Raw genomic sequence first — 54,315 nt, 5'->3', positions numbered from 1 at the left:
CAGATGGGTATCGCTGCCAGTATTGCCGACTGCCGAAAGGTATTGCATGACTTCGACATCTCGCTCCACTCGCCGACGAGACATCGTGCTCCTGGCCATCGCCGTGGTGGTGGCGGCCGTGCTCGTGGGAGCTCTCGTGCTCGGAACGACAGGTGACGGCGAGCAGTCGGAGGCGGCACCGGACGCCGGGTCGAGCAGCGTGAGCGGCCCGCCGGTGATGGGACCGCTCGGCGATCTGGCGCACCGCGAGCCCGATGATCCGATGGCCCTCGGCGACGTCGACGCCCCGGTGGTGATGATCGCCTTCTCGGATTTCCGGTGTCCGTTCTGCGCCCAGTTCAGCCGGGAAACCGAGCCGCAGCTGATCGATCGATACGTCGATACCGGCACCCTGCGCATCGAATGGCGAGATCTACCCATTTTCGGGCAACAATCATTCGATGCGGCCCGGGCCGGACGCGCCGCCGCCGCCCAGGGCAAGTTCTGGGAGTTCACCCGCGCCGTCTACGCCGATGCACCCGAGACCGGTCACGCGGACCTGACACTGGAGACGCTGCAAAGCTACGCGCAACAAGCCGGGGTACCGGACTTAGCTCGGTTCACCGCCGCCGCCACCGGCACCGCATTCGATGCCGCGATCACCGCCGACTCCACCGAAGCGCAGTCGCTGGGTATCCCGGCCACTCCAGCGTTCTCGGTCAACGGTGATCCGGTTCTGGGCGCGCAACCGTTCTCGGAATTCGTCGATCTGATCGACACCGCAGCCGGCGCGTAGGGCGGCCCACGATGTCGCAGATCGGACTTCTCGGAGCATTTCTCGGCGGGCTGCTGGCACTTCTCAGTCCATGCTCGGCCCTGCTACTTCCTTCCTTCTTCGCGTACGCCTTCGACGGGGCCGGCAAGCTCGCCGGCCGCACCGGGATCTTCTACCTCGGGCTGGCAGCGGTCTTGGTGCCCCTCGGTGCCGGAGTCGGTGCCATCGGCTCGGCGATCACCCGGTATCGCGAGGTCACCACGATGATCGGCGGCGTGGTCATCATCGCCCTCGGAGTGATGATCATCGTCGGTCGCGGCTTCGCGCTGGGGTCCGCTCAGAGAGCAGCCGCGCGCATCGACGTCTCCTCCACCGGATCGGTGTTCGCCCTCGGCGCGGTCTACGGGCTCGCAGGGTTCTGCTCGGGACCCCTGCTCGGCGCGGTCCTGACCGTTGCCGTCGCCGGCGGTCAGGCCGTATACGGCGGAGTGCTCATGGCACTCTACGCAGCGGGGATGGTGATACCCCTGTTCGTGCTGGCGCTGGTCTGGGACCGATTCTCGCTCGGATCACGAACGTGGCTGCGCGGCAAGGAAATCAGCATAGGACCGCTGAAAACGCACACGACGTCTCTGATATCGGGGGTGCTTTTCATCGGTATCGGAGTGCTGTTCCTGCTCACGGAGGGCACAGCGAACCTCGGCGGCGTCATGGGGGTCGACAGTCAGTACTCGCTGCAGGTCTGGATCAGCGACGTGGCCGACGCGGTACCGAACACCGCAGTGCTCCTGATCGCAGTGCTGGTGATCATCGCAGTCCTGACGGTACGCATCGTCCGTGGTCGAGACCGCGACACCGCAGCCGAGTCCTCCGAGCTCGGTGAACGCGAGAACCGAACTCTCTGAGACGGTGTGCCTACGACACTGGAGCGGGGATGTGATGTCAGGTGTAGAGCTGTGACCACCCATCTCGCTGACGGCGAGCGAGATGGAGCACTGCAGCGAGAACCACTTCGACACCCATCAGCAGATCGTCGTCACCGAGCCCTCTGCCCTCCAGACTGTTACGGCATGCTTTCACCGTGATGGAGGCCGAATCGATCAACGCCCGCATCTCCAATGAGATATCCGAACACCGCAGGGCCGCATCGAGGCCCGGTCCGAAGCACACGACTTCGATCGTCACCAGCTCGGTCGCAGCATCGAGAAGGTTGTGGATCGCCCGCACCACGGCGGTGGGTGTGGTGTTGACGGCGAACACCACACGCAGGGGAGTCGGATGATCGGTCACGTGAAGGCTCCGTTCTTCAGATCACGGTGAGCTGCGGTGCCCCACGGCTGTGCATGGAGAAGAACATCGATGGCCCGACCTTCGCCGACAGGGCGGACCAGATGTTCCAGCTCGTGGACCTGCAATCCGCTCGCGGCGCGGGCGAGGTCGTCGATGGCGGGCAGGATCGACGGATCGGGTGGGCCTCCGACTCCGTGAGTGAAGTTCTCGAGCGCATGACCGAGATACAACAGCCGTCCACCCGGTGCGAGCCAGCTTCCTGCACCGGCAAGGACGGCAACCAACTCGTCGACCGGTAGATGCAGGAAGCCGATGGCCACCAGATCCACCGGGCCGGGTGGCTCCCAGGCCCGGACGTCGGCGACGGTGTAGTCGATCGACCGGTCCTCCCCGCCGCTGCGTGCGAGTTCGATTGCCACAGAAGAAAAATCGACAGCGTGCACTGTCCACCCCGCGTCGCCCAACCATCGAGCGTGGCGCCCGTCCCCGCACCCCAAATCGACCGCCCGACCAGGGGTCAGCTCCGCAAACCGCGCAGACAGTGCCGCCGCCGGGGCCGACCCCCACGGATGCTCGACGCTGCTGTACCGAGCATCCCAGTCCGACGAATTCACTGATTCACGCCTTTCCACTGTTGACCACCGCTGGGTCGGACAACCCGACGCGTCGACGAAGCTGTGAGTCACTTCACTGTACCCCGGGGGGTAACAGTGTGAACGGGTGCCCTGGTCAGGGCTGCGCGGTCAACCGCAGATAAGGCTTCAAGGTTCGATATCCAGGGAACCGTGTTGTTGCCTCGTCGTCGGAAACGCCCAGTCCGATGATCACGTCTTGACCCGGCTGCCAGTCGGCGGGCGTAGCCACTGGCTGACCGTAGGTCAGTTGCAAGCTGTCGATCGCGCGCAGAATTTCCGTGAAGTTGCGGCCGGTGGACATCGGGTAAGTGAGGATCAGCTGTATCGACTTGTCCGGGGCGATGACGAACACCGAACGTACGGTGGCCGCCGCGCTGGCGCTCGGGTGAATCATGTCGTAGAGCTCGGAGACTGCGCGATCGGTGTCTGCGATCATCGGGAAATTCACTGCTGTGCCTTGCGTTTGACCGACATCGCCTTCCCATGCCAGATGCGAATTCACCGAGTCCACAGAAAGGCCGAGTAGCTTGACTCCACGTCGGTCGAACTCAGGTTTCAGCCGCGCTGCCGCACCGAGTTCGGTTGTGCATACGGGCGTGAAGTCACCGGGGTGGGAGAACAGCATTCCCCACGATTCTCCCAGCCATTCGTGGAAGGAGATCGTTCCTGTGGTTGTAGCGGCGGTGAAATCCGGAGCTGTATCGCCCAATCGAATACTCATCGGTGGCTCCTCTCAATTATCGGTGGAGCATAAATGATCGATCATTTATGATCGTACATGTGAAAGTCCCCTCGGAGTCGACGGATGCTCGGTCAAAGACAGGGCAGGGCGTCACGGTGACCGGTCTGCCCGAACAGATCAAAGATCTGCTGTGGGAACGAATAGCCGATGGCACGTACTCGCCAGGAGATCGGTTGATCGAGACGCGGATCGCTCGTGAGCTCGGCGTGAGCCAAGGTCCCGTCCGTGAAGCTCTTCGGCAGTTGGCCGGAATGGGCCTGGTGGTCTTCGAAGCCCACCGCGGGTGCCGAGTCAGACGGGTCGACCAGGACGAGCTCGATGAGGTGTCAGTGGTGCGCGCAGCACTGGAAGAGACAGCAGCACGACTTGCAGCCGGTCGCGGCATGGCGGTGGACCGCATTGCCGATGAAGTCGACGGTATGCGCTCCGCCGCCGTCGCCGCGAACGGTCGAGCATGGGTCGCGCACGCTATGGCATTCCATCGGCTCATCGTCGCGGCCTCCGGCAACAGCACACTGCTGTCGACGTGGGAGCATCTGTCGATCGAAGGTCGAACCGCTCAACTCGTATTGGCACCAGGATTCGACATGGGTGCCAGCACGGAACAGCACCAAGTAATACTCGAAGCGCTCGGTGCGGGCGATGCCGAAAGGGCCGCTCGGCTGTCCCGCGAACACGAAGAGACCTTCATCTGCGGCGACCCCACGTCAGATTGAGCGGAGGGCGCGACCACAACGACCGCAGCTGCCTCTGCTACGCGGCCCGTCACCTATCCAAACGGCAAGGCCGGTTCGGTGGATTCGGACGTCAAGCGACGCTATGCGCGATCCACATCCAGCCATAGTGACGGTGTATGAAACCCGTGCTCAGTTATTCGAAGATCGAACAAACCCGAACCGCGCCCCCCGGGGGGGTAACGCGCCCTCTTATCGGAGGATTCCGTAGCACTCGCTCACGCCGCTCACTCTGATTCCGTTTGTCGGTGAGACGGCTGCTGGCTTCGTCAACGAGATTGTGGACATCACTCTTTAAGCTATGGCGACTTAGTCGACCCTCTAGTGCAGTCCACTTCTGACACAGTGCAGTCGTCTTCTGAAACTGACAGCAGTGGTGCCGACGACCCTCAGGAGGCCTGCCGCTGTGGCGTCTCGCCACACCACCTTTATACCCTACCCCCCTAGGGTAATCAATGGGTGGAGGTGGGTTGAGCTTCGGTGGGGGCGGAGACGCTGAGCCATCCGCGGCGGTGCAACATCAACAGGGCGGACGCCGCCGCCATGCCGGTGAGGACTAGAGCGATCCACACCAGTTCGGGCATGTCGCGGGTGGTGGCCGCGCTGAACAGCCACCCGGTCGCGGCGTTGCCGAGCAGAATCCCGATCCCGACGATGGTGTTGTAGAGCCCGTAGTGGGTGGCGACAAGCGTGCCGCGGGCCAGTCCCACCACCGTGTCCATTTCGAATGGGAACACTGCTGCGGTGGCGGCGGCGAGCAGAGCTGCGGTGAGTAGCAGGGCGGCGATGTTGAGGGCGATGTTGCGCTGATGCGTTGCGGTGCTGGCGACTAGGGGCAGGAAAGCTGCAGCCATCAGCGTCATTCCCACGCTCAGGCTGCCGGTACTGCCCCAGCGGTTGCCGAACCATGTGGTGATGCGTAGCTGGCCGGCGATGGCCACCAGACCGGTCACCACGAACATTGCGGTGACAACACTGGTGGCGAGGGTGGGGTTGTCTGCTATGCGGTCGGCATGTAGGGGCAGGGCGAGGTAGACCTGGAAGGACAGCACGTACGAGCTGGCCATCGCCACAGCGAAGAGCAGGAATCGCCGGTTACGGACGACGCTGCGCCAGTCCTGAATGATTGAGGTGCTGCTCGGGGCCGGTGCTGTTGCGGGTAGCGCTTTGATCTGCACGAGGGTCAGGACCGCGAAAACTGCTGCCGCACAGAGAGAGGTGAGCCGAAAATCCAAAGCGGTCAGGGCTAGTCCGACCAGCGGCCCGAGCAGGATCCCGGCCTGGTAGAACACGTTGAACACGGCGAATGCTTCGATGCGCCGCTCACCGGCGTCGGCGGCCAGGTAGGCCCGTACGGCGGGGTTGAACAGCGCCCCGGCGAATCCCGTTGCCGCCGAGGCGATCAGGATCGCCGGCAGCGAACTGACCAGGGCCAGTAGGACGAATCCGATGACCCTCATCAGGCATCCGGCGATGATGAGCGGTTTGTAACCCCAGCGGTCAGCGAGTGTTCCCCCGATCAGGAACATGCCCTGTTGGGAGAAGTTGCGTATCCCCAGGACCAGGCCCACTGCCCATGCGGCCAGGGCCAGCGGGCCGGCGAGGTAGGCGGCGAGGTAGGGCATGAGCATGTAGAAGCCGAGATTGATGGTGAACTGATTGACCATCAGCACTTGGCTGGGGCGATCGAAGCTGCGGAAACTGCGGTAGATGCGTCGCATAGATCAGCTCGTGGGCTCGGCGTGCGGCACGCAAGTGGGGTCGATGATGGTAGGGCACCGCGTCCAGCTGCTCGCGACCTGAGTGAGCGGATCGCTGATGGTGCGGGGTTCAGTGGGCGGCGCCGGGGCGCCGATCAGGTCGTGAGCGCGGCAGTACTCATCGTTGTAAATGGTTCCGTAGTAGCGAGCGGGGCCATCGGGGAACACCGCCGCGATGCGCGTATCGGCCGAACGAGTACGCGCCAGCCAGCCCGAGACCAGGGCCACCGCGCCCACGCTCCAGCCGCCGGTGGCGTACTGCGTGGCGGCCAGGGTGCGGCATGCCCAGACTGCCTCGGCCGGCGCCACCCAGTGCACCTCACTGAACTGGTCATAGGCAACGTTACGGGGGTAGATACTCGAGCCGAGTCCCCGCATAATCCGTGACTGTGCCGGCTGGCCGAAAATCGTCGAGCCAATGGTGTCTACGCCCACAACCTCCAGCTCAGGGTTGAACTGCCGCAGAGTATGAGCCACACCGGCTGAGTGCCCACCGGTGCCCACCGAACACACCAGCACATCGATATGGCGCAGCTGCGCGATCAACTCCACACCCAACGAGCTGTAACCGGTCACGTTGTCGGGATTGGAATACTGGTCGGGACACCACGCAGCCTCGTCGAGTGCGAGCAGGGCGCGCACACGGTCGCGGCGGGCTTGTTGCCAACCCCCGACCGGGTGGGGCTCGCTGACGACATCGACCCGGGCGCCGTAGGCGGCGAGCATCTGCCGCAAGATCGGTTCCAGTCCCGGATCGGTCACCAAGGTCACCGGATGACCGAACACAATGCCCGCTAGCGCTAACCCCAATCCCAGTGTGCCGCTCGTTGATTCGATGATCTGCGCCCCCGGGGCCAGCTCGCCGCGGGCGCGGGCGCGTTCGACCATGTGCAGCGCCGGCCGGTCTTTCATGCCACCGGGGTTGAAGCCCTCCAGCTTGGCCCAGAAACCGTGCCCGTGCTCGGCAAAGGGTTCTTCGATCCGCAGTACCGGGGTGCCGCCGACCAGCTGACGACTCAGCCCAGCACGGCGCGATGTGGCCTCGGCAGGGAAGGTGGTGGCGAATGGATCACTGGTGGTGAGGCTGTAGGAGACAGTCACACGGGCATCCTCTGCATCGATGGACAGGATGTCGCCGGGCCGAAAGCAGATCAACAGTGTGAGAGGGAACTGGGACATATCGTTCGGCGCGGCGACACCGCCACCTTGCCCACTCAACCTCAAGGCTGATCGGCGGTCGGGATCAAGATCTGCTCAAGAATGCCCGCGGGGTTGGATGGTCGTGTAAACCACCGCCACCATAGGGACGTGCCTCATGACCGCGTCATCGTCGACGACGACCTTCGTGGGCCGGCGGCCCGACCACCGCACGGGCTACACGCGCTGGTCATCGAAGATGAGCCTGACATCGCCGAGGTTGTCGCCGACTACCTGCAGCGCAGCGGATTTGTGGTCACCATCGCCCACGACGGCCAAGAGGGGATCGCCGCCGCACGCACGGTGAGTCCTGCGGTAGTCATCCTCGATCTGGGTTTGCCCTCGATCGACGGCGTCGAGGTGTGTCGGCAGTTACGCACCTTCACCGACGCCTACATCGTGATGGTCACCGCCCGCGCCGACGAGGTCGACACCATCATCGGTCTCGCGGTTGGAGCCGACGACTACCTCACCAAACCGTTTCGTCCTCGTGAGCTGATGGCGCGCATCGACGCCATGCTGCGCCGTCCGCGCCCGACCTCGGCGGTAGACACAGCACACCCGCGGACACTGGGGGAGCTGACCCTGGACCCACAAGGCCGTGAAGTGCGGGTACAAGACACACTCGTGGAACTGACCCGCACCGAATTCGACGTTCTGGAAGCCCTGAGCCGACGGCCCGGTGTGGTGTTCAGTCGAGAACAACTGCTCACCGAAATCTGGGGACCCAACTGGGTCGGCGATGCCCACGTTGTCGAAGTTCATATCGCCAGCCTGCGCCGCAAACTCGGCGACAGCGCCGCGGCCGGTCGATTCATCCGTACCGTGCGCGGCGTGGGCTACCGGATGGGTGACGGCCAACCTCGAGGAGACAGCCATGAACGGTGATCGACGACGGGCACGTATCCCGGGCAGCTTCGGCTCCCGGTTGATGCTGGCCCAGGCCATCGTGATCGGCGGCGGCGGCATCAGCGTCGCGATCGTGGCACTGTTCGTCGCGCCGCACACCTTCCACGATCACCTCGGCCAGTCCAGCCTCGAACCGGGATCAGCACAGGCCGAACACGTCGAGGCCGCATTCACCTTCTCCATCGTCGTCTCGATGACCGCAGCCCTGGTCACCTCGACGATCCTGGCCACGGCCGTCAGCTGGTTCCTGGCTCGCCGCGTACAACAGTCAGTCGCCAGCGTCGCGCGCTCGGCTGTGGCGATCGGCGCAGGCAACTACCGCACCCGTGTTCCCGATCGCCAGCTCGGCACTGAGTTCACCCAGCTCAGCCGAGCCATCAACCAGCTGGCACAACGTTTGAACTCCCAGGAAGACATCCGCAAGCGGATGCTGTCAGACCTCGCCCACGAACTGCGCACCCCGTTGACCACCATCGGCGCGATCACCGACGCCCTCGAGGACGGTGTCCGCGCGCCCGACTCCCACACCTTCGACGTCGTGCGCACCGCCACCACCCGGTTGCAGCGCCTCGCCGAGGACATCGCGACCGTATCCAGCGCCGACGAGCATCAGATGCCATTGCAACCCTCGACGATCACTGTCAATGAACTACTCATCGCGACCTACGAAGAAGCCGCCGAGCTGTTCACCGACGCCGGCGTCACGCTGGGCATCGTCACCACCGCCGCGCGCGTACACATCGATGTCGATGCCGAACGAATGAGCCAAGTACTGCTCAATCTGCTCACTAACGCGCTGCGACACAGCTCCCCGGGCCAGCGGGTCGTAGTGAAAGCCGACACCGCCCCGGCACACGCGGTGCGCATCAGCGTCGTCGACTGCGGGGACGGGATTCCCGCTCAACACCTTCCACACATCTTTGACCGCTTCTACCGCACCGACTCCTCACGGACCCGAGACGCCGGCGGCAGCGGTATCGGACTCACCATCGCCCGCTCCATCGTCGAAGACCATGGGGGCACCTTGCTCGCCGAAAGCCTGGGAACCGGGCACGGAGCCACCTTCACCATCACGTTGCCGACCACAACACGACGTCACATCCACCGCAGCACCCCTGGAACCGAATTCTCCGCAGCCATCGAACACCGCCCGCCTCGCGGCGCTGCCGATGCGCTCCAACGGGACCGAGCTACTAACTGAGGTAGTCCGTCGTAAGATTGACCCGCATCTAGAGATGGTGGGTGAAAATGACTGGGCTGGGTTCGCTGGAACGCGCAGTGATGGACGTGCTGTGGTCGGCCGGTGCGGCGATGTCGGTGCACGACCTAGTCGAGGAACTCCACGACCGCGAACCGGCCTACACCACAGTGCTCACCGTCGTCACCAACCTGCACAAAAAAGGGTTCGTCGGTCGAGAAAAAGTCAGCCGCGCCTACCGGTACTTCCCCATGCAGACCCGCGAGGAGGCCACCTCACGCACCTTGCGTCAGGTCCTCGACGCCAGCGGAGACTCCGCGGCAGTACTGATGCACTTCGCCCAGACCGTGACACCCGCCGAGCGGGAAGTGCTCACCGAATACCTCAGCCGCAAACCTCGCCACACCCGCGGCGGCGGCACCAAAGCCTAAGCCACAGAAACGTTCCAAGAGTCGAAATCCCGGCCCGACTACTCAACCGGCGCGCGCCCCTTGACTGCGGGAAGTAGATGCGCCACCAGCGCACCGGCCACACCCGCAGCGAAGGCCGCAGCACTCAGCGCCGACACCCAGTCGTGCACATCCACCGCGGTCAGCATCCGCAGCTCGACCTGATCACCGCGCCCGACTCCTGACGGGTCGGATGGCACGAGATCCGACGTTCGGAGCAGCATCACCAGCCAGAACGCGGCAACCGCCTCAAACATCACCACGGCAAGGCCCACCGCACGAGAGATCGTACGGGCAGGACCGCGCGGGCCGAACCGATCCGTACGCGGCACCTCGACACCGTCAGTCATGCCCACCACCTCCTCCGCACACTCGCATCACGCCCCACTTCTACTAACCACCTTCGTATTTTGTGGGAATCGGGCGTGGGCGCCGGGAACGAGGGCGTCGAAGCCATCACCGCGGGAGGCCGGCCGGGCCAGGCGGAAGACTATCGCGGCCACCAGACCGAAGATCGCGATCACACTGCCTGTGCGGGACCACCTCGGGGTTCGATTGAGCTCCGCCCTCAACGCCAGCTCGGCGATCGGATCAGCAGGCACCGCGCCAATCTCGATCGGCGCGCCCGTGGCGGCGAACACGATGAACACCCACATCGCCGAGGCCATCCACACGAGCGGGTCAACCATTACAGCCAACGACGTACCGTGCAGATGAACAGAAAACAGCATGAGCGCCCCAACACAGAGCATCACCAACACGATCGCCGACGAGAAATCGCCCTGGGGAGCAACCACCATCACGCCGACGGCCGCACTCACGGCCACCGCACACGAAACAAGCGCCCGCCACGCCTCCCCACCTCGATCCGGCTGGCGGGCAGCGGCGACACCACACGCTACGACCGCACCGAACAGTCCCAGGAGTGTCCCTTGGGCCACAATGTTTGCGATCACCACGCCTCCAACAGCCAACCTTGAAACTATGCTAGATAGTAGTTTAGGTGGGCTGGAGGGCGCTGACGGAGGGGGAGTAGCTCTATCTTCTTCGTCGGTGGGACCGCCGCCTGCATCGATGAGTTGGTCCTCGCCCCCGATTTGGAAGCCTGGGACATCGAACTCGACCACGAATCATGGCTCACGACGCGTTCAACCCGCTGCCACCCGCTACGCGCTGACTTCGTTCCTAGCCCGTCCTACCTCACGATCAACGTTTTCGCGACGTCTCCCCGCGGAGCTGTGACGGCTACGGTTAAGCAATGTCGTCGACGGGCGTTGTGCGGGTATGGCATTTCAGTAAAGGGTGGGGTGTGTTCGACTCACCGGACACTCCCGGCGGGGTGTACGCCGACGCTCAATCGCTCAGACTCCTAGCGGTAGCCGATCTGAACGATCCACTCGCTTCGATGGGTTTGCGTCCGGGGACGGAAGTCGAGTTCGTTTGGTCAGATGCTGCGGATGACCCGCTCGAAGGTTTGCGCTACGAAGTACAGCAGGCGTGGCCGATCGGCGTGGCCGCTACTCCGCCGTCGCCGCCGGCCGGGGCGTTCTCCACCAACTTTTGGACCAGCGAGGGTGACGCCGGCCCAGATGGTTTGACATCGATGCGCGAGCACCGCCACGAGCAACACTTCAGGTCCCCGCGATCTCTCGATGTTATGTAAGGAGCGCTTGAAAGATACTCTCCCCCAGTGATTTACAAGTGCCGATAATAGATATTATGCCAGGTAAACCTGTCGTGAGTAAGACTCATGTCTGGTTATCCTGACATCCTAGGTCTAGCTCGCCGCCCTCCCCTCCTATCCTGTGAGGAACGATCTTCGGTTGGGTGTGGCAACTCAGAAGAACGTCCCGCCACACTAGCAAAGTGCCTCTTTGCTGTAGTCACCGACGCGCGCCCACTTGGCGTTTGTGACTGCACACACTTCCTTCTGGCACCCTCGGCGACGTGGCCTGGATCAGGCGGCGCCGGTGGGCAACTGCGGGATGAGTCGCTGGTCGAGGGCGGGCAGTGCGGCGATGTCGGCCCAGGACACCGAGACGGTGTGGATGCGATCGAGGCAGGCGGTGATGTCGCGTTTGACCGCGGCGAGTTCGGGATCGTCGGCGCTGCTGCGGGCGAGTCGGGTGACGAGTTTGCTGAGGCGTTGCAGCGCGGCGCGTTCGGTGGGGCTGCGATCGTCGAGCCCGACGGCGGCGGCGTGGTCATTCGCGTCATGCCAGGCCGCCCAGGCGCGATCGGCTAGGGCCAGGGCGTGGTCGACGTCGTTGACGGTGGAGTGTTCGCCCAAGGCCTCGACGGCGGCCGCGAGATCGGCCATGGCGCTGGTGTAGGCGACGGTGGGACCAACAGTGCCGGTGGTGTCGTGCAGCAGAGGTTTGGTGAGGTACCAGGCTTCGGTGTCGAGTTTGTAGTGTCCCCACGCGGCGTTGAGGTCGTCGAGAGCGCGGGCTGCGTCGGCTCGTCGACGCTCCAGGCCCCCTGCGATGGCGGGGGATTCGTCGGAAGCGCCCTCATCCCGACGAGCGCAGGCTGTGACTGCGGCATCCTCGACGATGCGCGGCCATGCGCGGTTGGTGCGCCCTTCCGGTCCACGTTGGACCACGTAGTAGTGCAGCACCAACCCGTTGCCGAACGCGGCGAACGGGATGCAGCAGAGGAAGGCGATTTTCAGAACGACCTCGAGCGCAGAAGGTAGGACTACCGCCCAGTTGAGCAGCCACGCACCTGCGCCGACCGCACCGATGGCGCCGTAGCGGCCGATGTCTCCGAGTTCGCTGCGGCGTAGTGCCAGTTGCAGCTCGGTGTCGGTGAGTAGATGGTGTTCGAGATCGGCCAGCTCGGCGCTGGCGGCGAGTGTATCTATCCACCGCGCGATGTCATTGCGGGCTTCCGCTCGGATCACCCGGTCGTCTATGTCTGACGCGATTTCGCGTGCCACGCGAATCTGTTGGGCGAGGGCTATCAGTGCCGGGTCAGGGGACATACGGATGCGCTCGGCGATCCGTGCGACGAGCTGCGCACGGGCGGCGCTGGAGTCGATCCTGTTGCTACTCATGGTGGTGGCGGGATTGTTCATGGGATGCGCTCGATGTCGGGCGGGCCGGTGGGCCGCCGTCGGTTGCGCAGGGCGCGGCGTAGCTCGGCCCAGAACCCGAACAGGCCGAGTATCGAGACGTTGACGACGGTGCAGATGATCGCCATGAGGATGATCAGGATTGCATCGGTTACCTGATACTGGTCGGAGGCGATCGTGAGAACTGCGCCGGTCACGAGGCTGACGGTTGAGGCCGTCAGAAATGCGGCCGCGAGAAGACGCAGCCCTTGGCGACGTTGCGGGAATACCGAGTCGACGCGAGCCAGGGCGAGGACTCCGCCCAACTCCAGGGCGACGGCGTAATACAGGAAGGACCACACTGTGGACTCCTTCGTGATCGGTGGTGGTGATCGGTGGTCAGATGTCGCCGGTCGAGGCGATCGCGAAGGTTCGTGTGCGACGTGCTCGCAACCAGTTCTGGTCCTTGTTCCAGAGCGTGAGCACTTTACGGGCCAACTCGACGTTGTCGGGCTGGTCGTCGATCGAGCTGGCGAGCCCGGCGTAGAACGTCTCGTAGTCGAGGTTATGAGTGAGACGGACTCGGCGTCGACGGGCTCGGGCGTCAACGCGCAGGAGAGCCGCGAACTCACGGGGTGTCAGGACGCTGTGGGCCGAAGGCAAGTTCATGAGGGGATCTCTCCTCGCGGGGTGGGTGACAGTTCGCGTGGCCTTTGAGAGCAAACCTGTTGCTGGTCACTGATAAGTCCACATGGTGGTCTCCTGATGGTCTAGTTGAGCGCCAGCGTGCTGACCGTGGCCACGATGGCTACAGCGATGAGCGCGAGGATGGGGTTGACCATGCTTGCGGGCTGCCGCGGCGGCGGTGTCGGCCCAGGGTGGCGCCTGGTGAACTCTGCCTCGTGGCCGGCGGGTGCGAGCGGGGCGTCTGGATCGTTGATGCGCATACCGTGTGCGGCGAGTGCGTCGTACCAGGCGTCGTCATGCCAGTCTTCTGTGTGGCCTTCGGCGAGGGCTCGCTTCCGGGCGCGGAGTAGGCGTTGGAACCAACCGAAGTTGCCGATGGGGAATCTCCATAAGGCGATGACGGCGATCGCGAGGACTATGACGGCCACGTTGAGGGACCAGATCACCCAGTTCATGTTTCTCCTTGTAGGTCGAAGGGTCCTTCTTCGAGAGCGATTCGGGTGTTGTCTTTGTGTGTGCATAACATGCCGCACCGACGCCGTGGCGTGCATCGCGCGCCCGAATCGCCCGTCAGCTGGGTCATCGTTGCAGTTGCGGGCGCTTGGCCTGGGTGTCGAGTTGGCGTTGCACGGACTCGGCGACGAGCGCCCGGACCGGCGGGATGCGTCGTGCGCCGGCTTCGGCGATGAGTGTGGTGATGCGGTCGAGCAGGTTGTCGCGGTAGGCGTCGGTGATGGTGGGGTCGAGCGCCTGGTCGAGCAGTTTGCGTGCTCGGGTGAGTTTTTCGCGTTTGGCGGGTTGGAGGCTCAGGCCGGTGTCGCGGGCGTGGCGTGAGGCGGTGTTCCATGCGTCGCGGGCTGCCAGGGCGGTGGTGACGGCTCGCTCGGCGAGGTCTCTGTCCAGGGGCCGGGAGTCGTAGGCGGCGGCGCGGGCGGCGGTGTAGGCGTCGAGGAACGCCGCGGTGTGGGGGTCGTTGGTGTCGTCGAGGAGTGGGCGGGTGAAGAGCCGGTCTGCGAGGTCGGCGTGATAGGCGGCGTAGTCGGCGTCGATGGTTGCCGAGGACGTCGGCCGCCTTGGTCCATTGAGCGCGTGTGCTCTTGACGAGAACGTCTCGGCGAGAACGTGCTTGGCTCATTTTGTGGTAGGCGAGAACCGCGACAGCGATGACGATGAGGCTGGCCGCGACGGCTCCGCAGATGATCCACAGCGTCGTGTAGTCGGTGGGCGCCTCGGGTGCCGACGGTGTCTGCTCGATCGGGGTCTGCTCGGTCGGGGCGGGGGCCGGCGGCGTCGGCGCGGGGGGCGCGTCGGTGGTTGGCTGCCTGTCCTGATCCGGGTCGGGGCCGACCAGAGTCAGAACGGCCCCGACGGAGGAGAGGATGACACCGCCGATCGCAAGTGGAGCGACGGTGGCGGCGACTTCGCCCGTTTGCTTCGCGATGGCGGCCCGCAGGCCTGCCCCCAGCAGGATGACCACCCCGAGGATCGAGGCCCCCCATCCGAGGTCGGACGCCAGCTGCATGAGGCCCTCAGGGGCTTCCGGCTTGAGGGGGGTTGCGTCGGCCAGGACTCCGAGAGTTGTGAACTCCATTGTTCTACATCCCCTTTCGGTGATCGGCAGATGCCATGGGGGGAGTGAACTCAACAAGCCGCTGCCGGAATCCATCATCGAACGCCGAGGTCGGCGGGTAGTGGGCGAGGATCGCCGCTGCGGCGCTCGCCCGGGCGCTCGGGGTGATGCGGCGGATGGTGTGGTCGGCGGCAAGATAGCCCGAGGCTTGTTCGATTAGAGTGGCGCATTGGTGCATGTCACGGCCCTTTCCGTGGTGTGCGTCGGGTCCGTGGGTGTTCCAGCACCCACGGACCACTTTTGTTTCTGCCCGAGTCGGCAGCGAAGGTTCACCCCATCATCAGCGGTGATGGTTTTAGTCTACATGCGTGTGGGATATAGTCAACACCGTGGAGAGACTTCAGGAGCTGGGCAAGCGTGTGCGCGACGCGCGAACCAGCTGCGGTCAGACGCAGGCCGAAGTAGCCAAAGCTGTTGGCGTGCACCGAACCCACCTGTCGGCGATCGAGGCCGGACGCGAAAACATCACCATCGGAACGCTCTACCGGATCGCCGACCACTTCGGCATTGCCGCCTCGCACCTGCTGCCCGACTGATTCGGCGAGACTGTCGGACCTTCGTGAGAAGGTAACTGCGAGTCGACGACCTGGGACAACGCCGCACAGCAGGCAACAAACCGACGCAGGAGGAACCTGATGTTCACCGGATTGACCAACACCATCGTCAACCTCTTCACCCCTGGCGGTGAGTTTGGCGGTGAGTCGGGTGCCAAGGCCATGGAGGCTGGCTATCGGATGGCGATGTTCTATGTGGCCGGCGGACACGTCGCAATCGAAGCCAATGGACACAACGACCGGACAGGCGCGTGCTCGACGACAAGCGTGGAACGGTGTGACGGGACGTCCGCATCGCTAGCTGTACTGACCCGCCAGGTTGGGTACGCGGTCGGCGGGTGAGTTGCCTCGGAGTGCGGTGTGGCCGCGTTCGTGATTGTAGATGCGAAGGAACTCGGGGAAGGCTGCGACGCGTTCGGTTTCACTGAGGTAGGGACGGGCGTAGGCCCATTCCTCCTGCAGGGTCCGGTTGAATCGTTCGACCTTGCCATTGGTTTGCGGCCGGTACGGTCTGGTCCACTTGTGCTTAATCCCGTTTTCGTCCAACAAGTCCCGGAATACCCGGGACCGGTAACAAGAGCCGTTGTCGGTCATCACTCGCGCGGTGGTGACACCGATCGAGGCGAAGTGCGCCAACGCCCGAGTCATGAACGCGGTCGCGGTTTCCTTCTTCTCATCAGCGAGGATCTCGGAGTAGGCGTAGCGGGAATGGTCGTCGACGGCGTGATGCAGATACGCGTACCCCAGGTTCGGGCGGCCAGCAACTTTGCGGGTTCGCCCAGGCTCGCGGTGGGCACTGGAGTTGCGGGCGCCCTGGGCGCGGCCGTGTACGCGATGTCCACCTCCGTCGGGGATTCTCCCGAGCTTTTTGATGTCGACGTGGATCAAGTCTCCGGGCGCTTCACGTTCATACCGGCGGACCTCGCGCCGGCGGGCACGTACCGGCGCCCCGGTCGCCGGGTCGATCCACGACAACCGCAGGCATCGGTACCGGGTCAGGATGCGGCGCACCGTGGAGACGTTCAACCCCAGGTGAAACGCGATCCGGGCCGGCCCCCAGCGACGGGAGACGCGTAACCCGACGACCCGGCGTTCCCGGCGCCGGCGGGTGCGATGCGGACACGATCGGGGCCGGCTGGACCGATCACCCATCCCGGCCGGCCCCGATTCGCGGTAGCGATCCGCCCATCGCTTGGCCGTGGTGACCGACACGTTGAACCGGTTAGCCGCGCGGCGCAAGGGCCACCCATCTTCGACAACACACCGAGCCAGACGCAACCGGCCAGTCGGGGACAACGGTGAATTACGGTGAGACACGAAGACCTCCGGGTTGAGGAGCGGTTCCTAGACAGCTCCACACCTCACTCGGAGGTCTTCCCTATGTCACGTCGACTCGCCGAACGCCGTACCTAACGTCCCGGATCAGTACACCTAGTCGATGCGCTGGTCGTTCCAGGAGCGTCCTCGAATTGCTGGTTGGCGTATCGTTTCGTCACTGGTGACAAATTGTTCAGTGCAGCAACGGTTTTCGCCGATAATGTACCTTATGTCAAGTAGACCGCTGTGTATTGCATCAGATGCATCAATCCGGTCCCTCGACCGCGGTCTGGACGCAGGCACCAACATCACTGCGGGACCGCGACATTCGATCCCATTCGCTGGTCCCCTTCGGGTCACCTCGGACCACATGCCGCCCTGGGACACCCGACTCTTAGCTCGCTGACCAGTACAGTTAGCACCGTTGATGCATTGGATGAATCAATGATTCATCCAATGCATCACGAGCACGGGCCTGCGCGGCGGTGAACAAGGGGTCCCGGTAGTAATGGCGCAAAAAACAACGAAGTTCGCGTAGTGCCTGGTCAGCGGCGATTTCTCGGTTCGGGCTGCGGGCCGGGGTGGTTGGTGCTTGGCTTGTCTGCCGATGAGGTTGGTCGGCGTGTTGGAGGCTGGGGTTCGTGGCGACGCGGGTATTCGCGGACGAGGAGTTGCAGCGCCTGCGGGAGTTCCCGGAGATCAGTCGTGAGGAGTTGTTCCGGTACTTCACGCTGACCCCGGCGGATCTGGCGTTTGTTGCTCCGCAGGGCAGGGGCCCTGCGGTCCGTCTGGGCCTGGCGGTGGCGTTGTGCACCTTGCCGTGGCTGGGGTTCGTGCCGGACAAGGTGCCGTCGGCGCCGCCGGTGGCGGTGGCCCGGCTGGCGGATCAGCTGAATATCGATGCAGCGCAGCTTCGTTCGTATGGCAAGCGGGCGCAGACGCGGACCGAGCATGTGCGGCTGGTGGCCCAGTATCTGGGGTGGCGGCCTGCCGGGGCGATGGAGTTGAAGGAGCTGGATGAGTTTCTGCTGGCGCGGGCGATGGAGCACGATTCGCCGACGCTGTTGTTCCGGCTGGCGTGTGAGTACCTGATCTCGGCGCGGGTGATCCGGCCGGGCCCGGAAACGGTGGTCCGCCGGGTCGCGCACGCTCGCACGCGGGCGCAGCGGGAGACCTACGACCGGTTGGCGCGCGAGTTCACGCCGCAGCGGTGTAAGGAACTGGATGCGTTGCTGGTCGTCGACCCGTCGATCGAGATGTCGCGGTTGCGGTGGTTGTCGACCGGCCCGGTGGAGGCGTCGGCGACCGCGGTGAAGGCCGAGGTCGAGAAGCTGGTGTTCCTGCGCAACCTGGGCGCGGATGAGCTGGACATGTCGGTGCTGCCGGCGGAGCGGCGGCGGTTCCTGGCGACGGTGGGCCGCCGCTTGACGGGCCAAGCCCTCGAACGCCGGGATCCGCAACGCCGCTACCCGATTCTGCTCACCGTGTTGGCGCAGTCGGCCACCGATGTGCTCGACGAGGTGGTGCAGCTGTTCGATCAGGCGATCTCGGCCAGGTTGAGCAAGGCCGAACGCCGGATGCGCGACGAGCTGGCCGAGCGCGGTAAGGCCGGAGAGGATCGGCAGGGGTTGCTCGACGACCTGCTGGCGATCGTCTGTGACCTGCAGATCCCCGACGAGGAGATCGGCGGCCTGATCCGGGGCGATCGGATCGGATGGGAGCGGTTGCGGGCCGCGGTCGCGCAGGCCAAGCCTCGGCTGCCGCGCGATCACGGGCACCTGGCCGCTCTGGACAGCTCGTACTCCTACCTGCGGCAGTTCACCCCGCAGGTGCTGTCGACAGTCCGGTTCGCCGGCGGCACCGCCGCGACCGAGCTGCTGATCGGGGTGCACATGCTGCGGGAGCTGAACGCGACCGGTACCCGCAAGGTGCCCGACGACGCGCCGACCGGGTTCGTGCCGACGAAGTGGCGCGGCTACCTCGACGAGGCCCGCAAAGCCGGTAACACCACCGCCTATCGGCACTACTGGGAGCTGTGCGTGCTGCTGGGGCTGCGTGACGGGTTGCGCAGCGGGGATGTGTTCGTGCCGGGGTCGCGCCGCTACGCCGACCCGGCCGCGTACCTGCTGACCCCGCAGGCGTGGGAGCCGCAGCGTGACGAGTTCTGCCGCCTGGTCGGCAAGTCCGCTGATCCCGCTCGCGCGCTGGCGACCGCCACCGACGAGCTCGACGCCGCTATGGGCGAGTTGGAGAAGGTGCTCGCCGGCGGCGACGGGCCGGTCCGTCTCGATGAGGCCGGTGACCTGGTGATCTCACCGCTGTCGGCGGAGGATGTGCCCGCGGAGGCGACGGCGCTCAAGGCCGAGCTGACGGAGATGCTGCCGTTCGCGCCGATCGTGTCGCTGCTGATCGAGCTGGACAAACGCACCGGCTACCTGGACTGCTTCACCCACGCCGGCGGCAAACAGGCCCGCAGCCCGGAGCTGAAACGCAACCTCATCGCCGTCCTGCTGGCCTACTCCACCAACCTCGGGCTGACCCGAATGGCCGAGGCGTCGGGCCTCTCCTACGACATCCTGGCCTGGACCAGCGAATGGTATGTGCGGGAGGAGACGCTGCGGGCGGCGAACCTGACGATCATCGACTACCACCAAAGGCTGCCGCTGACCCCGGTCTTCGGCGCCGGCACCCTGTCGTCGAGTGATGGGCAACGGTTCCCGACCCGCGGCAAATCGGTCACCGCCAGAGCGTTGAGCCGCTATTTCGCGAACGAAGGACTGAGCACGTATACCCATGTCACCGATCAGCACGCCACCTACGGCACCAAGGTCATCGTCGCGACGAGACGCGAAGCTCACTACGTGCTGGACGAAATCCTCGGCAATGCAACGGATCTGCCGATCACCGAGCATGCGACCGACACGCACGGCGTCACCCTCGTGAACTTCGGGCTGTTCGACCTGCTCGGATTGCAGCTCTCGCCCCGCATCCGGGACCTGGGCCGGATCACCCTGTATCGGGCGGCGCCTCGGGCCCAGGTGGAGTCCGCGTTCCCGCACGCCGGGCCGCTGCTGACCCGCAAGCTGAATCTGGATCTCATCGCCGAGCACTACGACGACCTGCTCCGGCTGAGCGGGTCGCTGAAGTTCGGGCACGCCACCGCGTCGCTGCTGGTCGGCAAGCTCTCCGCGTCGGGCCGGCAGAACGCCCTCGCGGCGGCGCTCAAGGAATACGGGGCGCTGCGGCGCACGATCTACGCCGCCCGGTACCTGTCCGACCCGGGCTATCGGCGCAAGATCTCCCGACAGCTCAACAAGGGCGAATCCCTGCACGCGCTCCGCCGCGACCTGCTCTACGCGCACGAAGGCGCCGTGCGCGCGAGGCACCTGGAGGGACAGACCGAACAGGCATGGTGCCTCACGTTGGCGACCAACGCCGTCATCGCCTGGACCACAGAGTATTACGGGCTCTTCCTGATTGACGGTGCGTAGAACGGGTTCTACCGGGCACAAGATGTAGGTCGGGTTCGGCGGCGGCGAGCCGGGGATGCGGGCGGGTCCTGTGGTGTGAAGATGAAAGCTCCTACACCTCATCACTCACACCGACAGGACCCTCGTTGCAGCGTAGCGCCATTGCCGACACGATTTGCCGCACGATCGAACTCGGGGTGACGATCACCGATGCCGCTCTCGACGGCGAGGATCGCACACACCTGTTCTGCGAGGTCTTGGCCCCGAAGAGTAGCTGCCCGAGGTGCGAGCGGGCGGGTCGGTTGCGTGATCATGTCGATCGTGAGGTGGCAGATCTACCGATCGTGGGCCATCCGACCCGGTTGCATCTGAGGGTGCCGCGCTACGCCTGCGAGAACGGCGCGTGTGGTCAGGGCATCTTTCGCGCCGACATCTCGGCGATCGTCGCGCCGCGCGCGGCGGTGACGCGCCGCACGATCGCGTGGATTCTTCGGCGGATGATTCTGGACAAGATGAGCGTCTCTGCGGTCGCCGCGTCGGTCGGGTTGGGCTGGAACACCGTGAATGCCCTCGCGTTGCAGGCGGCGCGTACGGTGGCTTCGGCGCCTGGCCGACTCGACGGTGTCAGGGTTCTCGGTGTTGATGAGCACAAGTGGAAACATGTTCGCGGCAATGGTGATTCGAGTTTCGTGACCGTGCTGGTCGACCTCACACCGATTGTGGATGGGACCGGGTCGGCGCGCTTGCTGGATATGGTGGCCGGCCGGTCCAAAGCGGCGTTGAAGGACTGGCTCGATGCCCGCGATGACTCCTTTCGGGACCGGATCCGGGTGGTCACCATGGACGGATTCACCGGGTATCGCACCGCGACCGCCGAGGCATTGGATAAGGCGCGGGCGGTGATGGACCCGTTCCACGTGGTCCATCTGGCCGCCGAGAAGCTCACAGTGTGTCGTCAACGCGTGCAACACGATACGTGTGGGCACCGCGGCCGCACGGGTGATCCGCTCTACGGTATCCGCCGACCACTGCTGACCCGGATCGCGTTGCTGACAGACAAGCAGAAGGCCCGGCTACGTAGCGGGTTGGAGGCTCACGAGGAGCACGTGGCCGTCTCGGTCACCTACGCGATCTACCAAGAGCTGATCAACGCCTACGGCCAGGAGAACAAGCGTGACGGCAAGATCGCGATGTACAAGCTGCTCAAACGGATTCATACCGGCGTTCCGTCCGGGCTGGCAGAGTTGGCCCAACTCGGCCGATCATTATGGGCGCGGCGTGCCGAGATCTTGGCCTACTTCGACACCGGCGCCTCCAACGGACCCGTCGAAGCGATCAACGGCCGCCTGGAACACCTCCGCGGGATCGCGTTGGGCTTCCGAAACCTCAACCACTACATCTTGCGGTCACTCATCCACTCCGGCGGCCTCGCACAACACCTCGACGCACTCTGAATCAGGAAGAGCCGTATTACGGGCTGGCGACCGAACAGATGCGGCGGGCCGGGCGGCGCATCGACGACGAGGTGCTGACGCACATCTCCCCGGCCCACAGCGAGAACATCAACTTCTTCGGCGCCATCGAGGTCGACATCGACGCCGAACTCGCCCAGCTCGGCCCCACCGGGTACCGGCCGCTGCGCGTGCGGGACACCCTGTTCTGACCCGCAGCGCCGGCCCGGATCGGCGGCGGCGCGATCTAGCAGCAGGCGCTGGTTCCGGTGGTCGTGGTCGGGTCGGTGATCGCGTCGGCGAGGGGGCGGGCGAGCTGGTGGTAGGCGTCGGTGACCGGCAGCACCGTCATGCCTGGGAATTTCGCCTGCCAGTGGTGGGCGGCGTCGGAGGTGGCGAGGAACATCTGCGGGTTGCAGCAGGTGGCGCGGAGGTGACCGGGCTGGATCCGGTCGGGGTCGACGAAGGCCACCATCGCGGTGGCCGGTTCCAGGTCGCTGACCCCGGTGACGGGGTCGATGGTCAGGCGCACGGTGGTGCCCGTGATCGGGCAGTCGGATTCGATGCAGGCGGGTGCGCCGATGACGGCGGGGAAGATGAGGGTGTCGGGGGCACACCAGGTGTAGAGCTGGTGGCCACCGACGCTGAACCGGTGCGGGGTCGGGTTGAGGGTCAGGCCCCAGCCGACGATCCGGCCGGCCTCGTCGTATTCGACGTCGGCGCCGATCGGCGTCTGCGCGGGGTCGAGGTCGGGCACTCCCGCGGCGGCGGCGAGTTCGGTGACGGTGACCGGGGTGCCGTGGGCGAGCAGCCGCAGCGCGGCGCGCATCAGCGCCCGGTCCCGGCCGGCGGGCAGGATCTTGGCGAAAACGTCGGCAGTGAGGTTGTCGGTACTCATGGGATCGGACTCCTCGAGGGCGATCGGACAGTGACGGTGCCGACGGTAGGGTCTGTCCCCGGGGTGAGGGTCAAGCCCGTAGCTCGCATCCGCACGGGTCACCGGCCCAGCACAGGTCGTCGGTGGCCAGATGCGCACGGTGTGCGGTTTCGAAGGCGTCGATGCGGTCGAGGATCTGCTCGGCATCGGGCGCAGCCGCTGCCGCGACCGCTGCAGCAGCTCGGCGAGATGGGCGCCGACCGAACGGCCGTGGTCGTCACGGTCGGTGGAGGTGAGCTGGCAGATCTCGGCGATGGTGAGCCCGAGGCCGCGCAGCTCGCCGATGAACCGCACGCACCACTCCGCGTCGTCGGTGTAGAGGCGGTAGCCGGCCGGGCTGCGGCCCAGGGTGTAGATCAGGCCGAGGTCGGTGTACTCGCGCAGCGCCTTCACCGGCACCCCGGTGCGGGCCGAGAGGTCCCCGATCGTCATGTGTCCGTTCATCACTGCCTCCCGTCCGACGGCGTCAGCCTGCGCAGCAGGACAGTTTGGTGACGTCGGTGGTGAAAGTCTGCGCGGTCAGTTTCAGCGCTTCGGCCATGGTCAGGTACGGCGCCCAGGTGTGGGCGAGCCGGTCGACGGTCAGACCCGCGGTCATCGCATAGGTGGCGGCGGTGATCAGGTCCCCGGCGCCGTCGCTGAGGGCGTGCACGCCCATGATCCGGCCGGTGCCGGCTTCGGCGACGATCTTGACCAGGCCGCGGGTGTCCCGGTTGACCAGCGCCCGCGGCACGCTCGACAACCCCAGCACCCGGCACTGGCAGGCCAGCCCGGCCGCGGCGGCTTGCGCGTCGGTCAGTCCGACCGAGGCGATCGCGGGGCTGGTGAACGTCACGCGCGGCACCGTGGTGTAGTCCAGGACGCGATCGGCACCGGCCAGGGCGTTGTCGGCGACCAGGGTGCCCTGCGCGGCGGCCACGTACACGAACTGCGGATCCCCGGCCACGTCCCCGGCCGCCCAGATGCGCGGATTGCTGCTGCGCTGGCGGTCGTCGACCACGACCGCGCCCCGCTCGTCGACGGCGACGCCGACCGCATCCAGGCCCAGCCCGGCGGTGTTGGGGCGGCGGCCGGTGGCCATCAGCACCTGCTCGGCCCGCAGCTCGGTGCTGGCGCCGCCGCCGGTGCGCACGGTCACCACCTTGTGCCCGTCGTCGGCGAGGACCTTCTCGACGGTGGCGGCGGTGAGCACGTCGATGCGCTCGTGGGCGAAGACGGCCTCGAGCGCGGCCGAGATTTCCGGTTCCTCACCCGAGGTCAGCCGGCTACGCGCGATCACCGTGACCTTGCTGCCCAGGCGGGCGAACAGCTGGGCCTGCTCGAGCCCCACATAGCCCGCACCCACCACGATCAGCGACTCCGGCAGCTGCTGGAGGTCCATGGCGGTGGTCGAGGTCAGATACCCGGCCTCAACGAGGCCGTCGATCGGCGGAGCCCAGGGCGCGGCACCGGTGGCGATCAGATACTGGTCGGCCTCGATCACCCGTACACCGCCCTCGGCGCGCGCGACCCGCAGCACGGGTGCCTCGGCGCTGCCGTCGAACACCGCGGTGCCGGAGACGATCTCCCACCCGTAGTCGGCGGCCAGGTCGACATACTTCTCCGCCTGCAGCTGCCCGACCAGCGCGTCCTTGCCCGCGATCAGGGCGGGGAAATCCAGCGGCACCTCGGCGGGGGTGAGCCCGGGGAACCGGCCCGCCGCCTCGGCGGCGTGGCGGGCCTCGGCGGCGGCCAGCAGCGCCTTCGAGGGCACACACCCGACGTTCACGCACGTGCCCCCGACCGTCCCGCGCTCCACCATCACCACCCGTTTGCCGAGGTTGACCGCGGCGATGGCGGCGGCGAACGCCGCCGAGCCGGAACCGATGATCGCCAGATCGGCGCGGGAATCTGTCAAGGTCACGAGGGTGCCTCCTGGTCGGGCAACCGCTGAACCGACAACGGCTGCTATTCGTGTTGACGAATATCTACCGGAACCATATTATGCGTTTATCCGAATAGTTCAAGTCTCGTGGAGGCGATCCCATGGCCCGGTCCACCACCGCCACTGTCACCGTGCCCGGTGCCGAGTCGGCGTGTACGCATCTGGATACGACGGCGAAGTTTTTTCGCGCCCTGTCGGATCCGACCCGGCTCAAGCTCCTCGAATTCATCCTCGCCGGGGAGCGCACCTCCGCCGACTGCGTCGAACACGCCGGCATCTCGCAGCCCCGGGTGTCGGTACACCTGTCCTGCCTGGCCGACTGCGGGTATGTCCTCGCGCGCCGCGACGGGAAGAAACTGCGGTACTCCGTGGGTGATCCGCGGGTAGCTGACCTGGTGATGCTGGCGCGGTCGCTGGCGGCCGACAACTCCGCCGCGCTGGGCTGCTGCCCGCGCATCCCCGCCGCGGACGGTAGTGGGCGGCGATGAACACACCCGACAACAAGGCGATGAACACACCCGACAACGACTCGGGCGGGTTCGGTGGTCTGCTCGCAGTGGCCGGTGGCGTGCTGGTGATGGTCGCCTGCTGCGCCGGTCCCGCCCTGATCGCCGGCGGCGTGCTCGCCGGTCTCGGCGGTGTCTTGACCAGCCCGTGGCTGCTTGCCGCAGGCGTGCTGGTCGTGGCCGCCGCCGTCGGCTACACCCTGCGGCGCCGCGCCCGTAAGGCCACGGGGTGTTGTCCGCCCCGACCCGGATCCCCTCGGTCGGCTCCGGCCGACCGCGACCGGACGGAAACCCCGGCATGACCGTCTCGAACTCTGACACCCCGATGAGCGGTCGCGAGACCGCGCTGACACTCCCTCGCCCCCCGCACGAAAGGCCACTGTCCTCGAATGGCCACTCTGCCACGCTTTCGCCGCCCCGCCCTCGCCGCCGCCGCGCTGGCGCTGTCCGCAGCCCTGGCCCTCACCGGGTGCACCTCGACCGACACGACGGCGCAGGATCCGGTGGCGCCGGTGCAGGTCGACACCGTCACCGGCACCTCCATCAGCGTGCCCGGTGACAAGCCGACCGCGTTGTTCTTCTTCTCCGTCGGCTGCGGCGAATGCGTGGGCGGCGCGAAATCGGTGGCGCAGGCGGCCGGACAACTCGGCGACAAGGCGTCGTTCGTGCTGGTCGACATGGATCCGGGTGAATCCGCGCAGACGGTGGCCGGGTTCCAGGACTTCACCGGCACCCAGGCGCTGCCCGCCGTGATCGACACCGGCGCCACCCTCACCACACGACTCTCGGTGGCGTCGCTCTCGACGCTGGTCGTGGTCGATCCGGCGGGCAAGGTCACCTACCGCGCCACCGACCCGTCCGCCGACCAGATCACCACCGCACTGCGCGACGCGGGAGCGGCGTGATGGGCGGACTGCTGGCGCTGGCGTTCACCGCCGGGATGCTCGCCCCGGTCAACCCGTGCGGATTCGCGCTGCTGCCCGCCTGGATCACCCACACCCTCGGCGACACCACCACCGACGCGTTCCCGGTCCGCATGGCGCGCGCCCTGCGCGCCGGGACCGCGCTCACCCTCGGATTCGCGGGCACCCTCGCCGCGGCGGGCCTGGCCGTCAGCGCCGGCGCCCGCGCGCTCATCGCCGCGGCCCCCGCCTCGGCCTGGCCGTCGGCGCGGCGCTGGCGGTGCTCGGGCTGGTCATGCTCACCGGCCGTGGCCTTGGCCTGCGCCTGCCCCGCCGCGCTCAGCGCCCGCCCCGCGCATCGATGACCACCACCGGTATGGTGGCCGCCGGTGCCGGCTATGCGGCCGCGTCGCTGTCGTGCACCTTCGGGGTGCTGCTCGCCGTGATCGCCCAAGCCCAGGCCACCGCCGGATGGGCAGCGCTGCTGGTGGTGTTCGCCGTCTACGCCGCCGGGGCCGCGACGGTCTTGCTGCTGGTCAGCCTCGCCACCGCCGCGGCGGGCACCGCTGCCACCCGCTACCTCGCGGTGCTCGCCCGCCACGGCACCCGCATCACCGCCGTCGTGCTCGTCGCTACCGGCGCCTACCTCGTCTGGTATTGGTGGCCCGCCGCTATCGGCAGTACCGGTGGTGCCGCGATGGGCTCCACCGCCTGGTCCGCCGCGGTGAGCATCTGGATTCAAAACCACACCGGCACGGTCATCATTCTCGCCGTGGCGGCCGTGGCCGCCACGCTTGCCGCCACCGTCGTTGCCCGCAACACCCGGGCCCGACACCGCGACGCCACCCCCGACAACGACTGCTGCGCCCCCGCACCCGCCACAATCGAGGAGAAACACGCGCGCTGACCGCGCCGACCGGTCGACTGCCGTACCCCTTCCAGAGCGATTCGATCGAGGAAAGGCACCGAGCACATGAGCGAACGCTACGACACCCTGGTACTCGGCGGCGGCATGGCCGGCCTGCCGCTCGCGCTGCGCGCGGCCCGGCACGGCCGCGTCGCGTTCGTGGAGAAAGAACTGCTCGGCGGGACCTGCCTCAACCGCGGCTGCATCCCCACCAAGACCATGATCGCCTCCGCCGCCGTGGCGCACCAGGCGCGCCGCGCCGCCGAATTCGGGGTCCGCCTACCCGGACCGGTCACCGTCGATTTGGCCGCCGTGGTCGACCGCAAGAACACCATCGTCGACTCCATCCGCGCGGGCTCCTACCGCACCGTCGAGAAATCAACGGACCTCGACTTCTACCACGCCACAGGACATTTCACCGCACCCCGCACACTCACCGTCGACGGCACCGACCTGACCGCCGACCGGATCTTGCTGGTCACCGGCACCCGCAGCACCATCCCCGCCATCGACGGCCTCGACACCGTCCCCTACTTCACTTCCCGCACCCTGCTGGACCTCACCGACCTGCCCTCACATCTGCTCGTCGTCGGCGGAGGCTACGTCGGCTGCGAGTTCGCCCAAATGTTCCGGCGATTCGGCTCCGAGGTCACCCTCATCCAACGCGCCGACCGGCTGCTCCCCGGCGAGGACCCCGACATCTCCGCCGCCGTCAGAGAGGGCATGACCGCCGACGGCATCACCGTGCTCACCGGCACCACCTGCACCGCGGCCACCGGCACCACCGGGAACATCCGGCTCGGCTGCACCGGCAGCGAAGCCGACGACATCACCGGCAGCCACCTGCTGATCGCGACAGGACGCACCCCCAACAGCGACAATCTCGGCCTCGAGTACCTCGGTCTCGAACCCGACCCACAGGGCTTCCTCACCGTCGACGCCTCCCTGCGCACCGACGCCGAAAATGTTTGGGCGCTCGGCGATCTGCGCGGCGGGCCCATGTTCACCCACACCGCCCGCGACGACGCCGACATCGTCTACCGCACCATATTCCGAAGCCAGGACCGCACCACAACCGGGCGCATCGTGCCTCACGCGGTGTTCACCGACCCCGAAGTCGGCGCCGTCGGGCTCACCGAACCTGCCGCCCGCGCCGCCGGCTACGACGTCGTCGTCGGGCGCCAGGACTTCACCGGCGTCGTGAAAGCCCGCGCCATCGGCAACACCCGCGGCCTGGTCAAATTCGTCGCCGACGCCGCCACCGACCGTATCCTCGGCTGCCACATCGCCGGACCCGACGGCGGGAACCTCGTTCACGAGGCCGTCATCGCCATGACCACCGGCGCCACCTACACCCAACTCGCCCAAGCCATCCACATCCACCCCACCCTCGCCGAAGCGGTCAACACCGCCGCCGGCGGCGTCCACCGCGAAATCGGCGCATAGACACCCCATGAGCATCGCCCGGTACTCGGGTGAGGCCATTTTCCGACTGCCACGGATAACACCCTGTTATCTGTAGCATCATGACATCCGGCCTGCGCCGACTCCGCTCCGGCGGTGCGCGACGCGGACCTGTTATCTGCGGCAAGCCCAGTGAGGGAGGTACCACCGTGCCGTCCGGGATCACCGTCCGCGCCGCCGGCGACAGCTTCCTCGACTCGATCGGCTCCCCGAACACCCGCCGCGCCTACGGCATCGCCGTCGACAAGACCACCGCCACGCTCGGCGAGACCCGGCGGCTGGCCGACGTCGCCGACGATGAGATCGGTGAAACCCTCGAAACCCTGTGGGGCTCCTCAGCAGTCAACACCTGGAACGCCCGCCGCGCCGCGGTCGCGTCGTGGCTGGCGTGGTGCCGCGAGCACGGCCACACCGCCCCGGCGGTCCCGGCCTGGGTGAAACGCTCCACTCCACCGGACTCCACCACCCCGGTGCACTCGCGCACCGCGATCGACCGGCTCATCGCCCGCCGCGACATCGACCTCCGGGAGAAGACGCTGTGGCGGATGCTCTACGAAACCTGCGCCCGCACCGAGGAACTGCTCCAGGTCAACATCGAGGACCTCGATCTGGCCGGGCGGTGTTGCCCGGTGAAGTCCAAGGGCGCCAAGCCCCGCACCCGCCGCCGCGGTGCCACCTACCACGAGTACGCGCACGAGCTCGTGTACTGGGACGCGGGCACCGCCCGGCTCCTGCCACGCCTCACCAAGGGCCGCACCCGCGGACCGCTGTTCGTCACCCACCGCCGACCGGGCCCCGGAAAGGCCGCCGCCGACCGGGACATCTGCCCCGACACCGGGCTGGCCCGGCTGTCCTACGGCCAGGCCCGCGCCGTGCTGGATGCCGCCACCGCGACGAATGGGCCCGGCACCGGTTGGGATCTGCACGAACTTCGGCATTCCGGCCTGACGCATCTCGGCGAGGCCGGTGCCAGCCTGGTGGAGCTGATGGCCAAGTCCCGCCACCGCAAACCCGAGAACCTACGCCGCTACTTCAAACCCTCACCGGCAGCCATGCGCGGCATCACCAGCCTCATCGGCCCCGACCGCAGCCACCGATAGCGGCCACCAACAAGAGCGTCCGTCTACCCGCTGACCAGGCACTACGCGAACTTCGTTGTTTTTTGCGCCATTACTACCGTGACCCCAACAAGCCGAACTGATCCGTAGCCACCGCCCGCAACTTCGAAACCCGTGCCGCCATGCAGCAATAATAGCAACGGGGCCGGTGCGTCGACGGCCGTCGGCATTACGCCTCGAACACGCCATCCAGGTAGCTCAAATCGAGCTGGGATCGCATATCGACAAGGGTCCCGTCGTAGTCGAACGGTTGTGGGTGCGTCCACGTCTTGGTGTCCATTGACACCAGTGAGCCTCCGTGGGCGGTGTCGACGTAGGACACGTTGGGGCCGACGAGACTTCGATACATCTCCTGGACCGCGAAGTGGGTGGGAAACTTGAGCCCAGGGACCAGTGCTCGCCCGTTGCGGATCGCGGGGGGAATGCAGGCGAGGTTGCTCGACACCGCGCCGAGGTAGCTCTCGAAGCCGCTGTAGTGCAGCTCGCGGGCGATCATCGTGTTGACCCTGAACTCGGCGGAGATGATCACCACCGGTCCGGCGTGCAGCGCGCTGAACCACGACACCCCTCCGTCGGTCGAGCCGGGCTCGGTCTCGAAGCGCATGAAGTCGAACTGTGTGCCCGGGTAGGTATCTAGGGTCAGGATGAGGTGCGTTCCGAAGTCTCGAGGCTGCCCTGTTCTCGTGAACCTGATCTGGCGACGGTGCTCGACCGGTACGTCGAACCTCGGGCCTGTCTGCGTTGCGAGTGCGCCGACGATCGTCGCCCAGTGGGCCAGCCGGAAAAGGTCTTTCGGGGGCGGAGCGCCGTGTCCTCCCATGAGGGCTTTGATGATAGGACCAACAGCCCTCTCGATCGGTTCCATCCAGAGTCGATTGCAGGGGCCACACAGCTTTTTGACGTTCATTTCACGAACATCACCTGTGTAAATGAGGTCTTGTACGAGCCCCCCAGCGATGCTCGACGCCGCCAGAGTCACCTCCGTGGACTCATTCGGAAGCGCTGCGCGGATGTCCTTATGGAACAGGTGCGCGCGGGTGAGCTTGGCATCAGTTCCGCAGAAAAAGCACTCGGCCATCTCTCCCTACCGTCGTTTTCTACTCCGCCAACAAGTCCGAGACCGGAACGCCGAAGTGGTCGGCCAGTCTGTAGAGCGTGGAGAACTCGATGTCGTCACGTTGCGGATGATCCCAGCCGTTGAGAAGGTTGTTGTCGATCGCCTGCACGACTCCACGGACCTGGAGGTCGGTGAGACCTGAGAACAACTCCGGCCAGCGGGCGATCCACCGTAACTCAATCATCGCCACACCCACTACTCGCCGGCACCCTCGTCGAAGCCGAGGGCACGAATGTCCTGAGCCTCGGGAATGCGAGCCCGCGCAATAAGGAAGCATACGGCCGCTCCCGGACAAAGCACCACAGCGCCGTACACCAACGTCGTGCTGCGTCCGTTGTTGAGGGCCGCTGCGGTAGCACCGCATACGACTGTGATTGCGGCACAGGTCATCGCGACCCGTTCAACAACATGTCAGTGGGCATGATTGGAGCCGACGTTCGTTGGGTCTGCGCGCGATTCGGTCGTCAGACTGCTTGATGAATGATCGTCCGGTGGTCGAGTACGAGCCGGGTGTCCGGTGTCTCGTTCCCGCGGTCCGCACACTCCTCTGGGGTCACGAACAGCACGCAGCAGTCGACATCATCGACTGCTGTTGACCGCCACAGGATGCCGTCGACGGGACCATGTGGGAGGCCGTAGCGCAGGAACTCGGTGATGATCTGGGTCGGGATGTAGGTGACGTCATCGGAGCCACCGGGGCGGGTGGGTTCACCGATGGACTTGATGAACTCCCGCAGAAACACAGTCGCCGGCCTCCGGTCCCGGTCCGCTGCGTTGAACAGGGACGGAACGGGCGGCGGGGTACGCAGATCGAGTACCCGCACTCCACGGTGGAGCGCGAACTCGCCGACGCTGAGCCCGCTTCCGGGATCGGCATACTTGCTCACCTCCCCGACGGCACCGGCACGCGTCGAGGCGCCGTAGAGCGCACTGATCCCCGCCGCCGTCATACGGTTGCTACGCGCGTACTCCGACGGCGGTGGACCAATGTCGGAGGCGGTCGCGAACGTCTCCCCGGCGTTGCCGACCCGCGCACGCCACCAGGTGCCACCGGCGGGTTGGTCGATGACCAGATCGGCGAGTTGGACGGCTCTGGTGACGGCGGCGGGAACCTCGTGCACCAGATGCATCCCCGGCTCGTCTTCCTCGGCAGGATCGGGCAACAGGAACGTGTAGCGGCGCCGCGTCCGTACCTCCTCGCGAAACCGGTTCCAGCTCCACGCCAGGCCCATGCCCACCGGGGGCATGGCGAGATCGCGGTCGCACCACTCGGTGGTGTGGACGCTGCGCGCGATCTCCTCAATGACGGCGTGATCGCTGCTGACGTCGTTCTCGTAGAGCAGTTCCTCGGTGTCCTGCATCGCGGCCTGATACCCGCCTTCGCTGGAGTCGTAGTACGCCTCGTTGATCGGGTCGGTGTACTCAGTCCTCAGGCCGTCGACGACCAGCTCCAGGACGACGTCGAGCGACGCCGCGGGTCGCCGACCGCAGAACGTGCACGGTCCGACCGAGGTGTCAGCGGCGTGATGGACCGACTGCTTGAGGATCGGGTCGTCGAGGCACTGCGAACAGACAACAGCGTCAGAGTAGGACCAACCCTGCTCCATCATGTGCTTGGCCATACCCATGTCATAACTATCCCGCGGCCCATCGTTTCGCGCGAACGAGCGCGGCGGGCCGGCCATCGCTCGGCACCGTCGTCGACAACGAGGATGAAGTCCTGCTGTTCGGTCTCGCCAGGTACTACGGCCGCGCGCCGTACGGCCACCCCGTTCATGGCGGGTGGTCGCACGGCGCGGGTGTCCGGGGGCAGGGCTACATGCGGATTCCGAAGATGGCTTGCATGCACCACTTCATCACTCCAGCCCCGACGGGGCCGAGCCGCGGAATCCACGCTTTGGCCGCCGAGATCGCGCCCGAGGGGCCGCCGAAGGTGAAGCCGATGACGATCGGGGCGGCAGCGACTCCGAATCCGCCCAGGCAGCCGGCGAAGCGTGCAGTGTCACCGGCGACACTCACCTGGTGGCGACCTGAGTCGGCCAGCAGCGGACTCGGCTGCGCGTGGGCGGGGGCCAGCTCTGTCGCGGGCGCCGTTGATGCGGGCGGGGTCGCGGAAGGCTGGGCCATGGCCGGGGAGCTGGCGGCGAAGGTCATCGCCAACCCTAGGAGCAGGGAAATTACGATGGTGACCGTAGGCGAGAGGATACGCCGTGGCCCCAGAGGGGAGGGTGCTTTCGATGACATGTGCGTGCTCCGTTCGGGGTGTGGATGGGTGTATGCCCTCTCGATCTGAGGCGTCCGGCCGCCCGTCCGCACCTGGACGGACAAGCTCGGATGATCTGCGCTCGTCGTCCAGTCCGGTTCGGTTGCCGCAGCCGAGCCTGGACGGTCAGATCGAATGACCGACACCCAACGTGCACCGTGGAAGGACTATGTGATGTGGCGATGACGTCATCGGCGGACGACGAACTCTCCGACCAGCCCCCTGCCTCATCGGACCCAGACGACGAATACCGCGCGGCCGTGGCAGCGTTCAAGACCGAACTCAACGCGTTCCGTAAACGTCATCCGAACTCCAGCTTCGAAGCGTTGGAGAAGACTGTGGCCCGACGTCATCCTCACCTGACAGTGGGCAAGACCACGCTGAATGACGCGACTCGCGCTGATCGGCCGCTGCCCACGCCGCGCACGCTGACCGCCATGGTGATGGCGTTGACAGACGACCCGGCCGAGGTGGCTGACTGGCAGCAACGTCTCGCCGATCTCACCCCGTCTGCGGCCCCGTCTCCGCTCGCACCAACAGAGCTATCGACTACCGGCGGCTACCCAGGCTGGCGACAGCGGCGGTGGTTGCTCGTCGTTGCGATTGTCGCTGTGCTGATCGGCAGCAACGCGGCCACCTTCTTCATCACCCGCCATATGTCGACACCATCGCCGCCTGCTGTTCGCACCGGGGACAACCCCATCGCGACCGACTGCGTGGCGGACGCGCGCCCTGCCGCGAACAGCACCGACAACCCAGCCTTCTTGCTCGAGTTGATCTTCTCTCCGAGCTGCGACGCCGGGTGGGGGCGGATCACCCGCTTGGCCGGCGCCGACACCAACAACATCTTGTCGGTCACCATCTACCGCAATGCAGACCCCTCCGGACCATCGCGCCAGCTAGCCACCGAACCCGACACCCACTCGGCGTTCAGCACTCTCCTCATCCGCGACAACCCCACCGACCGACTCTGTGTCACTGGATGGGCCACCATCGACGGCCAGCGCACCGACAGCCCCACTCCCCTATGCATTTGAAGACGTCTCGAGCGGCTGGGGTTTGGGAGTAGGACGCCGTACGACCGCGCCCCGCCAACTGATGCGGTTGGCGGGGCGCAATACACAGTCGGGCAGGAGATCACCAGGTGAGCTGCGGCTGTTTCGTCGGAGCCTGGTAGGTGTCGAACTGCCAGCCCTTGAAACCCCGCGCGCAGGCCGTTGCGCCCAGGCTCGAGTTTTGCGCGAGGACCGTGTTGCGCCACGCGTCGCATTCCACGAAACCTGTGTAGGTGTAGGTGGTCGCCTGCGCGGGTGACGCAGCGAGCCCGCCGACGACCACGGACGCACCGATTCCGGCGGCGGCGACGGCACAGGCGACCACTGAGGCGCGCATTCTCTTCTTCGTGATGTCCATAGTGACCTCTTCTTGGAGTGTGTGTGATCGCTACACAACGTGATTGGTTTCATAAGCTGCCGAAAGGTGGGCGCCTGTAGTGACCGTCGATGCGTCGATGCTCACCCTCGTCGACCGCGTACGGGGCGGGCGACATCGGCTACGACGCAGTGCTTGTCATCGGACGAACCCGATCGGCACCCGAGCAGGTGTCTAGTTCTGACGAGATCGGCGCCAGCAACGCTCAATGCTGCGCTGGCCGTTACCTCACTTCGAAGTGCGGATCGTCAGGGAGGCTGGACCATTCTCCGCCCCAAACGATTTGACCGCCCGTGCTGGCTAGCTTGGCGCGAATCTTGCCGGTCTGCTCGGGGGTGAAGGTGCCCGAGAAGCCCTGCCCGCCATGAATTTCGAGGTTGAGATCCACGGCGGTGCCGCTGCCGTGGTTGGAGTAGGCCGTATTCGTCGGCGGGACGAGTGCCGGTTCGGCCCATGACCAGTCGTCACCGTTGCCGAGAGTGATGGGCTCGACGTTGGCGTCGAACCAGGTGACGAACTCGCGGAGCAGTTCGGTGGGCTTACCGGGGGCGGTCCAGAAATTGACCCCGTTAACGGCCCATTGGGTGGTTTGGGCCTGAGTGATGAGAGGGTACCCATTTTGGGAGGTCCCGGCGGCGGCAGCGCCGGCGCCGAGGATGGATGCGCATCCAACGACAAGCGCCGAACTGGCGGCCAGGAGATGGGTGCGGAGGCTGCGGGTGGGCAGCGTGGAGCGAGAGTGACTGGACGGCATCAGTCAACCTTTCGATTTGATTGTGAACGTGCGGTTCTCAGCAGACCCGCGCCGACGGCAACCAGCAGGGATCTGCAGCAGAGAACCTATCGCAAACAGTACCCGTAACTGTCCACCTCAAGGTCTGCGACCGCGGACTATCCGTATACCGTCGAGTCGAAGAGTCCGGGAGTACGTCAGTTTTCGCGCTGTGAAGTCCCTGGCGACCGACCGCTTGCGGCGGGTTAGGCTACGCGCGTGACCATGCCGCCACCTGGTCCTGGCCATCCCGGTTACGGGTTCCAGGGCCCGCCCGGACAGCCCGGGCAGCATCCGCCGAACGCCGGCTTTCCGGGACAGGGAGTCCCGTACGGCGCGCCTGCGCCCTATCCGGGAGGTGTGTACCCGCCGCATCCCGGTGGTCGGCCACCGAATAAGGGCCGCAAGGGATTATGGTTGCTCGCCGGGTTCTTGGGGTTCGCGACGGTGCTGGCCTTGATGATCGCGGTGAGCGTGGCCCTCGAGGACCCCAGCGACTTCGAGAACAACGTCGCCAACACCACCGAAGTGGAGGTCGGTGACTGTTTGACGGTAGGCGAACTCGCCGGGGAGCTTGAGGTCGAGACCGTCGACTGCAGCTTCCGAGGGTTTCATTATGCAGTCGCGGAACGGGTGCAGACCCGAAACGGTTGTGGCACTGAGTACGCCGCATTCTGGTATGAGGAACGCCCGTACGCCGGCGCCCGCCCGCGCATCGCGGAAGTACTGTGCCTTGCCCCGGTGTACCGGCAGGGGCTGTGCTACTCCGAACCGCCAACGGATGTGCCAAATCCGTTAACCAAGGTGAACGAGGTCGACTGTTCAAGGGTGACGCTGGTCCCTGGCGGTACGAACTACTTCAAGGTCGAGACCAAGGTGGCCGCGGCTCCGGAATGCACAGAGGGACAGGTCGAGTACTTCGCCGCGAAGCCGACACCGGCTGGATACTGCTTGACGTACTTCGAGCCTTAGACCATCCGCCGCGCGGCTAGTACGCAGTCGTAGAGCCCTCTGCGCCGTGATCGTGAGGCACGGGCGGCCGGGGCGAGGATCGGAGGTTCCACTGCCAGTCGGGGAACTCGGTTTCGAGCTGGGTGATCCGGTCGGACGAGAGTCGGTGTCGTCGGTACTCGGTGCGGCGTTTGGCCACCCAGGCGCCGATCGGGAATCCGTCGATTGTTGCATCGCGGGGCGGTGAGCTGGTGCCGTGTGCGGCGGCGTAGCGGTGCAGGTGATCGAGGCCGACGTGGAACGGTGGTCGAGCCCGCAGGGTCCACTGCCAGTCGGGGAACTCGGCTTCGAGCTGGTGGGCGTGTCCAGGTGGCATTTGTCCGGCCCGGTATTCGGCGCGGCGGCTGGCGACCCAGGTACCGATCGGGAATCCGTCGATGACGTCGTGGCGGCGGGCGTTGCTGGTGCCGTGGAGGGCGACGTAGCGACGCAGGTGGGTCACGCCGGCAGCGAAGGTCGTCCGGGCATTGGTCTTCCATTGCCAGTCGGGGAATTCGGATTCGAGTTGCGCGATCCGCTCCGCGGGCAAGACGCCACGACGGTAGTCGGTGCGGCGGGTGTTGACCCACCGGCCTATCGGGAAGCCGTCGATGACGTCCCGCTGGCGCGGGTTGCTGGTGCCGTGCACGGCGACGTACCGATGTAGATGGGCGATACCCTCATCGAATCGGCTGGTCACGGTCACCTAGTGTGCCTGTCGCTGGCAGCGGTCGGCCACCCACCCGAAGTCCTCACCACGACCACCAACGGGTCGCGGCGAGCATTACTTCTGGCGTCTAGCTGTCACACACCGTGGGATCTATACTGGGATCGAGAGGTGATCACCATGACAGCAGCGCATCCCCGGCCAGACCTGGCCGCCTACGCCGAAGCGGCACGTATGTCGCAGCCCGAACTCGTGGCTGCGTTGCGCGATCTGCTCGGCGCGAAGCTCGTGGCCTACCTGGGGCGGGTGAGCGAGACCCGAGCGGTACGGCAGTGGGCCGAGGGCACCCGCACCATCGCCAACCCCGACGACGTCGAACGGCTCCGGATCGCCTACCGCGCCGCCCGCCTGATCACCGAACGCGACACCCCCGCCGTCGCCCAAGCGTGGTTCCAGGGCCTCAACCCGGTCCTCGACGACCGGGCGCCGGCGTTGCTGCTGCGCGACGGCGAGCTCGCCGACGTCGGCCCCCAGGTGCTCAACGCTGCCCGCCAGTTCGCCGCGGTGGGATGAACCAACCCCGCACGTCGACGGTCGGCACCCCGCACGGTCCGATCACCACCAGCATCCAGGTCGCCGCGCCCATCTATCGGGTCGGGTACGCGCCGAGTCCGTGGGAGTGGACGCCGTGGGAGTACGCCACCGACGGCCGTTTCGCCGGCCGCTGGGATGACCCCGACGGGGTGTGGCGCACTCTGTACTGCGCCGGCACTCCCTTGGCCTGCTATCTCGAAGTCCTCGCGTTCGCCCGACCCAGCCCGCAACTGATCGCCGAGCTCGACGACATCGTCGTCGACGAGGAAGACGAGCAGGACTATCCCACGCTGCCGCCCGGGTGCGTCCCGCGATCGTGGTGTGAGGCACGGATGCTCGGCCACGGCACCCTGACCGGACGGTTCGCGGTGCCCGCCGACCCGGACAGCCTCGCCACCCTGCGGACGGTGTTTCGGCCGCTCGCGATCCGCTACGGGCTCGATGACCTCGACACCGCCGCGTTGCGGGACGGCCGGCCCCGCGGCCTCACCCAAGCCATCTCCCGTTGGCTCTACGCCCTCACCGACCACGGACAGGCAGCAGTCGACGGGATCGAGTTCGACTCCCGCCACGGCGACCAGCTACGCATGTGGGCGCTCTACGAACGCGCCGCCGACCCCGACATCAGCCCCCACATCGACGTGGTCGACCACTGCCCCATCGACGCCGCGGATCCACACCTGGCCCGCGCCCTGACCCTCCTCGGACTCAAGTGGACCCCCGCATAGACCGACCTGAAACAGGCTGTGCCGCAACGCCGAGCGAGGATGAGGCTGGCTCGACCAGCCGTGGTAGTGCCTACGACCGTCTCTTCGACACCGGGATCGCCCACCTGCACCGCTACGTCGCCATGCATGGTTCCAGCTCACCTCCCCGCGGCGCGACGATCGACGGGTTCGCGATCGGTCAGTGGGTCGTCAACCGCCGTGCCGAGTACCGGCGGGGCCAGCTGTCGCCCGAGCGGATCCGCCGCCTCGACACCGAGTTCCCCGGCTGGGTGTGGAATGTGCGTGAGGCGATGTTCGACGTCGGCGTGACCCATCTGCGCAGGTATGTCGCCGTCCACGGCACGAGCAACGCCGGAGAAGGCGATGTGGTCAACGGTTTCGAGATCGGCACCTGGGTCGCGTCCCGGCGCGCCGACTACCGCAGAGGCCGACTGTCGGCCGAGCGGATCGCGCGTCTGGAGTCCGAGTTCCCGGACTGGCAGTGGCTGCCGCAGGACGAAGCCTTCGCGGCCGCATTCGAGACCGGACTGTCCCACCTGCGCCGCTACGTTGCCGCCCACGGCACCAGCCAAGTCCCTCAGCGGGATGTGATCGACGGGTTCCCTATCGGTACCTGGGTCGCCACGCGCCGCGCCGACTACCGCAAAGGCCGATTGTCGGCGGAGCGGATCCGCCGCATCGAAACCGAGTTCCCGGACTGGCGGTGGACGGTACGACCCGCCGCCACGAGCAACCGGCGGTGACACCGTGCCCAGCGAGCACGACTCCCCGACCGCTGGCCGTCGCCGTGCGGACGAGCGGCGGTTCGACGCCGGGATCGCGCACCTACACCGCTACGTCGCCGCGCACGGTTCGAGCTCGCCGCCCCGCCACGCGACGATCGACGGCTTCGCGATCGGCGGCTGGGTCGACAACCGCCGCACCGACTACCGGCTCGGCCGGCTATCGCCCGAGCGGATCCGCCGCATCGAAACCGAGTTCCCCGACTGGCGGTGGAATGTGCTCGATGCCGCCTTCGCGGCCGGGATCGCACACCTGCGCCGCTACGCCGCTGCACACGGCACCAGCAACCCCCGCCAGCACGACGTCATCGACGGGTTTCCGATCGGCCAGTGGGCGGCGAACCGTCGCGCCGACTACCGCACAGGCCGACTAACTGCTGATCGAATCGCGCTGTTCGACAACGAGTTCGCGGACTGGCAGTGGAACCCCCAGGACGCGGCATCGGCCGCCGCGTTCGAGGCCGGCGTCGCGCACCTGCATCGGTATCGGGCCGTGCACGGCACCAGCAGCCCCAGCCAGCGGGACGTGATCGACGGCTTCGCGATCGGCCAGTGGGTGGCCAACCGTCGCGCCGACTACCGTCGGGGCACCATGCCAGCCGACCGGGTCGGCCGCCTCGAGGCCGAGTTCGACGACTGGCGATGGACAGGCCACAACCGACCTGGTGTTCGTCGCGGCGCTGGGGAGCGATGAGGAGATGCGGTGAACCTTGCTGCGGCAGTAGCGGAACGGGTGGCAGCGAAGGCGGCACAGCCTCCTGCATGCGACGACGTCGCTGTAATGGCCGCGTGGGCTGTCGGGGACTGTGTGTGCGTGGTGTTTCGTTCACGCCTGGTCAGTGACCCGGCGAAGGTGTTCGGCGTGATCTACGACCTCGACTTCCACCCTTCGGATGCAGGACCCGTCACCGATATCGAGGCTGCCGCCTATCACATCCTCGCGTTCGAGGTCATCGAGCCGCACCCCTATCCCCAGGTGTTCGCCACCGGTAACGAAGCTATTCACTGGCGGGTGATGTCGGCGCGGGAACATGACCTACTGGCCGTCATATCGCAGCTGCCAGACGTCGGCGCTGTGGGCGATCAGGGCATAACGATCCGAGGCCGCTCCTGATCCGACACAGCAGCCCGCCGGGCTGAGGCAACGGGTTCAAAACCCGGCCAGTGTCAGTTCGAGTACGGCCGGCGGCACTGAAGCAAACGTGGGACGGGATTGTCCGGTTCGGTAACGATGTCCGAGTGGGCTGCTATAGGTAGTTGACATTCGATCGGCCATTGCGCGCCGATCGCCGCTTGTGTGAAAGGCTCTCCCGCTCAATGGCTATGCCCCCGCTCCCCCCTGCCGTCTCCTCGTCAGAGCCGCCGGCCACCCCTTCACCTCGCAGGACTCGATCCCGGGTCCTGGTCGGCAGCTGCGCGGCTGCGCTGGCCCTGGCGCTGGGAGCGTGCGGGACGACCGACACCGTGACCACCGAGCGTGTCGCTGACACCTCGACGCTGCCTGCGACGAAGACGTCCGCGGTCGCGGCGTCGGAGGTGTCGCTGCCCACCGCGACGCCGGTCGTCACGGTGTCGGCGGCACCGGCCGCGAACAAAGCGCTGGCCACGCTGGACACGCTCGAGGTGAAGGGTCGCGCACCCAAGACCGGGTATGACCGGGATCTGTTCGGGCAAGCTTGGACCGATGGCGTGAACGTCGACAGCGGCCACAACGGCTGCGACACCCGCAACGACATCCTGCGCCGCGACCTCACCAACATCGTGCTCAAGCCCGGCTCCAACGGCTGCGCGGTGCAGTCCGGAACACTCGCCGACCCCTACACCGGCACCACCATCTCGTTCGTGCGTGGCCAGCAAACCTCGTCGGCGGTGCAGATCGACCACGTCGTCGCGTTGTCGGATGCATGGCAGAAGGGCGCCCAGCAGCTCTCCGCGGCTCAGCGAGCGGACTTCGCCAACGATCCGCGCAACCTGCAAGCCACCGACGGCCCCACCAACCAGCAAAAGGGCGACGGTGATGCCGCGACCTGGCTGCCGCCGAACCGTTCCTACCGCTGCACCTACGTCGCCCGTCAGGTCGAGGTCAAAGCTGCCTACCAGCTGTGGGTGACCCAGGCCGAGAAGGACGCCATCACCCGCGTTCTCGGTAGCTGCGGCGCCGCGGTGCCGGCACCGACGACCCGCCAGGTCCCCAACACCCGGACCTCGACGGCGACACCGATCCCGGAACCGACCTACACGCCGCCGACGACGACCTACACCCCGCCACCTGCGGTTGAGGCGCCGGCGTCGGTCTACTACGCCAACTGCTCGGCAGTCCGCGCCGCGGGCGCGGCCCCGATCTACGCCGGGCAACCCGGTTACAGCAGCAAGCTCGACCGCGACGGCGACGGCGTCGCCTGCGAATAGACACCCCGCCATCCCCCACGCCGTCACGACGGTCCTTTCGGAACGTCGTGACGGCGGTCTAGGCTGCGGGCGCGGCACCTTCCCGGGGTGTTGCGAACCCTGTCGTCGAGAACTCTCAAGGAGTGGTCATGGCTGGAATCGCAGACAAGTTCGACAAGGCATACGAAGACAAGTCGCTGGCCGAGCTGGCCGATGCGCCGGTCGCGGCGCTGCAAGGCGTCAGCGACGGTGACGCCGAAAAGCTCCAGGCGGCGTTCAACATCAAGACCGTGCGTGACCTGGGCACCAACAAGTTCTTCCTCTGGGCCCAGGCGGTCGCCAAGCTCGCCGAATAGACCGGCCAGCTGCGCGGAATACCGCGGGTGGGGCCACCGTTGACTCGTGCGACGGTGGCGGGCTCATTGCCCCGGGCCTCACCCCTTTCCGCCGCTGCGTGCGGCCACTCGCCGAGAGGCGCACTGACCGGCACCGTCCATCTACACACTGAGGCCGTCGACCCACTCGGGTCGGCGGCTTCAGTCGTCACCAGCAGCGCGTGTGTGCAGTCACCGCGGGATGACGGTGCCCTCGGGGAGGTCGTACTCGGCGAGGATCACCTCGTCGCCGTAGACGGGTGGGAAGTCATCGCCGGGGATCTGTGGGACGGCAAACATGAGTTTGAGGAACAGGCCGGGGTCGGCTCCGTCGAAGGCGCGCAGGGAGATCCACGGCCGGGTGCCGAACGGGTCATCGACGTGGCCGTCCCATCCGCCGAGCTGGTCGAGATAGTTGGCGAGGGTGCGGCCGGGGTAGCCGAATCGGGCTGCGTAGTTGATCGCTGTGGTCTCTGCGGTGATGCGTACGCGTTCGATCACGGCCTGAGGATAGACACCGACCGGTCGGTGAGCGAGGACAGTGGAGCGTATGGCTTCCATGGCGCCGATGCTCGCAACTGCGGGTCCTCCCCCGTCGGGTTCGGGCTGGTCGTGGGAGATGAAGTTCGATGGCCAGCGCTGTGTCGCCCGAGTCGCTAGCGGGAAGGTGTTGCTGTTGAGCCGCAACCTCAGCCCGATCACCTCGACCTACCCCGAGATCACGGCCGCCCTGATGAACGCCAGTGGCGGCCGCGACGTCGTGGTCGACGGTGAGATCGTGGCTCTCGACGCCGACGGGCGGCCGTCGTTCTCGCTTCTGCAACGACGCATGCACACCCCGCGGCCGGGCCGGCGGCTGCTCACCGATGTTCCGGCGGCGTTCTATCTGTTCGACGTCCTGGAGCTCGACGGCTCCGACGTCGGACCGCTGCCCTACTTCGAGCGCCGCGAACTGCTCGACACCTCGCTCACCAGTATCGGCGCGGCGCAGGTCACCCCGTACTGGCCTGACAGCTCCGCCGAACCGATGCTCGAGCTCGCGAGGACGTTTGGCCTGGAGGGGGTGGTCGCCAAGCGAGCAACGTCGAGATACGTGCGGGGGCAGCGGTCCCCGGCGTGGGTCAAGGTTCCTCTGCGGCTCAGCGCCGAAGTGATCGTGTGCGGGTGGACCGGCGGCCCGGCGATGGTGCGGTCGCTGCTGGTCGGCGGCTACCGATCCTCGGGTGAGTTGGTCTACCTCGGGGAGGTCGGTACCGGGTTCACCCAGCGGCACCGCCGCGAGATCGCTGAACGACTGGCGGCGATAGCGCGCCCCGAGCATCCGTTCACCACCGAGCACTCGCCCACCAGGATCAGAAACGTGCGGTGGGTGCGACCGGTATTGATCGGCACCATCGAGTACCGCGAGCTCACCCGCCGGCTGCGACATCCCTCGTGGAAAGGCTTGCGCACCGACAAAACCCCGGACGAGGTGATCTGGCCCGAACACGACACCCAGTCCTGACTACTCGGACGTCGACTCGGTCACCTGCACAACGCAACCACGATGGCCCTGTGGCAACCGACCCGCCGGGGAGGGCGGCAGCGCAGCGCCAGCGGAGTCAGCTCGTGGCTTCTCCGAGTCGATCGACCTGTCCGCCGACCTCGTCGGCGTACGCCTGGGCCTCGGTCGCCTCATCGTCGGTGTAGACCCGGACGTCTGCCGCCCTACCGGGCGGCCGCACGATCAACGTCAGCTCGTCGATCGCGACGCGGCCGCGTTTGGGTGCGACGCGATTCGTGGGCCCGGCCCCGGCATCGTTGTTCTCGGTCATCGCTCGGCGGCGTCCTCTCGCGGTTGCAGCGCCTCGGGTGGCACCCACATCGTGATGACGGCCGACGAGACGTGGTTGGCGCTTTCGACCGGCATCTGACAAATACCGCGCCACAATCCATTTGAGACCTGCAACCACGCCAAGAGGAGCGCGGGCATGGTCGGTTCGATACGGGCACCGGAGGCTCGCACCCGCAGCGAGACTCCCCCGCCGGCGGCATATGACCGTCCGCAGGACGGGTCAGCGATCGCCATGTCGATCAGCACGGGCCTGGGCGGGTCGACCACGCGTAGTGTTCGGGTGTCGGGCCAGCGATCGAACATGCTCACAGTTTAACCCAACGGGTCGAATGGGTGTTCGATGCTCGTGTAGTTTGTACGGGTAGGCGGGGGTGTGACCGGAAGGGAAGTCCGGGACCGTACGCACCCCCGCCGTTCCCGCGGCTGGGAGGTGAATCGGTGGATGCGCGACCACGGTTGCACGTGACCCAACGTGCCATCCTCACCGAGGACGACAGCGGTGTCTGGACGGGCCGGTATGGCGGAGAAAACTGGTCTGTGACAGCGGATTCCGAAGAGGGCGCTCTCAGACGTCTGCGCGAGAAGCTTGAATCCCTCCTCGACGAGGACGAGCGCACCGCACGCATCATCTCCCTCGGGGAGCAGGCCGCCCAGGGCAGCTACACCGAAGAGGGTTTCGAGGCGCGTCTCATCAACCAGGAGGCCTACGAGGATCGGATGATCGAGGCGATAGAGACCGACTTCGACCAGGACTGACCCGTGACGTCTGCCTGCCTGACGGCCCTCGCCGGTGATGCAGCGGTGCACCGACACCGCAGACCTTCGCCCCAGCACTGGTTCATCACGCGACCTGCTGAAAGGGCGTGACGGTCCGGCCTGTCGAACCGCTCGACAGGGGCCTCGCGGCGAATGCCCGGGATCAGATTGCGCCGCTGCTAGCCGCGAACACCGCGGCGTAGAGGACTGCCACAGTCCGGGATGCTTGCTCGCGGACAGCGCTGTCGGGGTCGTAGAGGTAGGCCTCGACCGTGCCGATGAGATGGACGGGGGTCGGCCGGAACCGTCGGAGGCAGGCTATCGCTGTCGCCCGCACGCTGGGATCGCTGATTTGGTCGGCAACGAGATGCACATCCTCTTGCTGGCCATGCTCGGTCAGGAACTCAAGGATCCCCGATCGACAAACGCCCAGTGTGCGGTCTGCTGCGAGCCTCGATAGTTCGTCGCGATGATCGCGGGATGCCAACTCCCGCAGCGCTTGCGCCGCTTCGGTCAAGACTTCAGCGCTCACTGGTGGCTGAAGGTGAAACTGGTCGATGAGCGCCTCGGCGGCGCCGCAATCGCGGACGCCGGTGCTGGCCAGCAACCGGCAGAGATCGATCCGGAGTTGATCGACCTCGCTGCTGTCGGTGAACCCAGATCGTTCCTCGATATGGCGCAACCAGTCCACGAGAACGCGCGTGGGAGAGGACATCCGCCGCGTGTCGGCTACGCCGAGGTGTCCGTGCGAGTGTGGCGAGGGATCGGCGTGTGCGAGGTCGGCGGCGAGGCGCTGGTAGACGCGCTCTCGCTTCGACAGCGCGGTCACATCGGGCCTGTCGATCGGCGGTCGATGTTTACCTGCGTGGGTGACGCGGGAACGCATCCTGGCATCGCGAGTCCTTACCCGTCCGGAGCCGCCGCGGATCGGCTGGCTGTTCGGAGGGTCTGATGCAACTGGGCTGCCGAGATGTTCCGACCGACCGACCAATCGGCCGGATAGGCCTGGCCCACGGCGTCGGTGGGACGGCGCTGCCAGGTGCTAGAGCTGATCACTGACACGCCGGAAGCCGGTGATGCCCGCGGAGTCGATCACTGCCCGCGATAGCGGGCGACCCAAGGCTTGTGCGGTGTCAGTTGCAAGTTGCCGAGAGCTCGAATTGCTTGGTGATAGGTACGGCGAGATCCCAGCTTTCCGCAGTCCCGCGAACCGTGATACGGGAACCGTCCTGGTCGACAGCTTCGACTGAACCCTTGCCCTGCTTGGCGGTGTAGAGGACCCCATCGAGTCCGAACGACACCCTCACGAGTTTTGGTGGATTGCCTGGCTGGAGATCGGCACTCAGCCCAGGCTGCCCGTCGGTGGGGTCCTGTCCGGTGATGCTGATGGAATTGCTCTGTCGGTAACACATGAACTCAGACGGGTCGATGCCTGGGAGTGGTTGGCCATCGACAGTGGCGCTGAGTTCGGCGTAGGGGATGTCGATCTTGGACAACTCCGGTCGCGTATCCGCGGTTTGGGAGGCATCGGATTCCGAACATCCGGCTATTACGAGACCGACACAGGATGCCACCAGGAGTGGCACCACGAAACGCTGACGGCTAGCCATATTCTGTCTCCCCCTGGGCTGGTCGTGAGGCACACGATCTGCTTGCTTGCTGCGGGACTGTACCGGGCGAACCCGCGAGGGGAAGGCGCCGGACCGCCGCGGCGCCGGTCGGTCACATACCGCCGGGGTCAGTAGACGGAACCCACCGGCTGGAACTAGGCGGGGTGGTTGCTGCAACACATCAGCATGCAGCCATTGATTCGAGGATCATCCTCGACAGGGAGATCCCTGCCGCCGCACACCCGAGGGCGGTCGGCGTCTCCACACGCTTCTGTGCGCGCGGCGGCTCCGAGCGGCACCGTCCGAGTGCGAGAACCGCTCGCACACAGTGATAATCGGTCACTGGCGATGTCGTCGGCTGTATGGGAGGCCCACCGATTCTCGGTTGCCGTCATGCAGCTGGTGTGCGAGGTGATCGGCCGCCAGCGAGGAACGTCTCGTCTTGGCGAGACGGTGACCCCGGCGATCGCGGACCAGATCGCGGTACTGGTCCGTCACGACGCCTTTCATATCGCGAAGACGGTTGCCGCGACAGCCAGTAGGGCCCAGAGGTCCTCGATCGGGCCATCGGTGCATCGCCTCCACGTACAGCTGTGTGACCCCTGCGGCGCCGAGATCTTCGGTTCCGTCACCACGGACGGCCAGGTGCGGCCATTCGCCGCCCGCGTCGAGCGCAAGCCATGTCGGATACGTGCCGCCGCGCGGCCGGGCAGCCGATCCACTCTGGGCCGTGTCGCCTATCGGTGGCAGCTGGTTGCCCTCGAGTTCTGCTGATTCGACGGCTGGCGTTGACATCTGTCATCGGCTCGGCGTGACCTATCCTTTCCCGGTGGTTGCGCAGTCGTCGGTGTTGGCTCGGAGATGGGCCGATTCTGCACCGTTGCGTGCCCAGCAGTGGGGCCTGATTACCAGCGCCCAACTCCAGCGCCTCGGCGTCAACGGGTCGAGTCAGCTTCTGCTGCGGCGCAGAGGATTGCTGGTGTCGGTGGCCAGAGGTGTGATGCGGGAACCCCGCCCGCCGGCGGACGACCTGCTGGCCGTAGCCCAGCTGGCCTGGGTGTCGGCAGCGCCGGGTTCGGCTCCGGAGGAACGGCTCTCGGCCGCGCGGCCAGACTATGTGGTCACCGCGTACACCGCGCTGGCCCTGCATGGACTCGCCGCTCCGCCCGTCGAGACGCTGCCGCTACTGGCTGTCACCGGGCGCTTCCAGCACCGGCAGACCGCCACCTACGCGATCGTTCCTCGCCGGGCGGAACTGTCGTGGGATGACGTGGCGGTTCTCGACGGACTGCCCGTCTTCACCCCGGCCGCGGCGATCCGCGATGTCGCCGCGCACGGTGGCGCCCGATTCGGCGACGACCTGGCCGACTACTTCACTACTATCGCCGGGGCTGCGGCCGACCGCCCCGATCAGGCCGCCATCGACGCCGCGATCGCGGCCACCGGTATCCGCCTGGACGCCCCGTCACCGTCATCTCCCCTGCCCCCGCTGCTGGCTCGCAAATGGGCCGATACCGCGGCGCTGCGGACGGCCCAGTGGGGACTGATCACCAGCGTCCAGCTCCAGCAGCAGGGCGTGACCCGCAGCGATCACGTGAAGCTGCGCGACGCGGGCCTGGTGGTTCCGGTCGCCAACGGCGTGATGCGCGAAGCCGACCGTCCCGGTGAGGGCGCCCTTGCTGCGGCGCAGCTGGCCTGGGTAGCGGCCGTACGGGATTCGACCCCTGCTCAGCGGCTGTCGGCGCCCCGTCCTGACTGTGTGGTCACCGGCACGACCGCCTTGGCCATCCATGGCCTCGGCCAGCCCGGTCAGGGACTGCCGCAGCTCGCGATCACCAAGGCACCGAAGAACGGGGGACGTACGACCACGACCGCCCGATATCTGGGCCGCTCGACGGCGTTGTCGTGGGACGACGTCGACATCGTCGACGGCCTGCCGGTGTTCACCCCGGCCGCGGCGATCCGCGACCTGGGCCAAGACAGCCGTGGTCGGCTTGTCGATGACCTCGCCGGTTACTTCGCTGACATCGCCATCGCTGCTGCTAACCATCCCGATCGCGACGCCATCGTGGCGGCGATCGCGGCGTGCGGCGCCCGCCTGCGTACGGTGGTCTGCGATGCGCGCGCCGTCCTCGACCGGGTCTACCGCACCGCGGGTGTCTCCGACGACCTGTTGGCGGCCACCATCTGGGGCGGCCAGTGGCAGCGGCGCTTCACCGCCGACCGGGTACAGCACATCGTGGCTACTGCGCTGTCGGTCGCCGTCGACACCATCGCCGGCCGGGCCGGAGACGATCTGTCCACCGCCCTGGTTTACCTGTTGGAACGCAACGGTCAGGCGCGTAAATGTGTTGTGGCCGACTGTGAATGGTGGGCGGTGGAACAAGACCGCTGCTCCGCGCACGCGATCCAGCGGCGACGCGAGCGCGTGCTAGCCGACCCCTCAGGCGTCGATTCTTCCACCACGGCGACTCCTCGCCGGTCAGGACATGGCTGGTGGGGCCACATCGACGACGACGGCGAGACAATCGCGTGCCATGAATGCGGTGAGCGTTTCCGTGCGCTGACCCGCACCCATCTGGAAACCCATGACCTGACCGCCCGCGAGTACAAACAGCGCCACGGCATCGAACAGCGCATCGGGTTGGTCTCCACCGAGGTTCGCGAGCGGCAGCAGCACCAGGTCGCAACCAACTCCCGATACTCGGAGCGGTTCCGCCGCAACCCGAATGCGCCACGCCTGACCGATCTACCGTCAGCCCTTCTCGAGGACCAGTCTCGCTGATCGATGTCTCGTTCGACGCTATTGGCCTGTCGCGGCGGTGGTGTCGCGTAGCAGGTCGGCGAGTTGGGTGCGGGCTCGGTTGAGTCGGGATTTGACTGTCTGAACACCGACGCCCTGGTGGGCGGCGATGTCGGCGTAGGTGAGATCGCCGAATTCACGCAGGACCACGGCTTCTCGGAAGTCCTCAGGTAGCTGTGCGAGTGCGTCGCGTACCGCGTCGCGCAGCGCGATCTGATCATCAAATGCTGACTGGTGGGTGTCGTCGACGAGTTGGATCGGCTGGTCGGGGTCGGTGAAGTCGGTGATGGTGGTGTTGGCTTTGCGGCGCCGCACGACCATCAGGGCGTTGTTCGCGGCCACCCGGTGCAGCCAGGTGCTGAACTTCGACTCACCGCGGAACTTGTGTAGGTTCTGCCACGCCGCGACGAGGGTGTTCTGCAGGGCGTCCTCGGCGTCGTGGGGGTTGGAACAGATGTTGAGGCACACCGCCCACACGTGCGTGCGGTGAGCGCCGACGAGCTCGGCGAAGGCGTGCTGGTCGCCGTTACGTGCTTGCAGCAGCAGACGTGCTTCGTCCATCAACTCCCCCAACCCGGTTCTCAGATGTCGTCGTGCGTGTCGTGGGCACTGGGATGCGGGTCTTCGACACCGGCGTCGGCGAGGTCGACACTCCCACTGGGCTCGTCGGCGGGCGGGAGCTGTCCTTCCTCGGCGGCGTCTTGGGCGGCGTGGGCGATCGGCGGATCAGCCGGTGCCTCGCTGGGCGGGCTGTCGGGGGTGTCGTCACCCAGGTCGATGTCCTCGTCGAGGTCGGCCGGCGGGGTGTCGTCCATGTCGGGGACGGTGTCGGGGTCGGCGACGGCGGCCGGGTCGAAGGCTGCCTGCAGCGCGTTGTCCCACACTCCCGGCGGGAGGTCGGTGGTGAGGGTGGCGGGGTCGATGCCGAGTGACGCCAGAACCGGCGACGGTTCGTCCTCCTGCATGTGTTGACCTCCGTTTCTGGTGAGGTGGTCGCCGACGAAGGTCGCCGTCGGCCCGGTCACCAGGTGAGATGTTACGGCCCACCCTCGGTGTTCCCGACCAGGTCCCGACAGCTGTGATGTAATCCTCCTCGCCAGATAGACGCGGATTCGGGGTCGCGGCGATCGTGGGCGGGAACATTCCTCATTCCTGGTGGCAACAGATTCCCGACACGCTCACAGACCGAGTTCGAAAGAGGACGCACCATGTCCGGTACCCCCAGAAGCGACGCCCCCATCATCAGCCCCGACGAGCCCTACAACCCCGACGCCACCCCCGCCGATGCGCCCGCCCCCGCCCCGGAAGCCGCCGACGGCCCGGCCGGCCAGGTGGTACACACCACCGACGACGCCGGCAACGCCATCGAACGTCCACTACGACGAAGCCGGCGAGGTCGTCCTGGTCGAGGCCGACACCGATGGTGACGGCCATGTCGACACCGCCGCGGCACCGACCGCCGACGGCGGCGCCGTCATCGCCAGCGACCTCGACAGCGACGGCGTCGTCGACGAGGTCGCCCACCTCAATGCCGACGGCGACCTCACCCAGGTCGATTCCTACGAAGACGGGCAACTGGTCACCCAGACCCTCGACACCGATGCCGACGGCGCACCCGACACCCTGCTCGTCGACACCAACGCCGATGGGGCCATCGACGCCGTTGCTGTCGACACCGACGGCGACGGGCAGTTCGACGCCGTCGCGCTTGACACTGACTTCGACGGCCAGGCTGACGTCTACGGCCAGGACACCGACGGTGACGGCGAGCTCGACCTCTACAGCGACGACACCGGCACCTACAGCGACACCCCGGACGCCCCCGAAGACACCACCCCCGGTGGTCACGACAGCGACGCCCTCGTCTGACCCCCGCCCGAGGTCAACCACAGCGATGCCCGACCCCCAGGGGTCGGGCATCGCTGTGTGTGGGCTTGACGGCCTCGGCGTCAGAATCCGCGGAAGATGCCGTCGGTGTCGGCGGCGCCGACGAAGTCGGCGAAGTCCATGTTGGCCAGGGCGAGGTTGTTTTCGATCGACCACATCGCAGCGGGCACGACCCGCACGCTCCGTTTCGAGGTGTCCTCGCCGTCGAGATTGATGGCCAGGATCGGGTGGTCGGGGTGGGACAGAGTCTGGGTATCGCACAGGAACACGTAGAACGGCGGCGGTTCCCCGATCGCGTGCGCCAGCTCGTCGACGGTGATGTTGTCGTAGGTGGGGTCGTCGACCAGGGTGAGATCGGCAGAGAACCCGTCGACAGGATCGGGGGCCAGCGCCGCATTCGCCACCGTCGTCCACCCTTCGGGATCGCTGAAATCACCGCGGATCAGCAGGGACAGGCCTGTCAGATGGTCGGCGTCGAGCGGCCCAGACACCGAGGTCGCAGAGTCGGCCGCCACGGCGGCGTCGATGCGCTCTCGCACCTCGGCGGGCTGGGCCGGGGCGTGTGACGCGGCCGGAGTGTTGCGGCCGGTCGGCGTGTAGCGGATGACCTCGAGGCCGGCCGGCCCGGGGATCGGCCAGATGTCGACACGCACCTGCACGACGGGATCGGAGGGTCGCCGGTCCCGGCAGGACACGCGAACCATGTTCCATGGACCAAAAATCGTGTGCACCAGAGGCTTGATGCGCTCGTGTTCGCTCGGCGACGACCACACCAGAGGCTGCATCGTCACAGGCAGGTAGCCGAATTCGGCGCCACCTTGCTCGACATGGACCCAGCCGTCGGCAGCATCCAACAGGGTCGGCTCGGCGTCGTGAGTGATGAGGTCGACGACCACCGGGGCCGGCGCATCAGGGATCAGGAACGTCAACTCGGGAAGCCGCGGCGGGTCGAACCCCGGCTTACCAGGTTCGTAGCTGAGCGTGTAGTTCTTGGTGTCCTGGATGCCGATACTCAACCGATGCTGGCCGGTGTACCAGCTCTGATAATGCTCTGGCTCGAATGATGCGAATGCGCCAGTGAGAGCGATGAAATCAGCCGTACGGTGTTCGTACTGCACGTGCTCCAGCTCCACAACCACTCCTCGTTACTGTCGACCCCCACAGCACGCTCTTCTAGCGGCTGCCCCGCCGCCACCCTAGGGCCGAACGGGCGGCGATCACGCCGACAACACACCCGCCTGCCTAACGGCGTTGATCCTGCATCGTGCTGCCGGGAACATTCTCGGTTCTCCGAGGCAACCAATCCTCAGTTGCTCACGCAGAGCACATTTCTCGCCCCGATGAACGAGGCGGGACTGCCAGCACAGGGCGCGGCGATTCGCTGCGCCAGGACCAGAGGACACTCCGATGAACAAGACCGCCATGACCATTGCCGTTGCCGCCGTGTCGATGGGCGCCGTCGCGAGCGGGTTCGCCGCCGGCACCGCCGAGGCCCAGCCGGGGCATCAGCGCAGCTGGGTCACCGACGACGGCTGGAAGGCCTCGATCGCCTCCACCCACGAGAAGGTGCAGAAGGTCGCGCCGCTGTCCTCGGTGCCGACGTCGCGGGAAGCGTTCATGTCGATGCGGGCGGTGTCCACGCTGACGCCGCCGGCCGGGCAGGCCGGAGCAGCGATCACCGGTGAACTCGAGGCCGGGTACATGATCGGATGCGCGGTGCAGCTGGAATCGGTGACCGGCAGTGTCGGGGCGAGCCTGGGCATCGGTGGCAGCGGTGGTGGTGGTATCAGCGCGGCCGGACCCAGTGGAAACCTGTCGATCAGTCCGCAGGCCCTGCTGCAGCCGAGTCTGTCGGTGACGATGTCACCGGGCAAGATCACCACCGTCACCTTCGACAAGAAGGCCGTCGGCGCCGGACGCGCGTCGACCACCACCCGCGAAGGCCACATCAGCATCGACGGGTGCGCGGGCCCGGTCGCGGTCCGCTCCTACGCCATCCTCAAGACCAGCACCCCGAAAGCCAACGACGGCAACGCCGTCTACGGCCGCGTCGTCTACCTGTAAACCAATCGGCCCCAAATCTGCTGTTCGGCGGGAACATTCCACCACCCCAGGAGCAACCCATTCTATGGACGCACAACCCGTGCGCCTCGCACGATCTGCGACCGCAGACGTGCAGAACACCGAAGCCCAGCCAAAGAGCTGGCATGACGAAAGGAACACTCAGATGCGAGTAGGTAAGGCGCGAGTGCGTAAGACGATTGGGTCCACCGTGGCGGCCGTCGCGGCGGCCGGTGCACTGTCGCTGATGGGCGGCGGGCTGGCCTCGGCAGCCCCGATCGAACTGCAGCACGGCGACGACGGACTGACGACCTACGACTTCGGTATCGACGGCCAGGACGTCATCATCGGCGGCACAGGCAACTTCACCTGGCCCTGACCGCCAGTCCTGGTGGCCTGAACCGATGACTGCGGGTGGACGTTCGGCGTCCACCCGCAGTTCTCGTTCAGTCGGTCGTCGCCGACCAGTGCCCGACATACCGGTGCCGTGACGGCAGCGCCGAACCGAGATGGGCTGCAGCGTCGGCAAGGATCGGCCACGGCTCGACGAGCTCGCCCTGCCAGCATGCCCACGGCACCGGACCCGGCCCGAGAACATCGCCGAGCAGCGGGTGGCGGCTCCGCGCAATGCTGTCGGCGGTCTTCTCCACGGCGGCCACCAGGTCCCATTTGGTCACTTCGGCGACGTAGCTGGGCAACTCGGCCGTAGCCTCGGCGACGGCGTCGACCGAGCCTCGCTCGGTCGCCACAATGTCGGCGGCACGAGCGGCTATCACTTGCGGACGAGGTTCGACGGCCATACCGTCCGGCTGGACATTTCGGTAGCTCAACGGCATCGAACCTCGATCGTTCGCATCCACGCCAGCAGCGTATCGCCCGCTCCGGGTGTGTGCAGACGGCCAATCGTCTGCACGCGCCCACACCTACACTCACAACCCGGCAATGCGTATCGGTCGCTTCGTCACCCCCCTGCCGATACACGGACGATCCCAGGAGGCCACGCGCAAGATGGCTGATCACGTGTTCACGACTCTCACCGAGCCCGTCTTCGAGCGCGACCCCGACGGTGGGTTCACCGTCTACGACATGGTGTTCGAAGACGGCGACGGCGGGTTGTGGGCCTACCCGGGTCACACGTCCGAAGACTCGCGGGTTGATCCGGCCAGCTGGGCGGCCCAGCATTCGGTTCCCGCCGGCCGGATCGGACCGGTCGGTCCGGGGATCGCACCTCAGCAGTGGCCGCGCGATCCGACGACGGGGATGCCGATGATGCACATCATCACCCTGTGGCTCCCCGACCACTTCCGCCGACACGGCCCTGACCTCCCAGGAATTGCGCTTTTCCAGGGAGCCGGCGAGGCATTCATGCCGCTACCCGACACCCCCGATCCGGCCGATCCGTTCATCATCGACCTGCACCATCACCGCCCCCACCCCCAGCAGATTCTCCTCACGGACATCCTTGATCTCTACTTCGCAGCCATTTGGCTCACCGCCGATGAACTCACTCAGATCGGCTCACCACCGGCAGACCGCCGACGTCCCGGAGAACATGCCCACGACGGACTGCCCCGCCATGCGTGGAACCACGACGACCCGCCGATGCTCGTGCGCCTCACGCCGCGCCGCAACGACCCCAACGCCGGGATCGCCCCCGTCGAACGTGAC

General features: G+C 66.5%; 64 protein-coding genes and 3 pseudogenes (1 of these 67 cut by a window edge). 36 read left to right on the top strand and 31 right to left on the bottom strand.

Translation table 11 applies throughout. From position 1 onward, the window contains the following. Positions 1-46: 46 nt before the first annotated feature. Together AC3B6C_RS25350 and AC3B6C_RS25345 are read left to right on the top strand one after the other, a co-directional pair. On the top strand, positions 47-775 hold the full coding sequence (locus AC3B6C_RS25350; RefSeq protein ID WP_058253877.1) for a DsbA family protein: 729 nt from the start codon (positions 47-49) through the stop codon (positions 773-775). 11 nt (positions 776-786) lie between these two features. Next, positions 787-1,659 carry a cytochrome c biogenesis CcdA family protein gene (locus AC3B6C_RS25345; RefSeq protein WP_058253878.1) on the top strand — a complete coding sequence of 291 codons (873 nt, stop codon included), beginning with the start codon at positions 787-789 and terminating at the stop codon, positions 1,657-1,659. Positions 1,660-1,696: 37 nt separating this feature from the next. Here AC3B6C_RS25345 and AC3B6C_RS25340 read toward each other — a convergent pair whose 3' ends face one another. The 3 genes from AC3B6C_RS25340 to AC3B6C_RS25330 form a co-directional block, all read right to left on the bottom strand. Then, positions 1,697-2,044, bottom strand: a complete 348-nt coding sequence (locus AC3B6C_RS25340; RefSeq protein ID WP_058253879.1) for a DsrE family protein — start codon at positions 2,042-2,044, stop codon at positions 1,697-1,699. Next, complete coding sequence (locus AC3B6C_RS25335; protein WP_058253880.1) at positions 2,041-2,658, bottom strand: class I SAM-dependent methyltransferase; 618 nt, start codon at positions 2,656-2,658, stop codon at positions 2,041-2,043. Before AC3B6C_RS25335 ends, AC3B6C_RS25340 begins: the two co-directional genes overlap by 4 nt. A 115-nt stretch (positions 2,659-2,773) precedes the next feature. After that, entirely contained in the window at positions 2,774-3,400 is a 627-nt protein-coding gene (locus AC3B6C_RS25330) for a peroxiredoxin (protein ID WP_058253881.1), read from the bottom strand. 116 nt (positions 3,401-3,516) lie between these two features. On the opposite strand from AC3B6C_RS25330, the gene AC3B6C_RS25325 reads away from it, so the two are divergent. Further along, entirely contained in the window at positions 3,517-4,137 is a 621-nt protein-coding gene (locus tag AC3B6C_RS25325; protein WP_175404390.1) for a GntR family transcriptional regulator, read from the top strand. Between the two features lie 470 nt (positions 4,138-4,607). On the opposite strand, the gene AC3B6C_RS25320 is transcribed toward AC3B6C_RS25325, so the two are convergent. Further along, on the bottom strand, positions 4,608-5,876 hold the full coding sequence (locus tag AC3B6C_RS25320; RefSeq protein ID WP_205334123.1) for an MFS transporter: 1,269 nt from the start codon (positions 5,874-5,876) through the stop codon (positions 4,608-4,610). Positions 5,877-5,879: 3 nt separating this feature from the next. Further along, entirely contained in the window at positions 5,880-7,016 is a 1,137-nt protein-coding gene (locus AC3B6C_RS25315; RefSeq protein WP_488376451.1) for a PLP-dependent cysteine synthase family protein, read from the bottom strand. A gap of 159 nt (positions 7,017-7,175) precedes the next feature. Here AC3B6C_RS25315 and AC3B6C_RS25310 point away from each other — a divergent pair, with 159 nt between their 5' ends. Genes AC3B6C_RS25310 through AC3B6C_RS25300 form a run of 3 tightly spaced genes read left to right on the top strand, consistent with a single transcriptional unit; the run spans position 7,176 to position 9,650 of the window. Next, complete coding sequence (locus tag AC3B6C_RS25310) at positions 7,176-8,000, top strand: response regulator transcription factor (RefSeq protein WP_006438348.1); 825 nt, start codon at positions 7,176-7,178, stop codon at positions 7,998-8,000. Then, positions 7,990-9,222, top strand: coding sequence for a sensor histidine kinase (locus AC3B6C_RS25305; RefSeq protein ID WP_006438349.1), 1,233 nt, complete (start codon positions 7,990-7,992; stop codon positions 9,220-9,222). Before AC3B6C_RS25310 ends, AC3B6C_RS25305 begins: the two co-directional genes overlap by 11 nt. A gap of 47 nt (positions 9,223-9,269) precedes the next feature. Continuing rightward, positions 9,270-9,650 (top strand): BlaI/MecI/CopY family transcriptional regulator, encoded by a 381-nt coding sequence (locus AC3B6C_RS25300; protein ID WP_488376587.1) that lies wholly within the window; start codon positions 9,270-9,272, stop codon positions 9,648-9,650. Between the two features lie 38 nt (positions 9,651-9,688). Here the strand turns inward: AC3B6C_RS25300 and AC3B6C_RS25295 are convergent, their stop codons facing one another. The 6 genes from AC3B6C_RS25295 to AC3B6C_RS25270 all read right to left on the bottom strand — a co-directional run bounded on the left by AC3B6C_RS25295 (position 9,689) and on the right by AC3B6C_RS25270 (position 13,865). Beyond that, positions 9,689-10,018, bottom strand: coding sequence for a hypothetical protein (locus tag AC3B6C_RS25295; protein WP_311278337.1), 330 nt, complete (start codon positions 10,016-10,018; stop codon positions 9,689-9,691). A 27-nt stretch (positions 10,019-10,045) separates the two neighbouring features. Beyond that, positions 10,046-10,489 carry a hypothetical protein gene (locus AC3B6C_RS25290; RefSeq protein WP_311278338.1) on the bottom strand — a complete coding sequence of 148 codons (444 nt, stop codon included), beginning with the start codon at positions 10,487-10,489 and terminating at the stop codon, positions 10,046-10,048. 1,136 nt (positions 10,490-11,625) lie between these two features. Further along, on the bottom strand, positions 11,626-12,726 hold the full coding sequence (locus tag AC3B6C_RS25285) for a hypothetical protein (RefSeq protein WP_488376585.1): 1,101 nt from the start codon (positions 12,724-12,726) through the stop codon (positions 11,626-11,628). Between the two features lie 17 nt (positions 12,727-12,743). Continuing rightward, positions 12,744-13,085: a hypothetical protein gene (locus tag AC3B6C_RS25280; protein ID WP_488376581.1), complete on the bottom strand. Its 342-nt coding sequence runs from the start codon at positions 13,083-13,085 to the stop codon at positions 12,744-12,746. A gap of 37 nt (positions 13,086-13,122) precedes the next feature. After that, positions 13,123-13,392 carry a hypothetical protein gene (locus tag AC3B6C_RS25275; RefSeq protein WP_058253459.1) on the bottom strand — a complete coding sequence of 90 codons (270 nt, stop codon included), beginning with the start codon at positions 13,390-13,392 and terminating at the stop codon, positions 13,123-13,125. A gap of 101 nt (positions 13,393-13,493) precedes the next feature. Further along, on the bottom strand, positions 13,494-13,865 hold the full coding sequence (locus tag AC3B6C_RS25270) for a hypothetical protein (RefSeq protein WP_058253460.1): 372 nt from the start codon (positions 13,863-13,865) through the stop codon (positions 13,494-13,496). Between the two features lie 130 nt (positions 13,866-13,995). Between AC3B6C_RS25270 and AC3B6C_RS25265 the strand changes: the two genes are divergently transcribed. The 3 genes from AC3B6C_RS25265 to AC3B6C_RS25255 all read left to right on the top strand — a co-directional run bounded on the left by AC3B6C_RS25265 (position 13,996) and on the right by AC3B6C_RS25255 (position 15,936). Beyond that, entirely contained in the window at positions 13,996-14,244 is a 249-nt protein-coding gene (locus AC3B6C_RS25265; RefSeq protein WP_488376575.1) for a hypothetical protein, read from the top strand. A gap of 1,104 nt (positions 14,245-15,348) precedes the next feature. Further along, positions 15,349-15,576 (top strand): helix-turn-helix transcriptional regulator, encoded by a 228-nt coding sequence (locus AC3B6C_RS25260; protein WP_277244394.1) that lies wholly within the window; start codon positions 15,349-15,351, stop codon positions 15,574-15,576. Positions 15,577-15,675: 99 nt separating this feature from the next. Then, positions 15,676-15,936: a hypothetical protein gene (locus tag AC3B6C_RS25255; RefSeq protein WP_065629393.1), complete on the top strand. Its 261-nt coding sequence runs from the start codon at positions 15,676-15,678 to the stop codon at positions 15,934-15,936. Here the strand turns inward: AC3B6C_RS25255 and AC3B6C_RS25250 are convergent. Then, positions 15,892-16,911 carry an IS481 family transposase gene (locus tag AC3B6C_RS25250; protein WP_488376573.1) on the bottom strand — a complete coding sequence of 340 codons (1,020 nt, stop codon included), beginning with the start codon at positions 16,909-16,911 and terminating at the stop codon, positions 15,892-15,894. The two genes, AC3B6C_RS25255 and AC3B6C_RS25250, sit on opposite strands and share 45 nt — an antisense overlap. A 641-nt stretch (positions 16,912-17,552) precedes the next feature. Between AC3B6C_RS25250 and AC3B6C_RS25245 the strand changes: the two are divergent. The 3 genes and pseudogenes from AC3B6C_RS25245 to AC3B6C_RS25235 all read left to right on the top strand — a co-directional run. Continuing rightward, a pseudogene (locus tag AC3B6C_RS25245) lies at positions 17,553-20,381 on the top strand (Tn3 family transposase); the annotation flags it as partial. A 146-nt stretch (positions 20,382-20,527) separates the two neighbouring features. After that, positions 20,528-21,835, top strand: a complete 1,308-nt coding sequence (locus AC3B6C_RS25240) for an ISL3 family transposase (protein WP_488376572.1) — start codon at positions 20,528-20,530, stop codon at positions 21,833-21,835. A 14-nt stretch (positions 21,836-21,849) separates the two neighbouring features. Then, a pseudogene (locus AC3B6C_RS25235) lies at positions 21,850-22,044 on the top strand (hypothetical protein); the annotation flags it as partial. 35 nt (positions 22,045-22,079) lie between these two features. On the opposite strand, the gene merB reads toward AC3B6C_RS25235, so the two are convergent. The 3 genes and pseudogenes from merB to merA all read right to left on the bottom strand — a co-directional run bounded on the left by merB (position 22,080) and on the right by merA (position 24,672). After that, positions 22,080-22,916 carry an organomercurial lyase MerB gene (gene merB, locus AC3B6C_RS25230; protein ID WP_367652617.1) on the bottom strand — a complete coding sequence of 279 codons (837 nt, stop codon included), beginning with the start codon at positions 22,914-22,916 and terminating at the stop codon, positions 22,080-22,082. Then, positions 22,801-23,201, bottom strand: a pseudogene (locus tag AC3B6C_RS25225) (MerR family transcriptional regulator). The gene merB and the pseudogene AC3B6C_RS25225 overlap by 116 nt, the downstream one beginning before the upstream one ends. Before the next feature lie 34 nt (positions 23,202-23,235). Next, entirely contained in the window at positions 23,236-24,672 is a 1,437-nt protein-coding gene (gene merA, locus AC3B6C_RS25220; protein WP_005195274.1) for a mercury(II) reductase, read from the bottom strand. A gap of 122 nt (positions 24,673-24,794) precedes the next feature. On the opposite strand from merA, the gene AC3B6C_RS25215 reads away from it, so the two are divergent. From AC3B6C_RS25215 to AC3B6C_RS25185, 7 genes are all read left to right on the top strand, one after another. Further along, on the top strand, positions 24,795-25,181 hold the full coding sequence (locus tag AC3B6C_RS25215) for an ArsR/SmtB family transcription factor (protein WP_004018626.1): 387 nt from the start codon (positions 24,795-24,797) through the stop codon (positions 25,179-25,181). Next, entirely contained in the window at positions 25,178-25,501 is a 324-nt protein-coding gene (locus AC3B6C_RS25210) for a hypothetical protein (RefSeq protein WP_005180211.1), read from the top strand. The genes AC3B6C_RS25215 and AC3B6C_RS25210 overlap by 4 nt, the downstream gene beginning before the upstream one ends. 87 nt (positions 25,502-25,588) lie before the next feature. Next, positions 25,589-26,104 (top strand): TlpA family protein disulfide reductase, encoded by a 516-nt coding sequence (locus AC3B6C_RS25205; protein WP_005180213.1) that lies wholly within the window; start codon positions 25,589-25,591, stop codon positions 26,102-26,104. Beyond that, positions 26,104-26,466 (top strand): hypothetical protein, encoded by a 363-nt coding sequence (locus AC3B6C_RS25200; protein ID WP_235194086.1) that lies wholly within the window; start codon positions 26,104-26,106, stop codon positions 26,464-26,466. The genes AC3B6C_RS25205 and AC3B6C_RS25200 overlap by 1 nt, the downstream gene beginning before the upstream one ends. Next, positions 26,463-27,008, top strand: coding sequence for a cytochrome C biosynthesis protein (locus AC3B6C_RS25195; RefSeq protein ID WP_235194085.1), 546 nt, complete (start codon positions 26,463-26,465; stop codon positions 27,006-27,008). The genes AC3B6C_RS25200 and AC3B6C_RS25195 overlap by 4 nt, the downstream gene beginning before the upstream one ends. A 66-nt stretch (positions 27,009-27,074) precedes the next feature. Continuing rightward, a complete protein-coding gene (locus AC3B6C_RS25190) occupies positions 27,075-28,454 on the top strand; it encodes a dihydrolipoyl dehydrogenase family protein (protein WP_005206419.1) in 1,380 nt (459 codons plus the stop codon). A 167-nt stretch (positions 28,455-28,621) separates the two neighbouring features. Then, the gene (locus tag AC3B6C_RS25185; RefSeq protein ID WP_005195278.1) at positions 28,622-29,572 is read left to right on the top strand and encodes a tyrosine-type recombinase/integrase; all 951 of its coding nucleotides are present in this window, start codon (positions 28,622-28,624) and stop codon (positions 29,570-29,572) included. Positions 29,573-29,759: 187 nt separating this feature from the next. Here the strand turns inward: AC3B6C_RS25185 and AC3B6C_RS25180 are convergent, their stop codons facing one another. The 4 genes from AC3B6C_RS25180 to AC3B6C_RS25165 all read right to left on the bottom strand — a co-directional run bounded on the left by AC3B6C_RS25180 (position 29,760) and on the right by AC3B6C_RS25165 (position 32,861). Further along, a complete protein-coding gene (locus AC3B6C_RS25180; protein ID WP_075862410.1) occupies positions 29,760-30,668 on the bottom strand; it encodes a hypothetical protein in 909 nt (302 codons plus the stop codon). Positions 30,669-30,687: 19 nt separating this feature from the next. After that, positions 30,688-30,891, bottom strand: coding sequence for a hypothetical protein (locus AC3B6C_RS25175; protein ID WP_075862493.1), 204 nt, complete (start codon positions 30,889-30,891; stop codon positions 30,688-30,690). A gap of 280 nt (positions 30,892-31,171) precedes the next feature. Beyond that, complete coding sequence (locus AC3B6C_RS25170) at positions 31,172-32,335, bottom strand: HEPN-associated N-terminal domain-containing protein (protein WP_075862411.1); 1,164 nt, start codon at positions 32,333-32,335, stop codon at positions 31,172-31,174. Positions 32,336-32,522: 187 nt separating this feature from the next. Then, positions 32,523-32,861, bottom strand: coding sequence for a hypothetical protein (locus AC3B6C_RS25165; protein WP_262338805.1), 339 nt, complete (start codon positions 32,859-32,861; stop codon positions 32,523-32,525). A gap of 291 nt (positions 32,862-33,152) precedes the next feature. Between AC3B6C_RS25165 and AC3B6C_RS25160 the strand changes: the two genes are divergently transcribed. Beyond that, a complete protein-coding gene (locus tag AC3B6C_RS25160; RefSeq protein WP_158037435.1) occupies positions 33,153-34,007 on the top strand; it encodes a DUF2690 domain-containing protein in 855 nt (284 codons plus the stop codon). A 100-nt stretch (positions 34,008-34,107) separates the two neighbouring features. Here the strand turns inward: AC3B6C_RS25160 and AC3B6C_RS25155 are convergent, their stop codons facing one another. Beyond that, the gene (locus AC3B6C_RS25155; RefSeq protein ID WP_075862414.1) at positions 34,108-34,383 is read right to left on the bottom strand and encodes a hypothetical protein; all 276 of its coding nucleotides are present in this window, start codon (positions 34,381-34,383) and stop codon (positions 34,108-34,110) included. A 241-nt stretch (positions 34,384-34,624) separates the two neighbouring features. Next, positions 34,625-35,155 (bottom strand): M15 family metallopeptidase, encoded by a 531-nt coding sequence (locus AC3B6C_RS25150; protein WP_075862415.1) that lies wholly within the window; start codon positions 35,153-35,155, stop codon positions 34,625-34,627. A 435-nt stretch (positions 35,156-35,590) separates the two neighbouring features. Here AC3B6C_RS25150 and AC3B6C_RS25145 point away from each other — a divergent pair, with 435 nt between their 5' ends. Further along, positions 35,591-36,145: an LppU/SCO3897 family protein gene (locus AC3B6C_RS25145; protein WP_084813121.1), complete on the top strand. Its 555-nt coding sequence runs from the start codon at positions 35,591-35,593 to the stop codon at positions 36,143-36,145. Between the two features lie 16 nt (positions 36,146-36,161). Here AC3B6C_RS25145 and AC3B6C_RS25140 read toward each other — a convergent pair whose 3' ends face one another. Then, on the bottom strand, positions 36,162-36,863 hold the full coding sequence (locus AC3B6C_RS25140; RefSeq protein ID WP_084813131.1) for a helicase associated domain-containing protein: 702 nt from the start codon (positions 36,861-36,863) through the stop codon (positions 36,162-36,164). Positions 36,864-37,010: 147 nt separating this feature from the next. Between AC3B6C_RS25140 and AC3B6C_RS25135 the strand changes: the two genes are divergently transcribed. The 7 genes from AC3B6C_RS25135 (at position 37,011) to AC3B6C_RS25105 (ending at position 41,678) form a co-directional block, all read left to right on the top strand. Then, positions 37,011-37,403 (top strand): hypothetical protein, encoded by a 393-nt coding sequence (locus tag AC3B6C_RS25135; RefSeq protein ID WP_058253264.1) that lies wholly within the window; start codon positions 37,011-37,013, stop codon positions 37,401-37,403. Next, positions 37,400-38,152, top strand: a complete 753-nt coding sequence (locus AC3B6C_RS25130) for an RES domain-containing protein (RefSeq protein WP_075862418.1) — start codon at positions 37,400-37,402, stop codon at positions 38,150-38,152. Before AC3B6C_RS25135 ends, AC3B6C_RS25130 begins: the two co-directional genes overlap by 4 nt. A 95-nt stretch (positions 38,153-38,247) precedes the next feature. Then, positions 38,248-38,895: a helicase associated domain-containing protein gene (locus tag AC3B6C_RS25125; protein ID WP_139319397.1), complete on the top strand. Its 648-nt coding sequence runs from the start codon at positions 38,248-38,250 to the stop codon at positions 38,893-38,895. Positions 38,896-38,899: 4 nt separating this feature from the next. Then, complete coding sequence (locus AC3B6C_RS25120) at positions 38,900-39,628, top strand: helicase associated domain-containing protein (RefSeq protein ID WP_075862420.1); 729 nt, start codon at positions 38,900-38,902, stop codon at positions 39,626-39,628. A gap of 9 nt (positions 39,629-39,637) precedes the next feature. Further along, positions 39,638-40,048, top strand: a complete 411-nt coding sequence (locus tag AC3B6C_RS25115) for a hypothetical protein (protein ID WP_139319381.1) — start codon at positions 39,638-39,640, stop codon at positions 40,046-40,048. Between the two features lie 209 nt (positions 40,049-40,257). Further along, entirely contained in the window at positions 40,258-41,343 is a 1,086-nt protein-coding gene (locus AC3B6C_RS25110; protein ID WP_075862422.1) for a GmrSD restriction endonuclease domain-containing protein, read from the top strand. Positions 41,344-41,471: 128 nt separating this feature from the next. Further along, positions 41,472-41,678 (top strand): hypothetical protein, encoded by a 207-nt coding sequence (locus AC3B6C_RS25105; RefSeq protein ID WP_044508856.1) that lies wholly within the window; start codon positions 41,472-41,474, stop codon positions 41,676-41,678. Positions 41,679-41,888: 210 nt separating this feature from the next. Here the strand turns inward: AC3B6C_RS25105 and AC3B6C_RS25100 are convergent, their stop codons facing one another. Continuing rightward, positions 41,889-42,197 carry a hypothetical protein gene (locus AC3B6C_RS25100; RefSeq protein WP_075862423.1) on the bottom strand — a complete coding sequence of 103 codons (309 nt, stop codon included), beginning with the start codon at positions 42,195-42,197 and terminating at the stop codon, positions 41,889-41,891. Between the two features lie 49 nt (positions 42,198-42,246). On the opposite strand from AC3B6C_RS25100, the gene ligD reads away from it, so the two are divergent. Then, complete coding sequence (ligD, locus tag AC3B6C_RS25095; protein WP_075862424.1) at positions 42,247-43,200, top strand: non-homologous end-joining DNA ligase; 954 nt, start codon at positions 42,247-42,249, stop codon at positions 43,198-43,200. 97 nt (positions 43,201-43,297) lie between these two features. On the opposite strand, the gene AC3B6C_RS25090 is transcribed toward ligD, so the two are convergent. Both AC3B6C_RS25090 and AC3B6C_RS25085 read right to left on the bottom strand, forming a co-directional pair. Next, on the bottom strand, positions 43,298-43,510 hold the full coding sequence (locus AC3B6C_RS25090; RefSeq protein ID WP_058253254.1) for a hypothetical protein: 213 nt from the start codon (positions 43,508-43,510) through the stop codon (positions 43,298-43,300). Next, entirely contained in the window at positions 43,507-43,833 is a 327-nt protein-coding gene (locus AC3B6C_RS25085) for a hypothetical protein (RefSeq protein WP_058253253.1), read from the bottom strand. Before AC3B6C_RS25085 ends, AC3B6C_RS25090 begins: the two co-directional genes overlap by 4 nt. Before the next feature lie 135 nt (positions 43,834-43,968). Between AC3B6C_RS25085 and AC3B6C_RS25080 the strand changes: the two genes are divergently transcribed. Then, on the top strand, positions 43,969-44,286 hold the full coding sequence (locus AC3B6C_RS25080; protein ID WP_058253252.1) for a hypothetical protein: 318 nt from the start codon (positions 43,969-43,971) through the stop codon (positions 44,284-44,286). A gap of 163 nt (positions 44,287-44,449) precedes the next feature. Here AC3B6C_RS25080 and AC3B6C_RS25075 read toward each other — a convergent pair whose 3' ends face one another. Further along, positions 44,450-45,172, bottom strand: coding sequence for a HEAT repeat domain-containing protein (locus AC3B6C_RS25075; RefSeq protein ID WP_139114234.1), 723 nt, complete (start codon positions 45,170-45,172; stop codon positions 44,450-44,452). Positions 45,173-45,419: 247 nt separating this feature from the next. Further along, positions 45,420-45,782: a lipoprotein LpqH gene (locus AC3B6C_RS25070; protein WP_058253250.1), complete on the bottom strand. Its 363-nt coding sequence runs from the start codon at positions 45,780-45,782 to the stop codon at positions 45,420-45,422. Positions 45,783-46,244: 462 nt separating this feature from the next. On the opposite strand from AC3B6C_RS25070, the gene AC3B6C_RS25065 reads away from it, so the two are divergent. Both AC3B6C_RS25065 and AC3B6C_RS25060 read left to right on the top strand, forming a co-directional pair. Continuing rightward, positions 46,245-46,670 carry an Rv3235 family protein gene (locus AC3B6C_RS25065; protein WP_222844772.1) on the top strand — a complete coding sequence of 142 codons (426 nt, stop codon included), beginning with the start codon at positions 46,245-46,247 and terminating at the stop codon, positions 46,668-46,670. Between the two features lie 55 nt (positions 46,671-46,725). Next, positions 46,726-48,681 (top strand): MucR family transcriptional regulator, encoded by a 1,956-nt coding sequence (locus tag AC3B6C_RS25060; RefSeq protein WP_139114233.1) that lies wholly within the window; start codon positions 46,726-46,728, stop codon positions 48,679-48,681. An 18-nt stretch (positions 48,682-48,699) separates the two neighbouring features. On the opposite strand, the gene AC3B6C_RS25055 is transcribed toward AC3B6C_RS25060, so the two are convergent. After that, positions 48,700-49,260 (bottom strand): RNA polymerase sigma factor, encoded by a 561-nt coding sequence (locus AC3B6C_RS25055; RefSeq protein WP_058253247.1) that lies wholly within the window; start codon positions 49,258-49,260, stop codon positions 48,700-48,702. A gap of 20 nt (positions 49,261-49,280) precedes the next feature. Continuing rightward, a complete protein-coding gene (locus tag AC3B6C_RS25050; protein WP_058253246.1) occupies positions 49,281-49,724 on the bottom strand; it encodes a hypothetical protein in 444 nt (147 codons plus the stop codon). Positions 49,725-49,983: 259 nt separating this feature from the next. Here AC3B6C_RS25050 and AC3B6C_RS25045 point away from each other — a divergent pair, with 259 nt between their 5' ends. Further along, positions 49,984-50,568 (top strand): hypothetical protein, encoded by a 585-nt coding sequence (locus AC3B6C_RS25045; RefSeq protein WP_488376555.1) that lies wholly within the window; start codon positions 49,984-49,986, stop codon positions 50,566-50,568. An 80-nt stretch (positions 50,569-50,648) separates the two neighbouring features. Here AC3B6C_RS25045 and AC3B6C_RS25040 read toward each other — a convergent pair whose 3' ends face one another. Beyond that, positions 50,649-51,719 (bottom strand): DUF6924 domain-containing protein, encoded by a 1,071-nt coding sequence (locus tag AC3B6C_RS25040; RefSeq protein ID WP_058253244.1) that lies wholly within the window; start codon positions 51,717-51,719, stop codon positions 50,649-50,651. Positions 51,720-51,993: 274 nt separating this feature from the next. On the opposite strand from AC3B6C_RS25040, the gene AC3B6C_RS25035 reads away from it, so the two are divergent. Beyond that, on the top strand, positions 51,994-52,650 hold the full coding sequence (locus AC3B6C_RS25035) for an MspA family porin (protein ID WP_058253243.1): 657 nt from the start codon (positions 51,994-51,996) through the stop codon (positions 52,648-52,650). A 184-nt stretch (positions 52,651-52,834) separates the two neighbouring features. Then, positions 52,835-53,026, top strand: coding sequence for a hypothetical protein (locus AC3B6C_RS25030; protein WP_139114231.1), 192 nt, complete (start codon positions 52,835-52,837; stop codon positions 53,024-53,026). Positions 53,027-53,093: 67 nt separating this feature from the next. Here the strand turns inward: AC3B6C_RS25030 and AC3B6C_RS25025 are convergent, their stop codons facing one another. Next, positions 53,094-53,507 carry a hypothetical protein gene (locus tag AC3B6C_RS25025; RefSeq protein WP_139114230.1) on the bottom strand — a complete coding sequence of 138 codons (414 nt, stop codon included), beginning with the start codon at positions 53,505-53,507 and terminating at the stop codon, positions 53,094-53,096. A 148-nt stretch (positions 53,508-53,655) separates the two neighbouring features. Here AC3B6C_RS25025 and AC3B6C_RS25020 point away from each other — a divergent pair, with 148 nt between their 5' ends. Beyond that, a protein-coding gene (locus tag AC3B6C_RS25020) for a hypothetical protein (protein WP_139114229.1) crosses the window boundary here: on the top strand, positions 53,656-54,315 show its 5' portion. 234 nt of this gene lie beyond the right edge of the window; only the first 660 of its 894 coding nucleotides appear in the window; the start codon lies at positions 53,656-53,658; its stop codon lies beyond the right edge, outside the window.

The organism is Gordonia sp. 11cp (assembly GCF_057767225.1).
The sequence above is the reverse complement of the archived record's forward strand: the minus strand, read 5'-3'. Positions and strand labels throughout refer to the sequence as shown.

Excerpts from the sequence above, each read along its gene's own strand:
- AC3B6C_RS25350 (WP_058253877.1), top strand. The coding sequence starts at position 47 with ATGACTTCGACATCTCGCTCCACTCGCCGACGAGACATCGTGCTCCTG.
- AC3B6C_RS25345 (WP_058253878.1), top strand. The coding sequence starts at position 787 with ATGTCGCAGATCGGACTTCTCGGAGCATTTCTCGGCGGGCTGCTGGCA.
- AC3B6C_RS25330 (WP_058253881.1), bottom strand. The coding sequence starts at position 3,400 with ATGAGTATTCGATTGGGCGATACAGCTCCGGATTTCACCGCCGCTACA.
- AC3B6C_RS25320 (WP_205334123.1), bottom strand. The coding sequence starts at position 5,876 with ATGCGACGCATCTACCGCAGTTTCCGCAGCTTCGATCGCCCCAGCCAA.
- AC3B6C_RS25310 (WP_006438348.1), top strand. The coding sequence starts at position 7,176 with ATGCCCGCGGGGTTGGATGGTCGTGTAAACCACCGCCACCATAGGGAC.
- AC3B6C_RS25305 (WP_006438349.1), top strand. The coding sequence starts at position 7,990 with ATGAACGGTGATCGACGACGGGCACGTATCCCGGGCAGCTTCGGCTCC.
- AC3B6C_RS25300 (WP_488376587.1), top strand. The coding sequence starts at position 9,270 with ATGACTGGGCTGGGTTCGCTGGAACGCGCAGTGATGGACGTGCTGTGG.
- AC3B6C_RS25295 (WP_311278337.1), bottom strand. The coding sequence starts at position 10,018 with ATGACTGACGGTGTCGAGGTGCCGCGTACGGATCGGTTCGGCCCGCGC.
- AC3B6C_RS25285 (WP_488376585.1), bottom strand. The coding sequence starts at position 12,726 with ATGAGTAGCAACAGGATCGACTCCAGCGCCGCCCGTGCGCAGCTCGTC.
- AC3B6C_RS25275 (WP_058253459.1), bottom strand. The coding sequence starts at position 13,392 with ATGAACTTGCCTTCGGCCCACAGCGTCCTGACACCCCGTGAGTTCGCG.
- AC3B6C_RS25270 (WP_058253460.1), bottom strand. The coding sequence starts at position 13,865 with ATGAACTGGGTGATCTGGTCCCTCAACGTGGCCGTCATAGTCCTCGCG.
- AC3B6C_RS25255 (WP_065629393.1), top strand. The coding sequence starts at position 15,676 with ATGTTCACCGGATTGACCAACACCATCGTCAACCTCTTCACCCCTGGC.
- merB (WP_367652617.1), bottom strand. The coding sequence starts at position 22,916 with ATGCCGAGCAGATCCTCGACCGCATCGACGCCTTCGAAACCGCACACC.
- AC3B6C_RS25215 (WP_004018626.1), top strand. The coding sequence starts at position 24,795 with ATGGCCCGGTCCACCACCGCCACTGTCACCGTGCCCGGTGCCGAGTCG.
- AC3B6C_RS25210 (WP_005180211.1), top strand. The coding sequence starts at position 25,178 with ATGAACACACCCGACAACAAGGCGATGAACACACCCGACAACGACTCG.
- AC3B6C_RS25205 (WP_005180213.1), top strand. The coding sequence starts at position 25,589 with ATGGCCACTCTGCCACGCTTTCGCCGCCCCGCCCTCGCCGCCGCCGCG.
- AC3B6C_RS25200 (WP_235194086.1), top strand. The coding sequence starts at position 26,104 with ATGGGCGGACTGCTGGCGCTGGCGTTCACCGCCGGGATGCTCGCCCCG.
- AC3B6C_RS25195 (WP_235194085.1), top strand. The coding sequence starts at position 26,463 with ATGACCACCACCGGTATGGTGGCCGCCGGTGCCGGCTATGCGGCCGCG.
- AC3B6C_RS25190 (WP_005206419.1), top strand. The coding sequence starts at position 27,075 with ATGAGCGAACGCTACGACACCCTGGTACTCGGCGGCGGCATGGCCGGC.
- AC3B6C_RS25180 (WP_075862410.1), bottom strand. The coding sequence starts at position 30,668 with ATGGCCGAGTGCTTTTTCTGCGGAACTGATGCCAAGCTCACCCGCGCG.
- AC3B6C_RS25175 (WP_075862493.1), bottom strand. The coding sequence starts at position 30,891 with ATGATTGAGTTACGGTGGATCGCCCGCTGGCCGGAGTTGTTCTCAGGT.
- AC3B6C_RS25170 (WP_075862411.1), bottom strand. The coding sequence starts at position 32,335 with ATGGGTATGGCCAAGCACATGATGGAGCAGGGTTGGTCCTACTCTGAC.
- AC3B6C_RS25165 (WP_262338805.1), bottom strand. The coding sequence starts at position 32,861 with ATGACCTTCGCCGCCAGCTCCCCGGCCATGGCCCAGCCTTCCGCGACC.
- AC3B6C_RS25160 (WP_158037435.1), top strand. The coding sequence starts at position 33,153 with ATGACGTCATCGGCGGACGACGAACTCTCCGACCAGCCCCCTGCCTCA.
- AC3B6C_RS25155 (WP_075862414.1), bottom strand. The coding sequence starts at position 34,383 with ATGGACATCACGAAGAAGAGAATGCGCGCCTCAGTGGTCGCCTGTGCC.
- AC3B6C_RS25150 (WP_075862415.1), bottom strand. The coding sequence starts at position 35,155 with ATGCCGTCCAGTCACTCTCGCTCCACGCTGCCCACCCGCAGCCTCCGC.
- AC3B6C_RS25135 (WP_058253264.1), top strand. The coding sequence starts at position 37,011 with ATGACAGCAGCGCATCCCCGGCCAGACCTGGCCGCCTACGCCGAAGCG.
- AC3B6C_RS25130 (WP_075862418.1), top strand. The coding sequence starts at position 37,400 with ATGAACCAACCCCGCACGTCGACGGTCGGCACCCCGCACGGTCCGATC.
- AC3B6C_RS25110 (WP_075862422.1), top strand. The coding sequence starts at position 40,258 with ATGCCCCCGCTCCCCCCTGCCGTCTCCTCGTCAGAGCCGCCGGCCACC.
- AC3B6C_RS25105 (WP_044508856.1), top strand. The coding sequence starts at position 41,472 with ATGGCTGGAATCGCAGACAAGTTCGACAAGGCATACGAAGACAAGTCG.
- ligD (WP_075862424.1), top strand. The coding sequence starts at position 42,247 with ATGGCTTCCATGGCGCCGATGCTCGCAACTGCGGGTCCTCCCCCGTCG.
- AC3B6C_RS25090 (WP_058253254.1), bottom strand. The coding sequence starts at position 43,510 with ATGACCGAGAACAACGATGCCGGGGCCGGGCCCACGAATCGCGTCGCA.
- AC3B6C_RS25085 (WP_058253253.1), bottom strand. The coding sequence starts at position 43,833 with ATGTTCGATCGCTGGCCCGACACCCGAACACTACGCGTGGTCGACCCG.
- AC3B6C_RS25075 (WP_139114234.1), bottom strand. The coding sequence starts at position 45,172 with ATGCGTTCCCGCGTCACCCACGCAGGTAAACATCGACCGCCGATCGAC.
- AC3B6C_RS25065 (WP_222844772.1), top strand. The coding sequence starts at position 46,245 with ATGTCGTCGGCTGTATGGGAGGCCCACCGATTCTCGGTTGCCGTCATG.
- AC3B6C_RS25055 (WP_058253247.1), bottom strand. The coding sequence starts at position 49,260 with ATGGACGAAGCACGTCTGCTGCTGCAAGCACGTAACGGCGACCAGCAC.
- AC3B6C_RS25045 (WP_488376555.1), top strand. The coding sequence starts at position 49,984 with ATGCGCCCGCCCCCGCCCCGGAAGCCGCCGACGGCCCGGCCGGCCAGG.
- AC3B6C_RS25035 (WP_058253243.1), top strand. The coding sequence starts at position 51,994 with ATGAACAAGACCGCCATGACCATTGCCGTTGCCGCCGTGTCGATGGGC.